At 66.5% G+C, this 56270-nt stretch carries 54 protein-coding genes and 1 tRNA gene (1 of these 55 running past the window's edge); 28 read left to right on the forward strand and 27 right to left on the reverse strand.

All coding sequences use genetic code 11. The features are described 5' to 3' along the window. From Q9K01_RS04970 to Q9K01_RS04995, 6 genes are all read right to left on the reverse strand, one after another. Window positions 1–399 carry the 5' portion of a hypothetical protein gene (locus Q9K01_RS04970; protein WP_305929077.1) on the reverse strand. It extends 135 nt beyond the left edge of the window, so the window shows 399 of its 534 coding nt (coding positions 1–399); it begins with the start codon at window positions 397–399; the stop codon falls past the left edge of the window. A 213-nt stretch (window positions 400–612) separates the two neighbouring features. Further along, window positions 613–1788, reverse strand: a complete 1176-nt coding sequence (locus tag Q9K01_RS04975) for a CCA tRNA nucleotidyltransferase (RefSeq protein WP_305929078.1) — start codon at window positions 1786–1788, stop codon at window positions 613–615. Beyond that, window positions 1785–2426 carry a CoA pyrophosphatase gene (locus Q9K01_RS04980; RefSeq protein WP_305929079.1) on the reverse strand — a complete coding sequence of 214 codons (642 nt, stop codon included), beginning with the start codon at window positions 2424–2426 and terminating at the stop codon, window positions 1785–1787. Before Q9K01_RS04980 ends, Q9K01_RS04975 begins: the two co-directional genes overlap by 4 nt. After that, window positions 2423–2971, reverse strand: a complete 549-nt coding sequence (locus Q9K01_RS04985; RefSeq protein ID WP_305929080.1) for a DUF1285 domain-containing protein — start codon at window positions 2969–2971, stop codon at window positions 2423–2425. The genes Q9K01_RS04980 and Q9K01_RS04985 overlap by 4 nt, the downstream gene beginning before the upstream one ends. A gap of 57 nt (window positions 2972–3028) precedes the next feature. Beyond that, window positions 3029–3559, reverse strand: coding sequence for a GNAT family N-acetyltransferase (locus Q9K01_RS04990; protein ID WP_305929081.1), 531 nt, complete (start codon window positions 3557–3559; stop codon window positions 3029–3031). 76 nt (window positions 3560–3635) lie between these two features. After that, a complete protein-coding gene (locus Q9K01_RS04995) occupies window positions 3636–4823 on the reverse strand; it encodes a PQQ-dependent sugar dehydrogenase (protein WP_305929082.1) in 1188 nt (395 codons plus the stop codon). On the opposite strand from Q9K01_RS04995, the gene Q9K01_RS05000 reads away from it, so the two are divergent. From Q9K01_RS05000 to folP, 4 genes are all read left to right on the forward strand, one after another. Then, complete coding sequence (locus Q9K01_RS05000) at window positions 4822–5448, forward strand: ribonuclease HII (RefSeq protein WP_305929083.1); 627 nt, start codon at window positions 4822–4824, stop codon at window positions 5446–5448. The two genes, Q9K01_RS04995 and Q9K01_RS05000, sit on opposite strands and share 2 nt — an antisense overlap. After that, window positions 5445–6368 carry an oxidoreductase gene (locus Q9K01_RS05005; protein ID WP_305929084.1) on the forward strand — a complete coding sequence of 308 codons (924 nt, stop codon included), beginning with the start codon at window positions 5445–5447 and terminating at the stop codon, window positions 6366–6368. Before Q9K01_RS05000 ends, Q9K01_RS05005 begins: the two co-directional genes overlap by 4 nt. A gap of 233 nt (window positions 6369–6601) precedes the next feature. After that, complete coding sequence (locus Q9K01_RS05010) at window positions 6602–7729, forward strand: site-specific DNA-methyltransferase (protein ID WP_305929189.1); 1128 nt, start codon at window positions 6602–6604, stop codon at window positions 7727–7729. 43 nt (window positions 7730–7772) lie between these two features. Continuing rightward, window positions 7773–8888, forward strand: a complete 1116-nt coding sequence (folP, locus tag Q9K01_RS05015; protein WP_305929085.1) for a dihydropteroate synthase — start codon at window positions 7773–7775, stop codon at window positions 8886–8888. A 9-nt stretch (window positions 8889–8897) separates the two neighbouring features. Here folP and Q9K01_RS05020 read toward each other — a convergent pair whose 3' ends face one another. After that, window positions 8898–9674, reverse strand: coding sequence for an SDR family NAD(P)-dependent oxidoreductase (locus tag Q9K01_RS05020; RefSeq protein WP_305929086.1), 777 nt, complete (start codon window positions 9672–9674; stop codon window positions 8898–8900). A gap of 32 nt (window positions 9675–9706) precedes the next feature. Beyond that, on the reverse strand, window positions 9707–11125 hold the full coding sequence (locus tag Q9K01_RS05025; RefSeq protein ID WP_305929087.1) for a sigma-54-dependent transcriptional regulator: 1419 nt from the start codon (window positions 11123–11125) through the stop codon (window positions 9707–9709). A gap of 169 nt (window positions 11126–11294) precedes the next feature. Between Q9K01_RS05025 and Q9K01_RS05030 the strand changes: the two genes are divergently transcribed. From Q9K01_RS05030 to Q9K01_RS05110, 17 genes are all read left to right on the forward strand, one after another. Beyond that, a complete protein-coding gene (locus tag Q9K01_RS05030; RefSeq protein ID WP_305929088.1) occupies window positions 11295–11423 on the forward strand; it encodes a hypothetical protein in 129 nt (42 codons plus the stop codon). 10 nt (window positions 11424–11433) lie between these two features. Beyond that, entirely contained in the window at window positions 11434–12555 is a 1122-nt protein-coding gene (locus Q9K01_RS05035; RefSeq protein ID WP_305929089.1) for an NAD(P) transhydrogenase subunit alpha, read from the forward strand. A gap of 128 nt (window positions 12556–12683) precedes the next feature. After that, window positions 12684–13052 carry an endonuclease domain-containing protein gene (locus tag Q9K01_RS05040; RefSeq protein WP_340324257.1) on the forward strand — a complete coding sequence of 123 codons (369 nt, stop codon included), beginning with the start codon at window positions 12684–12686 and terminating at the stop codon, window positions 13050–13052. Continuing rightward, window positions 13052–13336, forward strand: a complete 285-nt coding sequence (locus Q9K01_RS05045) for a proton-translocating transhydrogenase family protein (RefSeq protein ID WP_305929091.1) — start codon at window positions 13052–13054, stop codon at window positions 13334–13336. Before Q9K01_RS05040 ends, Q9K01_RS05045 begins: the two co-directional genes overlap by 1 nt. 119 nt (window positions 13337–13455) lie before the next feature. Continuing rightward, window positions 13456–14988 carry an NAD(P)(+) transhydrogenase (Re/Si-specific) subunit beta gene (locus tag Q9K01_RS05050; protein ID WP_422785293.1) on the forward strand — a complete coding sequence of 511 codons (1533 nt, stop codon included), beginning with the start codon at window positions 13456–13458 and terminating at the stop codon, window positions 14986–14988. Between the two features lie 4 nt (window positions 14989–14992). After that, window positions 14993–15346 carry a hypothetical protein gene (locus Q9K01_RS05055; protein ID WP_305929093.1) on the forward strand — a complete coding sequence of 118 codons (354 nt, stop codon included), beginning with the start codon at window positions 14993–14995 and terminating at the stop codon, window positions 15344–15346. A gap of 61 nt (window positions 15347–15407) precedes the next feature. Continuing rightward, on the forward strand, window positions 15408–16625 hold the full coding sequence (locus tag Q9K01_RS05060) for a parallel beta-helix domain-containing protein (RefSeq protein WP_305929094.1): 1218 nt from the start codon (window positions 15408–15410) through the stop codon (window positions 16623–16625). Then, the gene (locus Q9K01_RS05065; RefSeq protein ID WP_305929095.1) at window positions 16622–17632 is read left to right on the forward strand and encodes an SO2930 family diheme c-type cytochrome; all 1011 of its coding nucleotides are present in this window, start codon (window positions 16622–16624) and stop codon (window positions 17630–17632) included. The genes Q9K01_RS05060 and Q9K01_RS05065 overlap by 4 nt, the downstream gene beginning before the upstream one ends. Then, window positions 17629–18648: an alpha/beta fold hydrolase gene (locus Q9K01_RS05070; protein WP_305929096.1), complete on the forward strand. Its 1020-nt coding sequence runs from the start codon at window positions 17629–17631 to the stop codon at window positions 18646–18648. Before Q9K01_RS05065 ends, Q9K01_RS05070 begins: the two co-directional genes overlap by 4 nt. A 98-nt stretch (window positions 18649–18746) precedes the next feature. Beyond that, window positions 18747–19439 (forward strand): aspartate/glutamate racemase family protein, encoded by a 693-nt coding sequence (locus Q9K01_RS05075; protein ID WP_305929097.1) that lies wholly within the window; start codon window positions 18747–18749, stop codon window positions 19437–19439. Window positions 19440–19544: 105 nt separating this feature from the next. Continuing rightward, window positions 19545–20714 carry a deoxyguanosinetriphosphate triphosphohydrolase gene (locus tag Q9K01_RS05080; protein WP_305929098.1) on the forward strand — a complete coding sequence of 390 codons (1170 nt, stop codon included), beginning with the start codon at window positions 19545–19547 and terminating at the stop codon, window positions 20712–20714. Further along, window positions 20707–21417 carry an NAD(P)H-binding protein gene (locus tag Q9K01_RS05085; RefSeq protein WP_305929099.1) on the forward strand — a complete coding sequence of 237 codons (711 nt, stop codon included), beginning with the start codon at window positions 20707–20709 and terminating at the stop codon, window positions 21415–21417. Before Q9K01_RS05080 ends, Q9K01_RS05085 begins: the two co-directional genes overlap by 8 nt. Then, a complete protein-coding gene (locus Q9K01_RS05090) occupies window positions 21410–21874 on the forward strand; it encodes an ABA4-like family protein (RefSeq protein WP_340324258.1) in 465 nt (154 codons plus the stop codon). Before Q9K01_RS05085 ends, Q9K01_RS05090 begins: the two co-directional genes overlap by 8 nt. A 90-nt stretch (window positions 21875–21964) precedes the next feature. Further along, the gene (locus Q9K01_RS05095) at window positions 21965–23518 is read left to right on the forward strand and encodes a long-chain-fatty-acid--CoA ligase (protein ID WP_305929100.1); all 1554 of its coding nucleotides are present in this window, start codon (window positions 21965–21967) and stop codon (window positions 23516–23518) included. Window positions 23519–23526: 8 nt separating this feature from the next. Further along, window positions 23527–24135, forward strand: coding sequence for a DUF938 domain-containing protein (locus tag Q9K01_RS05100; protein ID WP_305929101.1), 609 nt, complete (start codon window positions 23527–23529; stop codon window positions 24133–24135). 219 nt (window positions 24136–24354) lie between these two features. Then, window positions 24355–24960: a hypothetical protein gene (locus tag Q9K01_RS05105; protein WP_305929102.1), complete on the forward strand. Its 606-nt coding sequence runs from the start codon at window positions 24355–24357 to the stop codon at window positions 24958–24960. A 411-nt stretch (window positions 24961–25371) separates the two neighbouring features. Then, window positions 25372–26301 (forward strand): hypothetical protein, encoded by a 930-nt coding sequence (locus tag Q9K01_RS05110; RefSeq protein WP_305929103.1) that lies wholly within the window; start codon window positions 25372–25374, stop codon window positions 26299–26301. A gap of 420 nt (window positions 26302–26721) precedes the next feature. On the opposite strand, the gene Q9K01_RS05115 is transcribed toward Q9K01_RS05110, so the two are convergent. Continuing rightward, window positions 26722–26850: an entericidin A/B family lipoprotein gene (locus tag Q9K01_RS05115; protein WP_305929104.1), complete on the reverse strand. Its 129-nt coding sequence runs from the start codon at window positions 26848–26850 to the stop codon at window positions 26722–26724. A 132-nt stretch (window positions 26851–26982) separates the two neighbouring features. Here Q9K01_RS05115 and Q9K01_RS05120 point away from each other — a divergent pair, with 132 nt between their 5' ends. Then, window positions 26983–27213 carry a hypothetical protein gene (locus Q9K01_RS05120; protein WP_305929105.1) on the forward strand — a complete coding sequence of 77 codons (231 nt, stop codon included), beginning with the start codon at window positions 26983–26985 and terminating at the stop codon, window positions 27211–27213. A 17-nt stretch (window positions 27214–27230) separates the two neighbouring features. On the opposite strand, the gene Q9K01_RS05125 is transcribed toward Q9K01_RS05120, so the two are convergent. Continuing rightward, entirely contained in the window at window positions 27231–28760 is a 1530-nt protein-coding gene (locus Q9K01_RS05125; protein ID WP_305929106.1) for a TadA family conjugal transfer-associated ATPase, read from the reverse strand. Between the two features lie 219 nt (window positions 28761–28979). Between Q9K01_RS05125 and Q9K01_RS05130 the strand changes: the two genes are divergently transcribed. The 3 genes from Q9K01_RS05130 to Q9K01_RS05140 all read left to right on the forward strand — a co-directional run bounded on the left by Q9K01_RS05130 (window position 28980) and on the right by Q9K01_RS05140 (window position 34210). Next, the gene (locus Q9K01_RS05130) at window positions 28980–29867 is read left to right on the forward strand and encodes a DMT family transporter (RefSeq protein ID WP_305929107.1); all 888 of its coding nucleotides are present in this window, start codon (window positions 28980–28982) and stop codon (window positions 29865–29867) included. Between the two features lie 68 nt (window positions 29868–29935). Then, window positions 29936–31759 (forward strand): glutamine--fructose-6-phosphate transaminase (isomerizing), encoded by a 1824-nt coding sequence (glmS, locus tag Q9K01_RS05135; protein ID WP_305929108.1) that lies wholly within the window; start codon window positions 29936–29938, stop codon window positions 31757–31759. Window positions 31760–31897: 138 nt separating this feature from the next. Next, complete coding sequence (locus Q9K01_RS05140) at window positions 31898–34210, forward strand: putative bifunctional diguanylate cyclase/phosphodiesterase (protein WP_305929191.1); 2313 nt, start codon at window positions 31898–31900, stop codon at window positions 34208–34210. A gap of 43 nt (window positions 34211–34253) precedes the next feature. Here the strand turns inward: Q9K01_RS05140 and purQ are convergent, their stop codons facing one another. The 9 genes from purQ to infA all read right to left on the reverse strand — a co-directional run bounded on the left by purQ (window position 34254) and on the right by infA (window position 41404). Next, window positions 34254–34931 carry a phosphoribosylformylglycinamidine synthase subunit PurQ gene (gene purQ, locus Q9K01_RS05145; protein WP_305929109.1) on the reverse strand — a complete coding sequence of 226 codons (678 nt, stop codon included), beginning with the start codon at window positions 34929–34931 and terminating at the stop codon, window positions 34254–34256. Next, window positions 34928–35164 (reverse strand): phosphoribosylformylglycinamidine synthase subunit PurS, encoded by a 237-nt coding sequence (gene purS, locus Q9K01_RS05150; protein ID WP_305929110.1) that lies wholly within the window; start codon window positions 35162–35164, stop codon window positions 34928–34930. The genes purQ and purS overlap by 4 nt, the downstream gene beginning before the upstream one ends. Before the next feature lie 85 nt (window positions 35165–35249). Next, a complete protein-coding gene (locus Q9K01_RS05155) occupies window positions 35250–38111 on the reverse strand; it encodes a M16 family metallopeptidase (protein WP_305929111.1) in 2862 nt (953 codons plus the stop codon). A gap of 70 nt (window positions 38112–38181) precedes the next feature. Beyond that, on the reverse strand, window positions 38182–38982 hold the full coding sequence (gene purC / locus Q9K01_RS05160) for a phosphoribosylaminoimidazolesuccinocarboxamide synthase (protein WP_305929112.1): 801 nt from the start codon (window positions 38980–38982) through the stop codon (window positions 38182–38184). Between the two features lie 199 nt (window positions 38983–39181). Continuing rightward, window positions 39182–39257, reverse strand: a tRNA-Phe gene (locus tag Q9K01_RS05165). A gap of 111 nt (window positions 39258–39368) precedes the next feature. Further along, window positions 39369–39557, reverse strand: a complete 189-nt coding sequence (locus tag Q9K01_RS05170) for a DNA gyrase inhibitor YacG (protein WP_305929113.1) — start codon at window positions 39555–39557, stop codon at window positions 39369–39371. Next, window positions 39554–40537, reverse strand: coding sequence for a ribonuclease (locus Q9K01_RS05175; protein WP_305929114.1), 984 nt, complete (start codon window positions 40535–40537; stop codon window positions 39554–39556). Before Q9K01_RS05175 ends, Q9K01_RS05170 begins: the two co-directional genes overlap by 4 nt. 23 nt (window positions 40538–40560) lie before the next feature. Beyond that, window positions 40561–41145, reverse strand: coding sequence for a Maf family protein (locus tag Q9K01_RS05180; RefSeq protein WP_305929115.1), 585 nt, complete (start codon window positions 41143–41145; stop codon window positions 40561–40563). A 13-nt stretch (window positions 41146–41158) separates the two neighbouring features. Then, window positions 41159–41404, reverse strand: coding sequence for a translation initiation factor IF-1 (infA, locus tag Q9K01_RS05185; protein WP_007163491.1), 246 nt, complete (start codon window positions 41402–41404; stop codon window positions 41159–41161). 329 nt (window positions 41405–41733) lie between these two features. On the opposite strand from infA, the gene Q9K01_RS05190 reads away from it, so the two are divergent. Then, on the forward strand, window positions 41734–44616 hold the full coding sequence (locus tag Q9K01_RS05190) for a TonB-dependent receptor (protein WP_305929116.1): 2883 nt from the start codon (window positions 41734–41736) through the stop codon (window positions 44614–44616). Between the two features lie 228 nt (window positions 44617–44844). Here Q9K01_RS05190 and Q9K01_RS05195 read toward each other — a convergent pair whose 3' ends face one another. The 4 genes from Q9K01_RS05195 to Q9K01_RS05210 form a co-directional block, all read right to left on the reverse strand. Further along, window positions 44845–45282: a DUF1801 domain-containing protein gene (locus tag Q9K01_RS05195; protein WP_305929117.1), complete on the reverse strand. Its 438-nt coding sequence runs from the start codon at window positions 45280–45282 to the stop codon at window positions 44845–44847. Window positions 45283–45305: 23 nt separating this feature from the next. Further along, window positions 45306–45920, reverse strand: a complete 615-nt coding sequence (locus Q9K01_RS05200) for an outer membrane protein (RefSeq protein WP_305929118.1) — start codon at window positions 45918–45920, stop codon at window positions 45306–45308. A gap of 141 nt (window positions 45921–46061) precedes the next feature. After that, window positions 46062–46409: a VOC family protein gene (locus tag Q9K01_RS05205; protein WP_305929119.1), complete on the reverse strand. Its 348-nt coding sequence runs from the start codon at window positions 46407–46409 to the stop codon at window positions 46062–46064. 88 nt (window positions 46410–46497) lie between these two features. Continuing rightward, a complete protein-coding gene (locus Q9K01_RS05210) occupies window positions 46498–47475 on the reverse strand; it encodes an endonuclease/exonuclease/phosphatase family protein (RefSeq protein WP_305929120.1) in 978 nt (325 codons plus the stop codon). A 162-nt stretch (window positions 47476–47637) separates the two neighbouring features. On the opposite strand from Q9K01_RS05210, the gene Q9K01_RS05215 reads away from it, so the two are divergent. Beyond that, on the forward strand, window positions 47638–47808 hold the full coding sequence (locus Q9K01_RS05215; protein WP_305929121.1) for a hypothetical protein: 171 nt from the start codon (window positions 47638–47640) through the stop codon (window positions 47806–47808). 216 nt (window positions 47809–48024) lie between these two features. Here Q9K01_RS05215 and Q9K01_RS05220 read toward each other — a convergent pair whose 3' ends face one another. The 4 genes from Q9K01_RS05220 to Q9K01_RS05235 all read right to left on the reverse strand — a co-directional run bounded on the left by Q9K01_RS05220 (window position 48025) and on the right by Q9K01_RS05235 (window position 55174). Continuing rightward, on the reverse strand, window positions 48025–49350 hold the full coding sequence (locus Q9K01_RS05220) for an OprO/OprP family phosphate-selective porin (protein WP_305929122.1): 1326 nt from the start codon (window positions 49348–49350) through the stop codon (window positions 48025–48027). A gap of 390 nt (window positions 49351–49740) precedes the next feature. Then, the gene (locus tag Q9K01_RS05225) at window positions 49741–51570 is read right to left on the reverse strand and encodes a hypothetical protein (protein ID WP_305929123.1); all 1830 of its coding nucleotides are present in this window, start codon (window positions 51568–51570) and stop codon (window positions 49741–49743) included. A gap of 1497 nt (window positions 51571–53067) precedes the next feature. Further along, the gene (locus tag Q9K01_RS05230) at window positions 53068–54261 is read right to left on the reverse strand and encodes an IS91 family transposase (protein WP_305929124.1); all 1194 of its coding nucleotides are present in this window, start codon (window positions 54259–54261) and stop codon (window positions 53068–53070) included. 4 nt (window positions 54262–54265) lie between these two features. Next, window positions 54266–55174, reverse strand: coding sequence for a tyrosine-type recombinase/integrase (locus tag Q9K01_RS05235; RefSeq protein ID WP_305929125.1), 909 nt, complete (start codon window positions 55172–55174; stop codon window positions 54266–54268). A gap of 173 nt (window positions 55175–55347) precedes the next feature. Between Q9K01_RS05235 and Q9K01_RS05240 the strand changes: the two genes are divergently transcribed. Next, complete coding sequence (locus tag Q9K01_RS05240; RefSeq protein WP_305929126.1) at window positions 55348–55800, forward strand: hypothetical protein; 453 nt, start codon at window positions 55348–55350, stop codon at window positions 55798–55800. Window positions 55801–56270 lie beyond the last annotated feature (470 nt).

Raw genomic sequence — 56270 nt, forward strand, 5'->3', positions numbered from 1 at the left:
CGCGACCACCACCCGGTCGCCCTCGACTTCTGACACGGTGCCCAGCGGCTCGCCGTCGGCAGCGGTGACTGCGGCACCGGCGATCAGCGCCGCATCGCGGGCTGCCTCTGCCTCGGCGATCTGAGCGTCGACCATTCCATCGAGCTGCGCCTTGGTGACGGTGATGGTCGGGCCGCTCTCGCCCTTGCCGTACATATCGGCCCCGAGCGGGATCTTGTGCTTGCCGGTGTCGAGCACGGTTTGGCCGTTCTCGACCGAGACGATCGTGCCGACCGGGTTGCCTTCGGGACCGACGACGGTGGCACCTGCAGCCACCTGCTCGTTGGCGGCGGCGGTCTGTGCGAGCGCCGGAGCCCCGGAAACGGCGAGGGCGGCGGCGGCGAGGAACACGAATTTCATTTGAATCTCCCGATCAAGCTGGACACATCGCTCCCCGCAGCGCCATCGCGGCGCATGGAAAACGACAAGGCTGGCGATACGGCCTACGGACGAGAGCCCGGGCGAGGCCGCGACGCTCCCGGAGCCGGGAGCTGGTTTGTGATAGGCGGCTGGCCATCAAAGGCAACCGCCGACTTTCCGTATAGGGAAAGCTACCTTAAGCTTGGCTGAAGCTCAGCGTGCTTCCAGCGCAGCGTCGAGCAGCGCGTCGATCCGCTCGGGGCCGGGGAAGCCTTCGTCCACCCAGCGTCGCTCGATCGCCTGCATAATCCGCGCGACCTCGGGTCCGGGAGCGACCCCGCGGGCGATGATCCGCCCGCCCTTGAGCGGAAAGCGCGGGGCTTCCCAGCCATCGAGTTCGTCGATTGCATGGCCCTCCAGCAGGAGGCGGTCCCGTGCGCATGCGAGGCTCTCGCGATAGGCCAGGCCGCGCGGATCGCCGGCGTCTTCCGCTCCACGCTCTGCCGCGCAGACCAGCCGGGCGCGCTGGGCGCGCGACAGCCGGAGGCGCACCGCGACCGCTTCCGCCAGCGAGCGGATCGGCGGGACCAGCGCCGCGAGGCGGCGAATGGGGTCGGGCGCCGCGTTCTGGCTTCCTTCCTGCGCGATCAGAGCCGACAGACAGGCGCGCTCGTTGGCCCGCGCTTCGGGCAGGACGATTCCGAGCACGCCGCAATCCTGCATCAGCGCCACTGTACGGGCGGGATCGGGCAGGCCGAGGATGGCGAGCAATTCCATCGCCACTCGCTCGCGGCTCAACTCCCCGAGCGTGCTCGCCAACTCGCGACAGGCGTCGATCGCTTCCTCGTCCAATTGGTCGCCGAAGCGCGCCTGGAAGCGGAAATAACGCAGGATGCGCAAGTGATCCTCGCGGATGCGCTGCGATGCATCGCCGATGAAGCGCACCCGCCGCGCGGACAGATCGGCGAGGCCGCCGAAATAATCTGCAATCTCCAGCGTCTCGGGATGCGCGTAGAGCGCGTTGATGGTGAAATCGCGCCTGGCGGCGTCCTCGCGCCAGTCGCTGGCGAAAGCGACAGTGGCGCGGCGCCCATCGGTAGAGACGTCGTGGCGCAGCGTCGTTACTTCCACCGGCCCATGCTGAAGCAGCGCGGTTATCGTGCCATGATCGATCCCGGTCGGCACCGTGCGGATGCCCGCCGCGCGGCACAGTTCGATCGCCGCTTCGGGGAGGTGGATGGTCGCAGCGTCGATATCCTTGGCCGTGCCGCCCAGCAGCGTATCGCGCACCGCGCCTCCGACCCAGCGCAGGTTTTCGGCGCCGAGCGCGTCGACCAGCGCGGCAAGATCCTCGCGCTGGGTCCACTCTGTTGCGGGCAGGGTCGTCATCGCTCGCTCTCCTTGCCTTCGGTAACCGCTGTCTGCGTCCCTGCCTCCGTCCAGGCCAGCCGCCGCGAGAGGTTGTAGCAGATCGCCGCCGTCACGCCCCAGATGCGATAGCCGCCATGTTCGAGCTCGAGATATTCGCGTGTCGCGCCCTTCCAGAACACCGAATTGCGCCGCCAGTTGCGGTCGTCCATCAGCAGCGACAGCGGGGCTTCGAACCAGCTTTCGACTTCTCGTTCGCAGGCCATCAGCGGCAGGTCGGGGGGAACCACGCCGAGCACGGGCGTGATGTCGAAGCCGGTCCCGGTCTGGTAGCGATCGGTGGTGCCGATCAGACGGACCGCCTGCGGATCGAGCGCGAGCTCTTCCTGCGCTTCGCGCAGCGCCGCGGCGACCGCGTCCTCGCCCGGCTCCAGCTTGCCGCCGGGGAAAGCGACCTGCCCGGGGTGATCGCGCATGGTGGTGGGGCGCTGAGTGAGCAGGACGCCGGGTGCCTCCACCCGGTCCACCACCGCGATCAGCACCGCGGCATCGGCGGTGCGACGGGCATCGGCAAAGCGCCCATCGGACATGAGATCGTCGAACTCCTGCGCATGGCCGTGTTCGAACAGCGCCTGCAGCCGGTCGAACAGCGCGCTCATGCAGGCAGCAGGGAGAAGGTTTCGCCCTGGCTGGTCACGGTCCAGTCGTCACCGCGCGCGAGCGCGATCTGCGCCAATTGCTCATAGGTCGAGCGGTTGAGCCGCGCTTCGCAGCCGCGCCGGACATGGCAGTAGATCGCGGGCGCCTCGCGGTTACCCGCGGCGCGCAGCGCGTGGTCCGGTCCGACGATCACCAGCTCGTCGGTGTTGAGCCGCAGCGCGATCCCGTCGTCGACCATGCGGCAGTCGGTGGCGATGAAGGCCGCATCCTCGACCTCGATCGAGAGTTTCTGAACCGGCGTCACCAGCCAGTAGGCGCCCGCCGCGTCACGGGTCAGCAGTCCGGCGAAGGCGCGCACCATGGCCTGCCGCCGGATCTTGCCGCCATCGTGGTACCAGCAGCCGTCGACGGCGATCCGCATCTCGCTGTCGCCCTCGTTCGCCGGGCTCCATTCCTCGACTGGGGGGAGCTTGCGCTGCGCGACCTGTTCGGCGATCTCGGCGAGACCGAGCGAGGCGAGTTCGGGGGGCGGTTCGTAGGGCATGACGATGGCTCTGAATGGCTCTGAATGGCTTTGGGGCGCAGGGATGGCAGAGCGCGGCTAGTTCGCCAAGGCTGCGCGCGCTTCCTCGCTCCAGGGGCCGAGCATCCCCTCGTGCGGCAGCACGCCCGGGTTGTCTGTGCGAACCAGCAGCCGCGCCGGGTCCCACGGGCCGGGACAGTGCCACGATCGCGTAGGAGCCGCGGTAAAGCCCCAGGCGCCGTAATAGGCCTCGTCGCCGATCAGCACCTGCGGCAGCGCGGCGCGCGGATCGATCGCGCCCAGCGCAGCGGTGATCAGCGCCTTGCCATAGCCTTCGCCCTGACGCCCGGGCATCACCGCCACCGGGCCGACCATCAGCATCGGGTGCGGGCGTCCCCTGGGATCGGTCAGCGCGACCGGCCAGATTTGGATCGTGCCGGTGAGGTAATCCTCCTCGTCGAGCACCGCGAAGCTCAGGGCCTCGAGCCATTCGGTGCCTTCGCGGATGCGATAGGCGGTGCGCGCGTGACGGTCTTCGCCGAATGCGGCATCGAGCAATTGCTCGATCAGCGCGGGTTCGACCGCCGTCAGGGGAATCAGCGTGGCCATGGGCGGCGCGGACTAGGGCCCGCGCCCGGGCAAGTCGATAGCTATCCTCTTGCCCGAGCGTCGGCTCAGCGTTGATTTAGCCCGGGGTCAGGCGCAGCAGCCGGGCGCCATCGCCGTCTTCGAGCACCCACAGCGCTCCGTCAGGCCCCTGGATTACCGAGCGAATGCGCTCGCCCAGATCGTAGCGGGCGACCTCGCGCGCATTGGTCCCCTCCACCTCGACGCGGACGAGGCCCTGCGTCACCAGTCCCGAAATGATCGCATCGCCATCCCAGCCTGCGAACAGATCGCCGTCGTAGAACACGAAATTGCCGGGCGCGATGACCGGAGTCCAGCTCACCACCGGCTTGACGAAACCATCGTCCGGACTGTGGTCGGGAATGCCGGACCCGTCGTAATTCACCCCATTCGATCGCACCGGCCAGCCGTAGTTCTCGCCGCGCTGCACCAGATTGAGCTCGTCGCCTCCCTTGGGTCCATGCTCGATCTCCCAGAGGCGACCGCTGTCGTCGAAATCCATGCCGAGGATATTGCGGTGGCCCCAGCTCCAGATCTCGTCGCTGGCCCCGGCGCGATCGGCGAGCGGGTTGCCGGGCGCGGGCGTGCCATCGGGGTTGAGCCGGACGATGGTGCCAAGCGTGTTGCCGGTGTCCTGCGCCGGGGTCATCTTCTGACGATCGCCGCTGGCGACGAACAGGTAACGCTCGTCGGGGCTGAATTCGATGCGGTGCGAATAATGGCCGCGCCCGGTGACCTTGGGGGCCTGGCGCCAGATCACCGAGAGGTCCTCGATGGTGCACGAGGTCGGCTGAGCGCAGACCATCTGCCCGCGCCCGACCACCGCGCCGCGGGTATCGCCTTCGCCCGCCTCGGCCCAGCTTAAATAGATCGTGCGCGTGCCGAGGCTGGCGGAGGCCTCGCTGTCGAGAAAAGCGATATCGCCCAGACCGCCCTGGCCGCCGTAATCGACCTGCGGAGCGCCGGTGATGGTGATCGCCTGCCGCGTCTCGGTGTCGATCGCGTGCAGTTCGCCCGGCTTGGTGGTGAGCACCAGCACCGAGGTGCCGGGAACGAAGGCGGAGGCCCATGGCTCGTCGAAGGTTCCAAAGCTCTCGATCGCGAATTCGCCGTCGAATTCGCCGCCAGAATTTGCGCCCGCAACCGGGGTCGATTGGGCGGTGCTATCCCCGCTCGCCGCGTTGCCGCAGCTTGCAGCAAGCAGCAGGGGCGATAGGGTGGCGGCGAGGACGGATGCTTTGGTCATGATGTGTGCAACTCCCGACAAAGGCCTTGGTGCCGCCCCGCTGATCATCGGCGTGGACGAAGCGGGCCGCGGCCCGCTGGCTGGCCCCGTTGTGGCGGCGGCGGTGGTGCTGTGCAAGCCTTGCCCCGAGGGTCTCGACGATTCCAAGAAGCTCTCTCGCGCCCGCCGGGCGCAGCTCGAGCCGCGGATCCAGAGCTGCTGCGCCTGGGGGCTGGGGGTGGTCGAGCCCGAGGACATCGACCGGCTCAACATCTTCGGCGCGACCATGCTGGCGATGACGCTTGCGGTGACACGGCTGGTCGAGGCGCTCGCTTGTGCACCCGACGGCGTGCTGATCGACGGCAATCTGACGCCGCATGGCCGCTGCGAGGGATGGCACTGGCCGGCGCGGGCGATCGTCGGCGGCGATGCGCTCGAGCCGTGCATCTCGGCCGCCTCGATCCTCGCCAAGGAACACCGCGACCGTCTGATGCGCGCGGCGGCGCACTCGTATCCGCATTACGGCTGGGAACGCAACGCCGGTTACGGAACGCCCGAGCATCTTGCTGCATTGAGGACGCACGGGCCGAGCCCGCTGCACCGCCGCAGCTTCGCTCCGGTCGCGCAAGTGGAGATGTTCGCATGAGCTTCGCCTTTTCCGATATTCCCGATCAGACCGGCAAGACCGCCATCGTTACCGGAGCCAATACCGGCATCGGTTTCGCCATCGCCGAAGGGCTGGCGCGCAAGGGCGCACGGGTCCTGCTCGCCTGCCGCGACGCCGACAAGGCGCAAGAGGCGCAGGAGCGGCTGACATCGGGTCACGAGCGGGCGGATACCGAATTCCTGCCGCTGGATCTGGCGAACATCGCTTCGGTCCGCGACGCCGCCGAGAAGGCCGGCGAAGAGGAGCGGATAGACATTCTGGTCAACAATGCCGGGGTGATGATGCCGCCGCTGTCGCGTGCGCCCGGTGGCAGCGAGCTGCAGTTCGCCGTCAACCATCTGGGGCATTTCGCCTTTACCAGCCTCTTGCTCGACAAGCTGGCGGCTGATGGCGGGGCGCGGGTCGTGAGCCAGAGCAGCCTCGCCCATCGCGGCGCCGAAATCGACTTCGACAATCTCGACGCTGGCAAGGGCTACGGACGAACCAAGTTCTACGGGCAGAGTAAGCTCGCCAATCTGCTGTTTGCCTTGGAACTCGACCGCCGGCTGCGCGCGGCGAATTCGCCGGTGGTTTCGATCGCCTGCCATCCCGGTATCGCGCAAAGCGAGCTTACCCGCCATCTGGGCATGTTCGGTAGCCTGTTCGGATCGGTCGTCGGGCTGGTGTTGAACAGCAGCGAGCAGGGCGCCTTGCCCGCCTTGCAAGCGGCGAGCGACCCCGATGCCGAGGGCGGCGATTTCTACGGCCCTTATGGCTTCCGCGAAATGAGCGGGCGGACCTCGGGTCCGGCCTTCGCCAGCAAGCGCGCGCGCGATCCGCGGCTGGCGAAGCGGCTGTGGGACACCTCGATCGAACTCACTGGCGTCGATCCCGGACTGGAGCCCGCGGCGGTCGCGTGAGGCGCGAAGAATAAGCGTGCCGGGCGAGTCCAAAGCGCCACACCACTTCATCTGGAGTCGCAAAAAGACCAGCAGACTCAACATCTAGTAGCGGACTCCTTTCGTTCCTTCATGGCTAACGCGGAATTAACCATGGTCCCTTAGAACTCCGGCCTTGACCTGACGGCGGCTTGGATTCACCCTGTGGATAACTGCAGATGGGGGAATATGACATGGGGGTCCTCGAGGCCGGAATGACGCGCGTCGAAGCGCGCGAAGCGGCCATCGCAGCGCCGCGCGCGGCGATCTCGCAATTGCCGCTGGGGCAGATTCTCGATGGCGATTGCGTCGAGCGGCTCCGCGAACTGCCGACCGCTTCGGTCGATCTGGTCTTCGCCGATCCGCCATACAATCTGCAGCTCGGGGGCGATCTCAACCGGCCCGACGGCAGCCAAGTCGATGCGGTCACTGACGATTGGGACAAATTCGCCAGCTTCCGCACTTACGACGATTTCACAACCGCCTGGCTGCGCGAGTGCAAACGGGTTCTCAAGCCCGACGGCGCGCTGTGGGTGATCGGCAGCTATCACAACATCTACCGCGTCGGGGCGATCCTGCAGGATCTGGGGTTCTGGATCCTCAACGACATCGTCTGGCGCAAGACCAATCCCATGCCCAATTTCAAGGGCACCCGCTTCACCAATGCGCATGAGACGCTGCTGTGGTGCAGTCAGGGCGAGAAGGCCAAGTACCACTTCAACTACCGCGCGATGAAGACGCTCAACGACGAGCTGCAGATGCGCAGCGACTGGGTGCTGCCGATCTGCAGCGGCGGCGAGCGATTGAAGGAGGGCGGCACCAAGGTCCACCCGACGCAGAAGCCCGAATCGCTGCTCTACCGCGTACTGCTGGCGACCACCGAGCGCGGCGATGTCGTGCTCGATCCCTTCTTCGGCACCGGCACCACCGGCGCGGTGGCGACCAGGCTGGGCCGCGACTGGATCGGTTGCGAGCGGGAGGCGCCCTATCGCGATGCGGCGCGCAAGCGGATCGCCAAGGAACTCCCGCTCGACGAAAGCGCGCTCGCCACGATGCAGAGCCGCCGCGATGCGCCGCGGGTGGCCTTCGGTGCGCTGGTCGAGAACGGGCTGATCCCGCCGGGTACGCAATTGTTCGATCGCAAGCGCCGCTGGACCGCGGTGGTCCGCGCCGACGGCTCGCTGGCATACGAGAAGCAGACCGGCTCGATCCACGGGCTGGGCAAGGATCTGCAGGGCGCGCCGAGTTGCAACGGCTGGAGCTTCTGGCACTACGACAAGGGCGGCGAGGTGGTCCCAATCGACGCGGCGCGGCAAATGTACCTGCTGGCGACCGAGGATTGATCGCCGAGGTTGCTCGCCGACGAGGCGATTGGAGCGTTAAGCGATGACCGACCGCATCTACATCCGCCCGGTCGGTTTCGCACCCGGCCCGCAGAGCGAGCATGGCAACGCGATCCGGCTGGCGGGCGGAATGGTCTATGCGAGCCGCTTCGCGGTGATCCTGCGGCGCGATGGCGAGGTGGTCGAGCGCTGGCTCGCGTCGCCCGACATGATGAGGGAGGTGCTCGGCCAGCTCCCAGACGCAGCAGGCGCGGAGGCCGAGGCGCAATGGGCCAACCTCACGCTCGCGCATCCATCGCTCGCTCTGGGCGCGCGCACCATCCGGCTCGACCAGCCGCAGGTGATGGCGATCCTCAACGTCACCCCCGACAGCTTCTCCGATGGCGGGCGCTTCCTCGAGGACCCCGAAGCCGGGCGCGACCACGCCGCGGCGATGGTCGAGGCGGGCGCGGCACTGCTCGATATCGGCGGCGAGAGCACGCGGCCGGGCGCGCCGGTGCTCTGGGAAGGGGACGAGATCGCGCGCGTGGTCCCCGCGATCGAGGCTTGCGCGGCCATGGGCGCGGCGATCAGCATCGATACCCGCAAGGCTGCGGTGATGGAAGCTGCGCTCGATGCCGGCGCGCAGATGGTCAACGACGTCTCGGGCCTAGCGCACGATCCGCGCAGCCTCGAAATGGTGGCGGAGCGCGGCTGCCCGGTGGTGCTGATGCATGCGCCGGGCGCGGCGGGCGACGATCTGCACGCTGGGAGCGGTTACGGCAACACGGTGTTCGACGTCTTCGACGCGCTGCACGCGCGCCGCGATGCCGCGCTGGCGGCGGGGATCGCACCGGCGAACATCCTGCTCGATCCGGGCATCGGTTTCGGCAAGTCGCTGGCCGACAACACCGCGCTGATCAACGCGCTGCCGCTGTTCCACGCGCTGGGACACCCGCTGCTGCTGGGGGCCAGCCGCAAGCGGATGATCGGGGCGCTGTCGAACGAAGCGCCGGTCGGGCACCGCCTGGGCGGCAGCCTCGCGCTGGCGCTGGCGGGAATGAATGCAGGGGTCCAGCTGCTGCGCGTCCACGATGTGGCCGAGACGGTCCAGGCGCGCAACGTATGGCGCGGCTTGCGCGACGCGGCGCTGACCGATTTTTCCGATCTGCCGGGCTGACTCGCAGCCTTAGAGCGAATAGCCTCCGTCGCTGACCAGCACGGTCCCGGTGATGTTGGCCGCCGCATCGCTCAGCAGAAACCCGATCTCGCCCGCCAGCTCGTCGGGCGTGGCGAAGCGGCCGCGCGGAGTGGTCGCGGCCATCGCTTGCAGCGTGGCATCGCGTCCGTGCCGCTCGACACCCGCGCGAAAATCCGCCGAGCTTTCCCAGATGGCGGTATCGACCCCGCCCGGTGCGATCGCGTTGACCCGAATGCCTTCGCCCGCGACTTCCAGCGCGGCGATGCGTGCCATATGCGCCACCCCCGCTTTGGCGATGCCATAGGCGCCGATGCCCGCCACCGGCCTGATCCCGGTAACCGATGCGGTCAGCACGATACTGCCGCGCCGCCCCGCTGCCGGCTCGCGCCGGCGCATCGCCCCCAGAGCAGCCCGTAGCGACAGGAACGCGCCGTCCAGATTGACCGCCATGACCCGTCGCCAGTCTTCGAAGGAGTGGTCCGCGATTGCGCCGCCTGTGGCGATCCCGGCGTTGAGGACCGCGTGGTCGAGCCCTTCCAGCCGCGCATCCAGCCCGGTCCACAAGGCCTCTTCGGCCACGTCGCCGACAACCGCCTGGACCGGGCAGGACAGTTCCAGCGCGTCGAGACCCGCGGCGTCGCGATCGACCAGGATCAGTCGTCCGATCCCCTGCCGGTCGAGCCAGCGTGCGCTGGCCGCGCCGATGCCCGAGGCGGCACCGGTGACCAGCGCGGTTCTCGTGGTGTATGCAGATGTATCGCTCATGGTCCCTCGCTCCGGCTGGGGAGCTAGGCAGATCAGGCGGCGTTGTCGATCCCGAGGTCGCCGAGCTTGCGGTAGAGCGTCGACCGGCCGATCCCCAGGCGGCGTGCGACTTCGGTCATCCGCCCGCGATAATGGCCGATGGCGAGGCGGATCACGTCGGCCTCGATCTCCTCGAGCGCGCGCAGATTGCCGTCGTCGGTGTAGAGCATGACGCCGAGGCCGCGCTGGCGGCTTTCGGCGCGGTCCTCCATGGTTCCGAGCAATTCGGACAATTGCGGGAAGCTCTGGGCGGTCAGCGATTCGCCGTCGCAGAACACCGCGGCACGGAACAGCACCGCCTGCAGCTGGCGGACATTGCCCGGCCAGTCGTAGGCTTCGAGCAGGTTGAGCCCGCTGTCGGCGATCGAATGGTGGCGCAGGCCCGGCTGCTCGCCGATCCGGCCGAGGAAATAGCGAGTCAGCGCCGGGATATCGCCCGCGCGCTCGCGCAGCGCAGGCAACTGCACCAGCGTGCCGTTGAGGCTCTCGTAGAGTTTGCCGTCGAACTCGCCCGCCGCGACCAACGCCGCCAGCGGCAGATCGCTCGCCGCCATGATCCGGACATCGATCTTGAAGCCGTGACCGGCTCCGGTGGGGCGCACCACGCCGCTGGCGAGCACCTCGGCCAGACGCGCCTGCAGCGCCGGTTCGAGCCGGTCGATCTCGTCGAGCAGCAGCGTGCCGCCGTCGCATTGCTGGAGTGCGCCGACCTGCTGGTCGAAGGCGCCGGGAAAGGCGCCCTGCTCATGGCCGAACAGCAAGGATTCGATCGAGCCGGCGGAGGTTCCGCCGATCGCGATCATCCGCATCGGCGCCTTTGCGCGCGGGCTGGAGGTGTGCATGGCCCGCATCAGCATTTCCTTGCCGGTGCCGGTCTCGCCTTCGACGATCACATGGCCGTGGCCGCGCGCGGCGGTGGCTGCCTTGGCGAGCGCGGTGCGGAAGGGCGGAGCGGTGCCGACCATCGCATCGAAATCGAGCGTAGCGGGCATTTTCTCGGCCAGCGGCTGCAATTCGGCTTTGGGCGCTTCGGCGCGGGTCGCGCTGCGCAGGGTCGACAGCAGCCGTTCGGGAGCGACCGGTTTGATCAGATAATCGGTGGCGCCCGCGCGCATCGCCTCGACGGCGAGCAGCGGCGAAGCGCTGGCGGTGATCATCAGCACCGGAACCGCTGGACGACCGGACTTGAGCGAACGGATGAGATCGCAGGCATCCTCGCCCGGAACCCATTGGTCGAGCAGGATGGCGGCAAGATCATGGCACTCGGGCGTGGCGAGCAGGTCGAGCGCCTCTTCCGCCGATCCCGCCACCACCGTGCGCCAGCCCTCGCGCGCAGCGAGCGCGGCCACGAGCCGGCATTGTGCCGGCTCGTCGTCGATCAGCATCAGGAGGCGCGTTTCGCTCTCCGCCATAATGGTTTCCGCCCATTTCCATCCGCGCCGGAAAATTCCCGACGGACAAACGGCTTAGGCGAAATGGGTAAAAAGCGGATTAAGGCTGTTGCGCGGCGGGCGGGGCTTGAGCGGTCGCACGCCTCGCGATAGAGCGACGCATTGCAACCGTTTCCAGCCGGGGGAATACATGGCTTCGCCGCATAACGACATGAAATCGGCCACCAAGACCTACGACCGCTTCATCGGGAGCCTCAAATGGGTCGTGCCGCTGCTCGCGATCATCACGCTCGTCATCGTCATTCTGATCGCGGATTGATCGCGGCCTAGTGCGCATCGCGGTCCTGAAGGAAAGCGCGGCCGGCGAACACCGCGTCGCCGCCACACCCGAGACGGTGAAGAAATTCATCGCGCTGGGCGCCAGTGTCGCGATCGAGGAGGGTGCCGGGACCGGTGCTTCCATCCCCGACGAGTCCTATCGCGAGGCGGGGGCCGAGGTTGTTACCGGGCCCCAGGCGGTCGCCGGCGCGGACATCGTGCTGGGCGTGCAGGCCCCCGATCCGCTCGCGCTTGCGGGCGCGCAGCCTGGCGCCTGGATCGCGGCGATGTTCGATCCCTTTGCGGCGCGCGAGCGGGTCGATGCCTATGCCGCGGCCGGGTTCGAGGCGCTCGCGATGGAATTCATGCCGCGGATCACCCGTGCGCAAAGCATGGACGTGCTTTCCAGTCAGTCCAACCTCGCCGGCTACAAGGCGGTGATCGCCAGCGCCGACACCTATGGCCGCGCCTTCCCGATGATGATGACGGCCGCCGGCACGGTGCAGGCGGCGCGGGTGTTCGTGATGGGCGTGGGCGTCGCGGGGCTGCAGGCGATCGCCACCGCCAAGCGGCTGGGGGCGCAGGTAAGCGCGACCGACGTGCGCAGCGCCACGAAGGAACAGATCCAGTCGCTGGGCGCAAAGCCGATCTTCGTCGAGAACGTGGCCGGTATCGAAGGCGAAGGCTCGGGCGGCTATGCCACCGAGATGAGCGAGGAGTATCAGGCGGCGCAGGCCGAACTGGTGAGTTCGCACATCGCCAAGCAGGACATCGTCATCACCACCGCGCTGATCCCCGGCCGTGCGGCTCCCCGGCTCGTCAGCGACGCGCAGATCGCCAGCATGAAGCCGGGCAGCGTGATCTTCGATCTCGCGGTGGCGCAGGGCGGCAATGTCGAGGGTTCGGTGGCGGATCAGGTGACGCAAAAGCACGGCGTCAAGATCATCGGCTATGCCAACACCGCAGGCCATCTCGCCGCCGATGCCAGCGCGCTCTATTCGCGCAACCTCTACAATTTTCTCAGCGCATTCTGGGACGCCGAGCAGGGCAAGCCGGTGCTCGACGAGGAAATCGGCGACGCGGTGCGGCTGACGCAGGGCGGCCAGGTGGTGAGCGCGAGGTTGATGAAGTGAACCGCTACAGCGCCTCCGAAATCCTCCCCTCTTGGGGGAGGTGGCAGCGCGCAGCGCTGACGGAGGGGGGCTGAATGCAAGACCATTCCTCCAAGGCTCTCCAGCGAGCAAGAAAGCTGCGGTCGACCATGAGCCTTCCCGAGGTGCTGCTATGGAACCGCCTTCGCGGCAATCCGATGGGGGTGAAATTCCGCAAGCAGCACCCGCTCGGCGACTACGTGATCGATTTCTTCCGCGCATCCAAGCGCATCGCAGTCGAGATCGACGGCATTGCGCATGACCGGGGCAACCGACCGATGCGGGACAGCAGCCGCGATGCCTGGCTGCGCCGACAGGGCGTCGAAGTGCTCCGGATCCCGGCAGCAGAGGTGCTGCGAGACGTTGCCGCCGTTGCGGATGCCGTCGTTCGCTATTGCGCGGATCCGCCCCCACCGTCAGCCGCTGGCGCGGCTGCCACCTCCCCCAGGGGGGGAGGATTTCTCGGAGTGACCGGCTAGTGGACTTCATCTCAATCCTGTCGATCTTCGTGCTGGCCTGCTTCGTGGGCTATTACGTCGTCTGGTCGGTCACTCCGGCGCTGCACACGCCGTTGATGGCGGTGACCAATGCGATCTCCTCGGTGATCATCGTCGGCGCGCTGATCGCGGCGGCGGAGGCGGGGAGTCCGGCGGCGAAATGGCTGGGGCTGGCGGGGGTGGTGCTGGCGAGCGTCAACATCTTCGGCGGCTTCGCGGTCACCGAACGGATGCTGGCGATGTACCGGAAGAAGGAGAAGAAGTGATGGTCTCCTCCCCCACCACTCTTCGTCACCCCGGCCCCCGAGCCGGGGTCCAGCTTGTTTCCGGCGCAGCGCACACAGTAGCTGGACCCCGGATCAAGTCCGGGGTGACGCTATTTCTGCTGGCTGCATTCAGTGCCACCCCCGCGCACGCCGCCACAGGCGAGCCCGTGAACCCCTGGGTCGCGCTCGCCTATCTCGTCGCCGGCATCTTCTTCATCCTCGCTCTGCGCGGCCTGTCCTCGCCCGCGACCAGCCGGACGGGCAACCGCTTCGGCATGGCGGGCATGCTGATCGCGGTGGTGACGACGCTGGTCACGCATTGGCCAACTAAAATAGTCGGTTGCGAAGAGTTTGCAGCAAGGGGTGAGTTTGGTTTCTGTACCGAGCTCATCGTCCTCGACTGGGTTCTGGTCGGCGAGATTCTTATCGCCATCGCCATCGGCGCAATCATCGGCCTCACCATCGCCCGCCGCATCGCCATGACCGCGATGCCCGAACTGGTCGCAGCGTTCCACTCGCTCGTCGGCCTCGCCGCGGTGCTGGTGGGCTGGGCGGCCTATCTCAACCCTGCGGCTTTCGGATTGGTGACTGCGGACGGCGGGATCGGCGCGGTGAGCAAGATCGAGATGGGTCTCGGGATCGCCATCGGGGCGATCACCTTTTCGGGTTCGGTCATCGCCTTCCTCAAGCTTTCGGGACGGATGAGCGGATCGCCGATCCTGCTGCCCGCGCGGCATGTCGTCAACCTCGCCACGCTGGCCGCGATCGTGGTGCTGACCGCGCTGTTCGCGATGGCCACTCCCGGCGACACGTTGCCGCTGATCGTCGGCCTGACCGTGCTCGCCTTCGTGATCGGTTTCCTGCTGATCGTCCCCATCGGCGGGGCGGACATGCCTGTCGTGGTCTCGATGCTGAACAGCTATTCGGGCTGGGCGGCGGCGGCGATGGGGTTCACGCTGGGCAACACCGCCATGATCGTCACCGGCGCGCTGGTCGGTTCGTCGGGCGCGATCCTCAGCTACATCATGTGCCGGGCGATGAACCGCAGCTTCCTTTCGGTGATAGCGGGCGGTTTCGGCGCGGACAGCAGTGCCGGAGGCGGCGGCGAGGCGCGCGAGCAGCGCCCCTACAAGCAGGGCAGCGCCGCCGATGCCGCCTTCATGCTCGAACAGGCCGAGAAGGTCATCATCATCCCCGGCTACGGCATGGCGGTGGCGCAGGCGCAGCACGCCCTGCGCGAGATGGGCGACGTGCTGAAGGAGAAGGGGGTCGAGGTCAAATACGCCATCCACCCGGTCGCGGGGCGGATGCCGGGGCACATGAATGTGCTGCTGGCCGAGGCGAACGTGCCCTATGACGAGGTGTTCGAACTCGAGGACATCAATTCGGAATTCGCGCAGGCCGATGTCGCCTTCATCATCGGCGCCAACGATGTCGTCAACCCGGCGGCCAAGACCGACAAGAGCTCCCCCATCTACGGCATGCCGGTGTTCGATGTCGGCAACGCCAAGCAGGTGTTCTTCATCAAGCGCAGCATGGGCGGGGTCGGCTATGCGGGGGTCGACAATGATGTCTTCTACATGGACCAGACGATGATGCTGCTGTCCGACGCCAAGAAGATGGTCGAGGAAATCGTCAAGGCGATGGACTGATCCGATGCGCCGCACGCTTCTCGTCATACTCGTCGTCGCGCTCGCCGGTCTCGGCCTGTGGGGCTATTTCGGCGGCGTCGAGGAGGTGACGCAGCGCCGGGTCGAGGCCGCGCTGGTCGATGCTGGGGTGCCGCAGGAGCAGGCTGGCTGCATGGCCGCGCGGATGACCGAGCGGCTCACGCTCAACCAATTGCGCAAGCTCGAGCGGCTGGGCGCGCAGGAGGGGGAGACCGCCACCCCGCTCTCGTCGGGCGAGATTCTCGCGCGGGTGCGCCGGGTCGACGATCCCGAAGCCGTCGAAGTCACCGCCACCGCCGCCGCGATCTGCGCGCTGGGCTTCGGCAGGCGCGCACAATAGGTCGCGCTTGCATTCCCTCCCCCTTGCGGCACTATGCCGCAAAAAAGAGGGAGAGACTGCCATGATCCGACTGATTATCCCACCGGCGATCGCCGCGCTCGCGCTGGCCTCCACCGCGCCGGTGCTGGCCGCCACCCACACCATCGCGCCGGGCGAGGGTGCGCAGGAGCGGTTGCAGGAAGCGCTGATCCTCGCTGAGCCGGGCGACGAGATCGTGCTCGAGGCGGGCCGTTTCGCCATGGCCGACGGGCTCAGCCTCGATGTTGACAACGTCACCGTGCGCGGCGCGGGTATGCACGCCAGCGTGCTCGATTTTACCGGCCAGCAGGGTTCGGGCGAGGGGCTGCTGGTGACCTCGGACGGCGTTACTCTGCGCGATTTCGGGGTCGAGAACCCCAAGGGCGACGGGATCAAGTCCAAGGGCGCCGACGACATCGTCTATCACGCGGTGCGGGTCACCTGGACCGGCGGGCCCAAAGCGACCAATGGCGCCTATGGGCTCTACCCGGTCGAGAGCACGAACATCCTGATCGACTCCAGCGAAGTCTCGGGCGCGTCGGACGCGGGCATCTATGTCGGGCAGTCGAACCGGATCACGGTGCGCAATTCGGTCGCCACCGACAATGTCGCCGGTATCGAGATCGAGAACAGCCGCGACGCCGTGGTCGAGCGCAATTTCGTCAGCCGCAACACCGGCGGCATCCTGGTGTTCGACCTGCCCGATCTGCCGGTGATGGGCGGCGGCAATGTGCTGGTGCGCGACAACCTCGTTGCCGCCAACACCACCGCCAATTTCGCGCCCGAGGGCAATATCGTCGCCAGCGTGCGGCGCGGCACCGGGATCATGGTGATGGCCAATGACAACGTCTGGGTCGGCGAGAACCTGCTCTACGACAATCCGACCGCGCCGATCATGGTGATCGCCTATCCGCTGGCGTTCGACGATCCGGACTACGATCCCTATCCGCGCAACGTCACGGTCGCCTGGAACCAGGTCGACGCGGGCGGCACCGATCCGCAGATCGACGGCGCCGAACAATTGCTGGCCGCGTTCGGGGGCGCCTTGCCGCCGGTGATGTGGGACGGTTTGACCGGCGATCCGGCGGCCACCACGCTGACGGTCCACCCGGACATCGCCGGCTGGACGCTCAACCTCACCGAGCAGGGCCAGGGAATGGCCAGTGCCCGTCCGGGTCCACTCGCTGTCGGCGCGCCCGGCGAACCGGTCGCAACCGAGGGCTGGGGTGCCGGCGCGGAGCTGGAGGCGCGGCTCAAGTGAAGCCGGCGGCGATCCTGCTCGGGGCCGCCGCGCTGGCGCTGGCGGGCAGCATCGCCCTCAATCCCGGGCGCGGTGCGGCGGAACCGGTCATGGCGGTGAGCGATGCCGCCGTGCTGGACGGAATGCCCGCCACACTGGAGGAATACGGCTTCTTCGCCGATGCGCCGCGCCAACAGCCGGCCGTTGGCGTCACCCCCTATCGCCTCAACACTCCGCTCTATTCCGACGGGGCGGACAAGCTGCGCTTCGTCTATGTGCCGCAGGGGCAGCGGATCGCGGCGGATGGCGAGGGGCTGCTGCGCTTCCCGGTCGGTACCGCGCTGATCAAGACCTTCGCCTTCGGCGAGGGGGCGCAGCGGCGGCTGATCGAAACCCGCGTGCTACTCCACCGCAGCGAGGGCTGGGTGGCGCTTCCCTATCGCTGGAACGCGGAGCAGACCGAAGCGGAACTGGCGCTGGCGGGCGGGCGCACGCAGGTCGTCACGCCCGAGGGAGAGACGATCAGCTACCGCATCCCGAACAAGAACCAGTGCAAGGAGTGCCACGGGCTCGAAGGCGCGGTGGTGCCGATCGGACCCAAGACGCGCAATCTGGACGCAGGCTGGCTCGAAGCGGTGGTCGGCGCAGTGCCCGAGGGCGCGGATACCCTGCCGCGCTGGGAAAACCGCGCGCAGGCGCCGATCGAACTGGCGGCACGCGCCTATCTCGACGTCAATTGCGCCCATTGCCACCGGCCCGGTGCGACCGCCTCGAACAGCGGGCTCGACCTGCGCTGGGAACAGCGCGATCCCGAGGCGTACGGGGTGTTCAAACGCCCGGTGGCTGCCGGACGCGGCTCGGGCGGTCATGAATTCGGGATCGTCCCGGGCGATCCGGAGATGTCCATTCTGGTCCACCGGATGGACAGCACCGAGCCCGGCGTCGCCATGCCCGAGCTCGGCAAATCGACCGTGGATCGCGAGGGGCTTGCCGTGGTCGCGCGCTGGATCGAGGGGATGACGCAATGAAATGGCTCTGGCGCGGGCTCGCGCTGCTGATCGTGGTCGTCGCCGCGACTTTTCTGGTGCTGCGCGTACCCGATACCGACCCCGCAGCGATGCGCGCAAAATACGGCGGACCGCCGTCGCAATTCGTCGAGCTGGCGAATGGCTCCACCGTCCATCTGCGCGACGAGGGGCCGCGCGGTGCCCCCGCCATCGTCCTGCTCCACGGCTCCAACGCCGATCTCCATACCTGGCAGGACTGGACGGAGGATCTGCGCGGGGATTACCGCGTGATCCGCTTCGACCAGCGCGGCCACGGCCTTACCGGCTCGGCTCTCGATGGCGATTACGCGCGCGAAGCCTTCGTCGCCGATGTCGATCGCGTGACCGATGCGCTCGGCCTCGAGCGTTTCGTACTGGCGGGCAATTCGATGGGCGGCGGGATCGCGATGGCCTATGCGCTGGCCCATCCCGAACGGCTGGCCGGGCTGGTACTGGTGGATGCCAGCGGGGCGCCGGTGGAGCGCGAGGGCGGCGGCAATATCGCTTTCACACTTGCGCAAATTCCGGGCGTCGGAGCGCTGCTGAGTTCGATCCTGCCGCGCTCGCTGGTCGAGAAGAGCCTGCGCCAGTCGGTCTCCAACGAGGCGGTGGTCACGCCCGAAGTGGTGGACCGCTATTGGGAACTGGCGCGCTATCCCGGCAATCGGGCGGCGACGGCGGAGCGGTTCGCCAATCGTTCGCCGGATTTCACCGCCGAGCAGATAGAGCAGGCTGCGGTGCCGACGCTGGTGATGTGGGGCGAGGAGGATGCGCTGATCCCCTATGCGGCGGCCGGGTGGTACCGCGAACATCTGCCGAATGCGACGCTCGCGGCCTATCCGGGGATCGGTCACCTGCCGATGGAGGAGGCGGCCGGGCGCAGCGTGGCCGACCTGCGCGCCTGGCTGGCGGATCGTGAGCTTGCCAAGCCCGAGCCAACCGCCGTGGCCAGAGCTCTTGTCGACGGCACTGCGCCAACCTTTGCCGGAACCCGGTGAAACCATAGCCGTTCACACGTCGTAATCCGGCGGTGGGGCAAGCAGGCGCCCGCCGGTTCGAGCGCGAAATCGATGACACTCAGGAAGGGCGGGCAGTTTTGCGGAAACTTGGGCTGATAGGGGGCATGAGCTGGGTTTCGACCCGTGCCTATTACGAACGGATCAATCGCCACATCCAGCAGGCGCGCAGCACCCGCGACAGCGCGCCGCTGCTGATCGAAAGCCTCGAATACGCGCCACTCTACGCGGTGCGCGAAGAGGAGGAGTGGGACCGCGCCGCCGCCACGCTGATCGACAGCGCCCGGCGTCTCGAAAGCGCCGGGGCGGGCGCCATCGTGATCGCCGCCAATTCGATGCACCGCGTTTACGACCGGGTCGCCGAGGCGATCGGGGTCGATATCATCCATATCGCCGACACGGTGGGCGAGGCGCTGGCCGAAGCGAAGATCGAGGACGCGGTGCTGATCGGCACCCGCAACGTCATGACCGAGAGCTTCTTTCGCCAGCGGATCGTCAAACACGGGGTGAACCTGATCGCGCCCGAGGAAGACGATGTCGAGATGGTCGATTCGATCATCTTCAAGGAACTGATGCTCGGCAAGGTGACCCGCGACGCCGAACGCGCCTTGAAGACGATCATCACCCGCAAGGAACAGCGCGGCGCGGATGCCATCGTGCTCGCCTGCACCGAGCTGGGCCTGGTGGTCGATACCGATGCCAATGTGCTGCCGGTGTTCGACACCACCGACACCCATTGCCGCGCGGCGGCGGAGTGGATTCTGGCGGAGTAGGCTGTCCGAGGCGCGGCGTCGGCGCGGTTGTGCACAAGCTCGCCGCGCCGTTGCCACTCTGTTCCCGTTGAGCGCTCGGCGTACCTGCCATACTCGCTTCCGGCCATGACGCTTGCCTCTCCCCGCGCGACCTATGCCGCCGATCCCGCGCGCTCGCGCGGTCGCGAATTCCCGCAGGAGAGCGGCACGCGCGGGCCGCGCAGCGCGTTCCAGCGCGACCGCGATCGGATCATCCATTCGATGGCCTTCCGTCGGCTGCGCTCCAAGACGCAGGTCTTCATCTCGCCCGACAGCGATTATTACCGCACCAGGTTGACCCACAGCCTCGAGGTAGCGCAGATCGGCCGGGTGATCGCGCGGCTGCTGGGGCTGGACGAGGATCTCACCGAGGCTTTGTGCCTCGCGCACGATATCGGCCATCCGCCCTTCGGCCATGCGGGCGAAGACGCGCTCGCCGAGGATATGCAGGGCGCCGGCGGCTACGATCACAACGCCCATGGCATCCGCGTGCTCGCGCGGCTCGAAAGCCCCTATTGCAGCCACGACGGGCTCAACCTCAGCTGGGAAACGCTCGAGGGAATGGCCAAGCACAACGGCCCGGTCGCCGCCCCCAATTGGGCGCTGGCCGAAGTCGATGCCGCATTCCCGCTGGGCTTGAGCCAATGGCCCTCGCTCGAGGCGCAGGTAGCCAATGTCGCCGACGACATCGCCTATGACAATCACGATATCGACGACGGGCTGCGCAGTGGCTTCCTCCAGCTCGACGATCTGCTCACGCTCGATTTCGTCGCCGAGCGCTGGCGCGCGGTCGAGCGGCGCTTCCCCCATGCCGAGCACGACCGCAAGCTGCGCGAGCTGGTGCGCGATCAGATCGGGGCGATGGTCAATGACGTGGTCGCCGAGACCGCCGGGCGGGTGCAGGGTCTGGGCAGCATCGAGGAGGTGCGCGAAGCAGGCGGGCCGCTCGCCGGGTTCTCCGCCGAAATGGCGCAGCGCGAGCGGCGGCTCAAGAGCTTCATGTATGTCAAGCTCTATCACCATCCCGAACAGAAGATCACCGCCGGGCGCGCGCGCGAGGTGATAGCCAGCCTGTTCGCCGCCTATCGGGACGATCCCGCCGCCCTGCCGCGCGACCGGCGCGCGAGCGTCCCTGCGGACGAGCCGCAGCGCGCGCGCCATATCGCCGATTTCATCGCCGGGATGACCGATCGCTTCGCCATGGACGAATACGCCCGGCTGCACGGCCGACGGCCCGCAGGCTTGAGCAATGTCTGATCCGATCCGCATCGCGCTGGTCGGGGCCACCGGGTTGATCGGGCGCGAGGTGATCCGCGCCGCCATCGGCCGCGAGGATGTCCGGCTGGCAGCGGTGGCGCGGCGTGAGATGCCGCTGCCCAAGGGCGCGCGGATGGAGCTGTTCGTCGCCGATCCCGAGCATTGGGGCGAGGTTTTCGAGGCGCTGCGCCCGCAGGCACTGATCTGCGCGCTGGGCACGACCTGGAAGCAGGCCGGCGAGGACGAGGCGGCGTTCCGCGCGGTGGACGAGGGCCTGGTGCTCGACACCGCCCGCGCGGCGCATCAGCACGGGGTGGCGCGGATGGTTGCGGTCAGCTCGGTCGGAGCGGATCCCTTCGCGAGAAACTTTTATTTTAAGGTGAAGGGCGAGGTCGAACGCGAGTTGGGCAGGATCGGCTTCCACCGGCTCGACGTCCTGCGCCCCGGCCTGCTGCGCGGCGCACGCGGTGGCGATCGCCGCCAGGCCGAACGGCTCGGCATCGCGTTGAGCCCGCTGTTCAATCTCGCATTGCATGGCAGATACCGCCGTTATCGGGCGATCGACGCCAGTGAGGTCGCGCGCGCGGCGCTCGCGCTGGCGCGGAAATCCACGCGCGCGAAGCTGGTCCACGAACATGATGCGCTGCGCCGCGAAGCCCGCAGCCTGCCGATGCCCGACGCGACTGGAACGAAGAATGACTGACATGGCCTGGGATGCAATCTTCGGCGCCGCCAACATGCTGGCGATGATCATGTGGACGGGGCTGATCCTGCTGCCGCGCTGGCCGGCGCTGCTCTCGGCGGTGCTCTATCTCGGCGTCGGGCTGCTGTGCCTCGCCTATGCCGGGCTGCTGGCCGGGATCGTGTCGGGCGGGCTCGACCCGGTCGGCGGGCAGTCGCCCTCGCTGGACTTCACCAGCATCGCCGGCGTCCGGGCGATCTTCGCCAGCGAGGGCGGGCTGACGGTGGGCTGGATCCATTATCTCGCCTTCGACCTTTTCGTGGGCTTGTGGATCGCGCGCGATGCCGACGCCAAGCGCTTCTCGCGGCTGGTCCAGGCCCCGGTGTTGCTGGCGACCTTCCTTGCCGGCCCGCTGGGCTTGGTGCTGTGGTTGGCGGTCCGCGAGAGAAGGGCCAAGGCGCTCGGGCGTTGGCGCTGAAATTCGGGCGCGATTGGGCTGGACTCGTTCACGGCTAAGGGCATGATGCCTCCCGATCCGTCCGCACCGAGACGGCGCCGGGAGAATGCCATGGACGATCCGTCCACCATGTCGAGTTTCGACGAATACATCCGCCATTGGGCCGCCATCAAACCCGATGCGGTCGCGCTGGAAGAGGGCGACGAGCGGGCCACCTTTGCCGAGCTCGACCGTCGCACCGCGCAGGTGGTTGCCCTCTACCGCCAGCTGGGTGTCTCGCCGGGGGACCGGATCGCCTGGCTGGGGAAGAACTCCAAACTCTATTTCGAACTGTTCTACGCCGCCGGGCGCTATGGCGCGGTGATGGTTCCGATCGGCTGGCGGCTCGCCGCGCCCGAGGTGGCCTATATTCTCGCAGACACCGGCGCGAAGGTGCTGTTCACCGGGGCGGGGCTTGGGGAAGCGGCGGAGAAGGCCTGCGCCGAACTCGCCGATCCCCCCAAGCTGCTCGGCTGCGACCGGGTCCGCGCCGCGATCGACGCCGCCGATCCGGCCGACTTCACCCCGGTCGCCCCGGACGAGGCGGTGCTCCAGCTCTACACCAGCGGCACCACCGGTAACCCCAAGGGCGCGGTGCTTTCGAACCGCAACCTGTTCGCGCTGCGCCAGCCGGGCGAGCGCGCCGGGCTCGACTGGGCGGTGTGGGAGGAGGACGAGGCGATCCTGATCGCCATGCCCTGTGCGCATATCGGTGGCACCGGGCTGGGCGTCATGGCGATGGGCGGCGGCGCGCGGGCGATCGTCCAGAGCGAGTTTACGCCGGAAGGCGTGCTCGAGGCCTTCGAGCAGGGCGCGACGCGGATGTTCATCGTCCCGGCCGCGCTGCAGATGGTCGTCCAGCACCCGCGCGCCAAGACGACCGATTTCTCCGCGGTCAAATACGTCTTCTACGGCGCCGCGCCGATCCCGCTCGACCTGCTGCGCGAGGCGGTGCGCACCATCCCCAATGCCGGCTTCGTCCAGTGTTACGGCATGACCGAGACCACCGGCACCGTCGCGGTGCTGCCGCCCGGCGATCACGATCTGGCGGGCAATGAGCGGATGCGCTCGGCGGGGCATGCGGTGCCGGGGACGCAGCTCAAGATCGTCGGCGAGGACGGGGCCGAACTGCCGCGCGGCCAAGTGGGCGAACTGGCGGTCAAATCGCCCTCGAACATGCTCGGCTACTGGAACCTGCCGCAGGCTACGCGCGAGGCGCTGCAGGACGGCTGGATGCACACCGGCGACGCCGCCTATATGGACGAGGACGGCTATGTCTTCATCCAGGACCGGATCAAGGACATGATCATCTCGGGCGGCGAGAACGTCTATCCCGCGCAGGTCGAGAGCGCGATCTACGGCCACCCCGCGGTCGCCGAGGTGGCGGTGATCGGGGTGCCCGACGATCACTGGGGCGAGGCGGTCAAGGCCTGCGTGGTGGCGAAGCCCGGCGAGGAGATCGATCCCGAGGCGATCATCGCCTGGACGCGCGAGCGGCTGGCGGGGTTCAAAGTGCCCAAGTCGATCAAGGTGATCGCGGCGCTCCCGCGCAACCAGTCGGGCAAGATCCTGCGCCGCGAACTGCGCGCTCCCTATTGGGAAGGGCGCGAGCGGCAGGTCAATTGAGCTTAGCCGTGAAACGCCACGCCCCCGCCACTCAGCGCAACGCCGGCCCGATCGCGGAGGTGCTGGCGCGCGAACTGCCGGCCAAGGGGCTGGTCCTCGAAGCGGCGAGCGGCACCGGCGAGCACGCGGTGTTCATGGCGCGGCGCTTCCCCGAGCTGCTTTGGCAGCCGAGCGACCTCGATACAGAGGCGCTGGCCTCGATCGACGCCTATGCCGCCGAAGCCGGGCTGGCGAACCTGCTCCCGGCGGTGGAATTCGACGCTGCGAAGGGCAACCCGCCGGTTGCGCATGCGGATGCGCTGGTGTGCATCAACATGGTCCATATCAGCGAATGGAAGGCGACTGTGGGGCTGTTCGGAGCCGGCGCGAAGATCCTTCCGGGAAACGCGCCGATAATCCTCTACGGACCCTACCGGGAAGACGGGGTGGCAACGGCACCCTCCAATCTGGCATTCGACCGTTCGCTGATCGAGCGGAACCCAGCCTGGGGGCTGCGCGACATCGCCGATGTCGACAGACTCGCGCGCGATTTCGGGTTCGAGCGCAGCTACCGCTACGCGATGCCAGCCAACAATCTCACGCTGGTTTACCGGAGAAGGGGTGCGAACAATTCATAGAGCACCGTCCGCATGACCCGGTCGGCAGTTGGAAGCCTCCACGAAAGAGCTGACTGACTGCCGACGATCCAATAGTGGACGTTTGATCGCGTGAGACTGGCCGACCGATGAGGCCACCGCCTTTTTCATGGATGAACAAGCAGAGCTAGTCTGGGCATTGGGTCATGGTAATGTATATGTCAGAAAGTCTCACCAGTTCGAGTAAGGCAGGAGAATACCATGGCGCCCAAGCTCGCTCGTGTGATTGCAACCGGGCTTGCGCTTACGCTTGGCGTGAGCTTGCCATCAGGTTCGGCGTTGGCTCGTGATTTGAAGCTGACCGAGCCTGGAATCCCCTATGCCTATCTATATGGGGCCTGCGTGTTCGAGCCATCAGCCAGCCGCGCAGCCGATTGTGATGAAGTTCGCAAGGCAATCGAGAGCGAGGCAGAGATTACATTCGACGAATGGCACCGGGGGAGTTGGCTCCGTCTTGGACGTCAGTTTGCCCGGGCTCTCGACTTGATCGATGCTGAGGCGGCAGAGCTTGCAGCGGCTGAGGCATCGGTGCCAGCGCCGATCATTTCCTATATGCACTGCCTCGGAAAGAGCATTTCGAATGATCCGTCGTTTATCGAAGGTTCGTCTGCCGACTACATCAGCATTGAACCGGCGTGCGCTGATCGAGTCGATGCCGAAAACGGCGGCTCAGATGAATGGCGTGGGCATTATCTCTACCACCGCCTGCGACGCGAAGGTCGAGTTCTCAACTCGGCACAACGAGCGCCATCGACGCTAACTTACCGATATGGATTGCTCGACCTACGCAGGCTGGATGAGGGATGATGTTCGCGTATGCCTCTGTGCAAAGCATTGTCGGGTTGGCGACGTAGTAACCGTCTGGCGAAGCGAAATGGGTTTTGGGCCTCGCCTCGGCGAAGTCCGTTTCCCACCCAATTCGCGCCGCTCCTGCTGGCTCACGACGAGCGTGAAACCGGTCAGGCTGCTATCGAAAAATTTCACCAAAGGCTGCCTGTCGCGTAACGACCCGCCGTCAGTCTGTGGCGAACTCGTCGCTTCCGCTTGAAAGCCGTCGTTGCAAAATGCCTCACGTCCGACGATGCGGCATTCGGCCCGACGAGACACCGAAGGCATCTGCACGAGGCTGGACCGCACGACGACAAAAATGGTACCTTGGCGAATTGCGTCGCATGAGGCATGATTCGGGAGGCGTGGGTGCATGCTCGCGAGCCTAGCATGAAGAAGCATAGCTCCGCTTTTCTCGCAGCTTTGATCTCGACGGCGCTCGCTCCCGTTGGCGCGTTTGCCCAGGAGGTTGACGGGATCGACATCGTGGTCACCGGCGAACGCCCGCTCGAGCCTGCCGCGATCCAAGATGCAGTCAGAGATATGGCGGACGAGCAGCGCTTCGACGAGCCGCTGCTGCGATTCCACGATCCTTTATGTCTGTCGGTCAGCGGGCTTGGCCGCGTCGCCAGTGCGCAAGTGCGTGATCGCCTGCTAGCAAACGCGCGCGCGGCGAGCGTACCGGTTGCCGACGAGGGGTGCCGTGCCAATGCTCTGGTTCTCGTGGTCGATGATCCGGCGTCGCTCGTCGTGCGGATCGAGAAGGAGCAGCCTCGGCTGATTTCGCCGGCCGAGCGTAGACGGATCGATGCGGCACTGGCGAGGGGTGAAACGGCGCTCGTCTGGCACAATGAGGAAACGCGCGGAGCTGAGGGAGAGGCGCTGAGAATCAGCACGACCGCCCCGGGCATGCCGGCTACGGGTCCGTTCTCGGAATTAAGCGCCGAAACGCGGGTAAACAGCCCTGGGCGAGCAAGGCGGGTCGGCGCGACCAACAGCCGCGCCATTGTCAACGGTGTGGTGATCCTCGATCTCGAGCACCTTGTCGGCATGGACCTCGATCGGGTGGCCGATTTCGCCACAATGCGTTTGCTGGCCCCCGGCATGCGCGCCGTTCCAGAAGCCTCAAATGGCACAGGCGAGCGCGAAATCGCCAAGCCACGAAGCATCCTCGCCCCGTTCGTGGCCGGACGCGGTGCGGAGCGAATGACCCTCTTTGATCGCGCTTGGCTGGGCGCCCTTTATGATCTTGCACCCAACGCCGCGTCCACCCGTCTCGCCGGAGCGGTTGCGCAAATCTATGCAAGCGATGGACAGTAGGCAGCCTCCTACGGAGCGCGCAGAGATCGAGCAGGTTTGGAGCCAGGCGCAAGGAATTCGACGCGAACCATTTCGGCGATAGCCACAGTTCGTCGTCGGAAGCTCGAGGAATACGGCCTGCAACCATGGCGGTTCATGATTCACTGGCCGTCCACTGGCCGCACCGCTCGCAGAACACATCGCGAGATCGGCGCAAGCTCGCTGCGTCGTTCGAGCATCCCAGAACTCTCCTGCCGGCGACCGCATTCCAACGAGCCACCGCAGAACCTGCCTGTCCTCTAGCCACCCCATCTCGGACATTCCCGCCACCGCAGACGCGCTTTGAAAGCAGAAGTCGTCACGGACCGCCCCCCATAGCGAAACGCCCGCCGGCACGAAGCTGACGGGCGCTCGGGGCACGGAAAATGCCGTGTGCCTGAATCAGATCGCGCGGTCGCCCGCTTCGCCGACCGATTCGATGTCCTGGCCGAGGCCCTTGATCGTGTTGCAAGCGGTGGCGGAGAGGTACAGGGCGGTGAGACCGAGAGCGAGGAAGATCTTGCGAACCATGGGTCAGTCCTTGGGAAGGGTTTTCGAATAAGCGTCTTGGGGACAAAACGCTCCGCGTCCTTGCGTGTTCCCCCGGGTGGCGCACCGGCCACCGCTATGCAAGTGGCCTGCAGCGGCCCATATCGCGCGACGATGAAAGTCCCTGACCCGATCCTGTTCGCCAGCGATGCCGAACTGCTCGCCTTCGCGGGCGTGACGATGCTCGTCTTCGCCGGCCTCGCCTCGCTGATGGAACGCCGGCGCACGCGGCGCGCCGCGCTCAACCGGGTTGGCTGGGTCCCATGGACGGGGATATTCCTGACGCTGGCGATCGTCGGCGGGGGGCTGCTCGCGGTGGCGGTACCCGCGATGCTGAAGGCCTGAGCTAACGGGTTGGCGCCCTACAAGCAGGCCTCGAGATAGGCCTGGTCGAAGCCGAACTGACGCGCCTTCTCGAGCGTGTAGGGACGCAGGCCCGAGGAGCGGAACTCGCCCATGATCTTGCCGTCCTCGCCCTCGTCGAGATATTCGAACTTGAACAGTTCCTGCGTCACGATGACGTCGCCCTCCATCCCGATCACCTCGGTGACATTGGTGGTGCGGCGCGACCCATCCCGGAGGCGCTTGACCTGAACGATCAGATCGACGCTTTCCGCAATCTGGCGGCTGATGGCTTCCTTGGGGATCTTGATGTCGCCCATCAGGATCATGTTTTCCATACGCCCGAGTGCCTCGCGCGGGGAGTTGGCGTGGAGCGTGCACATCGAACCGTCGTGACCGGTGTTCATCGCCGCGAGCAGGTCGAAACATTCCGCGCCGCGGATTTCGCCCAGGATGATCCGGTCGGGACGCATACGCAGCGCGTTCTTGACCAGATCGCCGATCGTGATCGCGCCTTGGCCTTCGAGGTTGGGAGGGCGGGTTTCGAGCGGCAGCCAATGCGGCTGCTGCAGCCTGAGTTCGGCGGCGTCCTCGATCGTCAGCACGCGCTCGCCCGGATCGATCATCTTCGACATCGCGTTGAGCATCGTCGTCTTGCCCGAGCCGGTACCGCCCGAGATGACGATGTTCATCCGGCAGGCGCCCGCGATCTTGAGGGCGGTGCACATCTTCTCGCTCATCGAGCCGAAGCCCTTGAGCATGTCGAGCGTGATCGGCTTCTCGGAGAATTTACGGATCGAAAGCGCGGTGCCGCGCAGGCTCAGCGGCGGCACGATGACGTTGACGCGGCTGCCGTCCTTGAGACGGGCGTCGGCGAGCGGAGTGGTCTGGTCGACGCGGCGGCCGACCTGATTGACGATCCGCTGGGCGATCTGGAACAGATGCTGTTCGTCGCGGAAGCGGATCGGCGCCATCATCAGCTTGCCGCCCTTTTCGATATAGGTCTGGTCGGGGCCGTTGACCATGATGTCCGACACGTCCGGATCGTTGAGCAGCTCCTCGAGCGGCCCGAAGCCGAGCAGCTCGTCGACCAGCACCTTTTCCAGCGCGAATTGTTCGCGGCGGTTGAGCGTGACCTTGAGCTCGGCCAGCACTTCGAGGATGATCGGGCGGAATTCCTCGGACAATTCGTCCTTCGTCAGCGTAGCCGCGGCTTCGGGATCGACCCGCTCGAGCAGGCGCGGCAGCACCTGTTCCTTGATCTTGTGGACGCTGGCCTCGAAGCCGCCGATATCGGCCTCGCTCGCGTGAACCGCATTGGCCCGGTCCGAAAGTCGCGCCATCGCAGCATCGGACTGCGGATTGCCGCCGCCACCGGGCGAGAGGACATCCTCATCGGGGAGCGGCGGAAATTGCTCGCCGGTGTCCTCGGGTCCGGATGGCGACTGCGTGGGCGCGGGGGCGCCGCGCATGGGCTTGGCCACGCCGAACTGCGGACGCGCGCCGGGATTCATCCCTCCCGGGCCATTCTTCCGTCCGAATGCGCTCATTGAGTTGAACCCCCGCGGTAAGTCGTCATAGCTCGAGCCGTTCCTGCGCCGATGTGGAGAATGGCTCCTTGATCGGCTTGGTGAATAAGTTGGAAAGCTTGATTTTTTCCTAATTTCGCGGTCATGCGCCAGCCTCGACGGGTGGCATCGTCCGGCACGCGGGAGGGCGTTCCGGCCCGTTGTCCTTCTCCTCCCCATTCGACAGGATCAATCGCCACCATGCAGCAGGACGAACGCAGCGGATTGCTGTTGGCATTGAGCGGCTTCGCGCTGCTGTCGGTGGGCGACGCGATCATCAAGACGATGGCCGGACAATGGTCGCCGCTGGCCGTGGCTGCGCTGCGGTTTACGATCGGGGCGGCGGCGCTCTCGGCGCTGCTGTTCTTCACCGAGGGGGCCGCCGCCTTCCGCCCACGCAAGCCCTGGCTGCAGGTTGCGCGCGGCGCCTGCCTGGCGGGGGCGACGCTGTGCTTCTTCTCGGCGATCTTCGTGATGCCGCTGGCCGATGCGATGGCGATCGCCTTCGTCTCGCCGATCTTCGTGGCGCTGTTCAGCGGTCCGCTGCTCGGCGAAAAGGTGCGCCCGGTGGTGTGGCTGGTATCGCTGGTGGCGCTGGGCGGAGTGGCGTTGATCCTGCGTCCGAACCTGGCCGAACTGGGCATCGTGGCGTTGCTGCCGCTCGCTTCGGCCTTTTTCTTCGCGCTGATGGTGGTGGCCAATCGCTCGAGCGCGGGTCAGGGCAGCGCGCTGTCGATGCAGGCCTTCATCGCGCTGTGGGCCACGCCCTTTCTCATCGCCGCCGCACTGATCGGCGATCGCAGCTCGCTCGCGTCGCTCGAGATCGGGATGCCCGACTGGACCGTGGTGGCGCGCTGCGCTCTGGTTGCCGTCACCGCCAGCGCGGCGCACTGGATCGCCTATCTGGGCACCATGCGCGCGGGTGCCTCGACCATCGCGCCGACCACCTACGTCCAGATCATCGTCGCCACGACGCTGGGCTATCTCGTCTTCGGCGATGTGCCCGATACGCCAACGCTGGCGGGCGCAGCGATCGTTATCGGGGCCGGGCTGTTCCTGTGGTGGAGCACGCCGAGGCGGGCGAAGTAATTGCAAGGCGCGCGATAGTCGTTAGAGCGCGGCGACGGCATTCTCGGGATTGAAGGCGGGACATCGATATGTGCGGCATTATCGGCATCGTAGGCAGGGAGTCGGTCGCGGACCGGCTCGTCGATGGCCTCAGGCGGATGGAATATCGCGGCTACGACAGCGCGGGGCTATGCACGATCCACGAGGGGGATCTGGTCCGCCGCCGCGCGCAGGGCAAGCTTGCCAATCTGGTCGCGGAACTCGGCCGCCGCCCGGCGCCCGGCGAGATCGGCATCGCTCACACGCGCTGGGCCACCCATGGCGCGCCGACCGAAGACAACGCCCACCCTCACGCCACCGAGCATGTCGCGCTGGTCCACAACGGCATCATCGAAAACTTCAAGGAATTGCGCGAGGAATTGCGCGCCGCGGGACGAAGCTTCACCAGCGAGACCGATTCCGAAGTGGTCGCACATCTGGTCTCGCGCGAGGTCGAGGGCGGCGCGAGCCCCGAGGAAGCGGTCGAGACCGTCCTCCCCCGGCTGCGCGGCGCCTTCGCGCTGGCGATCGCCTTCCGCAGCCATCCCGACATGCTGATCGGCGCGCGCCGCGGCTCGCCGCTGGTGCTGGGTTACGGAGAGGACGAGATGTTCCTGGGCTCCGATGCGCTCGCGTTGGCGCCGCTGACGCAGCGAATCGCCTATCTCGAGGAAGGCGACTGGGTCGTGGTTCGCCGCGATAGCGCCACGGTCTTCGATGCCGAGAACGAGCAGGTCGAGCGCGAGATCACCACCTCGGGCGCTTCGGCCGCTGCGGTCGAGAAGGGCAATTACCGCCACTTCATGCAGAAGGAGATCTTCGAGCAGCCGACCGTGGTCGCGCAGACGCTGGGCTCCTACCTGCGCCAGGCCGACAATTCGGTCGCGCTGCCGCAGTTCGATTTCGATATCTCGACCATCCGCCGGGTGACCATCGTCGCCTGCGGGACGTCCTACTATGCCGGGCTAGTGGCGAAATACTGGTTCGAGCAATTCGCCCGCGTACCCGTCGATATCGATGTCGCGAGCGAGTTCCGCTATCGCGAGCCGGTGCTCGAAGACGGCGGCTTGGCGCTGTTCATCAGCCAGAGCGGCGAGACCGCCGACACGCTCGCCGCGCTGCGCCACTGCAAGGAAGCGGGCCAGACCATCGCGGTGGTGGTCAACGTGCCCACCAGCAGCATGGCGCGCGAGGCCGATCTGCTGCTGCCGACCCACGCCGGCCCCGAGATCGGGGTCGCCTCGACCAAGGCCTTCACCTGCCAGCTCGCGGTGCTCGCCGCGCTCGCCGCGCATATGGCGGTCAAGAAGGGGCTGATGAACCGCGAGGAAGAATCCGAAGTGGTCGCGCATCTGCTCGAGGCGCCCGCATCGCTCAATGCGGCGCTCGACCACGACGAGGATATCGCGGCGATGGCGCATCTGATCGCCCCGGCGCGCGACGTGCTCTATCTGGGCCGGGGGCCCGATTACCCGCTGGCGCTGGAAGGCGCGCTCAAACTGAAGGAAATCAGCTACATCCACGCCGAGGGCTATGCCGCAGGCGAGATGAAGCACGGCCCGATCGCCTTGATCGACGATCAGGTCCCGGTGGTTGTACTCGCACCCTCGGGTCCGCTGTTCGAGAAGACCGTCTCGAATATGGAGGAAGTGCGCGCGCGCGGCGGACAGGTGGTGCTGATCTCCGACGCCGAGGGGCTCGCAGAAGCGGGCGAAGGCTGCATCGCCACCATCGAGATGCCCAAGGTGCACCCGCTGATCGCGCCGCTGGTCTATGCGATCCCGGTGCAATTGCTCGCCTACCACGTCGCCTGCGTCAAAGGCACCGATGTCGACCAGCCGCGCAACCTCGCCAAATCGGTGACCGTGGAATAGGCGCTCGGGCCGCGTGCAGTGTAGCCGATGGAAATACGGCATGATTTCGGCCCATCCTTTACCGCGGCATAACCTTTTGGTCTTAACCGCGATGGCGTGAAGAACAGCAAATCCGCCCCGATCGATTTCGCCGAAGGGATGTGCGCGGGCGTCGTTCTCGGGCTCAAGGAACCCGTTGGCGGCGACTGGTCGCAATTGCAGGGCTCGCAATACGCGCTGCTCGCCGCGCGGCTGCCGATGCGGATCGCGCTACATCTGGCCGGCATGGCGTTATTTTTCTATCTTTTTCAGCCTGTTGTCGGAACGTGGATCATCGGCGGCTGGATTGCGGTCGCGCTGATCGTGACCGCGGACGGAGCCCGTCTCGACCTGACGATGCGCGATGCCAATCAGCGGATATTCACCCGCGACGAGTTTCTGCGGCATACCTTTTACTCGGGTCTCAAGGGCGTGGTCTGGGCGCTGCCGGCCCTGCTGTTCATGCCGCTGGCCGATCCGGGCACCAACGCCATCGCGTGGGGCTTCGCCGCGATCATGCTGCTGGTCTCGGCGGTGTCGCGCTACGGGGCGCCGGCGGGAACAGTCCTGTTTTGTATAGTGACCTCGCTCGGCTATGCGACCGGTCTCCTTCTGATCGGTCAAACCGGTCTGGGGATCATCGCGATCATAACGGGCATCTTCGCCACTTCCGGCACCATCGAAGGCGCGCGCGTGGCCCTGTCGGCCAAGATCGCCCAATTGGGGATGAACGAGAAGAGCGAAGTCGTCTCGCTGCTGCTGCGCGAATATGAGGATTCGGATGCCGACTGGCTGTTCGAGCTCGATCCGCGTCGCCGCCTGCGCTCGGTCTCGCCGCGGCTGGCGGTAGCGCTGGGACAGGAACTGTCCGAAATAGAGGGGCGCAGCTTTCTCGAACTGATTTCGGGCAGCGCCTGGGAGACCGGACGTTTCCCCTCAAGCCTCCACGAATTCGCCGAAAAGCTCAAGAAGCGCGAGAATTTCTCCAATCTCGTAGTCGAGGTCATGGTCAACGACGAGCGCCGCTGGTGGGAATTGTCGGGCGCCTCGATCTTCAACGAGGCGGGTGGCTATGCCGGTTTCCGCGGGGTCGGTTCGGATGTCACCACGCAGCGAGAATCCTCCGAGAAGATCGCCTATCTGGCGCGCTTCGACACGCTCACCGCTTTGCCCAACCGGCTGATGCTCAATGAATCGCTGGGCGAGGCGATCGGCTATGCCGCCAAATGGCGCACCCGCTGCGCCTTCCTGATGATCGACCTCGACCGCTTCAAGGCGGTGAACGATTCGCTCGGTCACCTCACCGGCGACCGGCTGCTGGGGCAGGTCGCCGGACGGCTCAAGAGCCTGATGACCGAGAACGAGATCTGCGGCCGCCTGGGCGGCGACGAATTCGGCGTGGTGATCCGCGACGCCGCCGATCGCTCGAAGGTCGAGGCCGTGGCCAAATCGATCATCGAGCATCTGTCCGAACCCTATCAGGTCGATCAGCACGTACTCTATGTCGGTGCCAGTGTCGGCGCGGCATTCGGGCCGCGCGACGGTCGCTCGGTCGAGGAACTGATGCGCAACGCGGATCTGTCGCTCTATCGCGCCAAGGATTCGGGCGGCGGCGAATTCCGCGAGTACGAACCCTCGCTGCACGCTTCGGCCGAGGAACGGCGCCAGCTCGAATTCTCGCTGCGCAACGCGCTCAAGAACGAGGAATTGTCGCTCAACTACCAGCCGGTGGTCGATGCCAACACCGAGGAGGTCGTCAGTTTCGAGGCGCTGGTGCGCTGGAACAGCGATGTCCACGGTCCGGTCAGCCCGGGCAAGTTCATCCCGCTGGCCGAGGATACAAGGCTGATCGTCCCGATCGGCAAATGGGTGATGCAGCAGGCCTGTTGCGAAGCCGCGCAATGGCCCGGACATATCGGCATCAACGTCAACGTCTCGCCCGAGCAGCTGACCGAACCGGATTTCGCGACCAGCGTGGTCCATGCGCTGTCGCACAGCGGTCTGGCGGCCGAACGGCTCGAGATCGAGGTGACCGAGAGCATCTTCCTGCGCGACGCCAATGTGGCTCGCCGCGCGCTGGAACAGGTGATGGCGCTGGGCTGCTCGGTCGCGCTGGACGATTTCGGCACCGGCTATTCCTCGCTCGGCTATCTGCGCAAGCTGCGCTTCTCGACCATCAAGGTCGATCAGACCTTCGTTCAGGGCGCCTCGCAGGCGAGCGCGGAAAGCCTGGCTATCATCAATGCGGTCGTGGCGATGGCGCGCAGCCTGGGGATGACGACCACGGCGGAAGGGGTGGAGACCGCCGAGGAAGCCGAGATGATCCGCTCGATGGGCTGCAACAAGATCCAGGGCTACCATTTCGGGCGCCCGATGCTCGCCGCCGAAGCGCGGCAGGTGTTCGAGCGCGAAGAGGCGCGGCGGCTGGCCTGATCCGGCCCCGGGTTGGCTTCCGAACTGGCGCCGGAGTGCAGCCTCAGGCGTGCACCAGCCCCTTGATCGCATTCTCGAACAGCAGGCGGCCATCGGTCCCGCCATGCGCGGCATCGACCGCGCGCTCGGGGTGCGGCATCATTCCCAGCACGGTGCCGGTCTCGTTGAGAATCCCCGCGATGTCCCGGCGCGAGCCGTTGCAGTTCTCGACATAGCGAAACGCCACCCGGCCTTCGCCCTCGAGCCGGTCGAGCATTTCCTCGTCGGCGAAGTAATTGCCGTCGTGATGCGCCACCGGGATGCGAAGGCGCTGGCCCGGCTCGAAGCCGCGCGTGAACAGCGAGTCGGTGTTCTCGACCGTGAGATCGACGGTGCGGCAGATGAAATGCTGGCTGGCGTTGCGCATCAGCGCGCCGGGGAGCAGGCCCGCCTCAGTCAGCACCTGGAAACCGTTGCAGACGCCGAGCACGGGCACGCCGCGCTGCGCCGCCGCGGCGACTTCGCGCATGATCGGGCTGTTCGCCGCCATCGCACCCGACCGCAGGTAATCGCCATAGGAGAAGCCGCCGGGCAGAGCGATGAAGTCGAGCCGGTCGGGCAGCGCGCTGTCGCCGTGCCACACGCGGATAGGCTGTTCGCCCGACACCGATTCCAGCGCCACCGCCATGTCGCGGTCGCAATTGGAACCGGGAAAGGTGACGACCGCGGCGCGCAGGCTCATTGGCCGACCTTCTCGATGCGGTAATTCTCGATCACCGTGTTGGCGAGCAGCTTCTCGCACATCGCTTCCAGATCGGCATCGCTGGTGGAGTCCGCCACGGTGAGCTCGATCAGCCGCCCGATCCGGACATCCTCGACCCCGGCGAAGCCCAGCCCGTCGAGCGCATGATGCACCGCGCGGCCCTGCGGATCGAGCACGCCGGGCTTGAGGCTGACATGGATGCGGATGTTCATGGGCGGCGAACCTTTCGAATGGCGACGGCGGTCACGTATCGCGCGCCTATGCCGATGCCGCCGGGTTTTTGCAATCGGCGCCGGGTCACTCGCCGGCGCCGGCTTCGGGGACGACGCGGATGCGCACGGCTTGCGCCGGATCGAGATACTCCGCCGCGAGCGATCGCAGTTGCTCCGGGGTGATCGCCAGCTGGCGATCCCTTGCTGCGAGAAAGCGGTCGATGTTCTCGGGCTCGCTCTGGGCGCGGGCGACCAGACCCATCCACCCGCCATTGGTCTTGAGCCGGTTTTCGAGCCCTTCGAGGACCGGCTGGCGCGCGCGCTCGACCAGATCCGTATCGGGTCCGTCGGCGATCATCGTCCGCACGGTGTCCTCCATCGCGGCCTGCGCGGCATCGAGCTGCGCCACATCGACCGAGGCGCCGAGGCTGAAGGTGCCGTAATCGCGGTAGATATCCGAAGGGCTGCTATCGACGGAGGGCGAATAGGTCTGCCCCAGCTCCTCGCGCAGCTTTTCCGTCAGCGCCAGGCGCATGACCCGTGCAAGCAGCGTCAAGCGGCTGGTGCGCGCCCAGTCGCTGTCGTCGGCGGTCGGCCAGACCATCCGCAGCAGCGCCTGATCGGGCTCGCCACCATGAGTCAGCGTGACGGTTTCGCGCCGCTCGGTGAAGCTGCGCTCGCGGCTTTCGCCCTCGTAGGCGCGGAAGGCCGGTTCGCGCGGCGGCAGCGCGCCGAAGGTCTGCGCGACCATCCGGATCGCCTCCTCCTCGTCGAAATCGCCGACCAGCGCGATCTCGATGGCACCATTCGCAAGCCGCTCGCCGATGGTGGCGGACAGCTGCTCGTAATCGAGCGCACGGTAGGCTTCGAGCGGCTGGCGGGTGAAGCGCGGGTCCTGGTCCGAAAGCAGCGGCCCGAGTCCCTCGCCGAGCGCCGATTCGGGAGTCCGGCCCAGCCGGGCGAAGAAATCCGCCAGCGAGCGCTGCCACGGGCCGAGCCCTTCGGCGCGGTAGCCGGGGTCGGTCAGATAGGCCGCCATCAGCTGAAGCTGCAGCTCGAGATCGCGCGGCGTGGTGGTGGCGCCGCCGGCGAAGGTTTCGTCGCCTGCGCCGAAGCCCGCTCCGACCGAGCGGCCCGCGAGGATCGACTGCAATTCGTCGCGGCTGTGCCGGCCGAGCCCGCCGGCGGTGTAGAGCCCGGTCAGTTCCACCGCGAGCGGATCGGCGCGCGAGGCGAGCATCTGCCCGCCATCGATGTTGAACCGGACCGTCACCCGGTCGTCCGCCAGATCGGTGGGCTTGAGGTTGAGCATGACGCCATTGGCGAAGCGGATCGTGCGGATGTCGAGCGCGGCGGTGCGGCTGTCCTCGACCACCTCTCCGGCGGTCCCGAAATCGGTATAGGCGAACTCCGCCGCGGCCATGTCCTGCGGCGGTGCGACGGGGCGCGCGAAGGCGGCTTCCACCGCAGTGCGCAAGGCCGCTTCGCCGCCCTCGGGCGCGGTCTTGCCCGAGAAGCGGATCAGCGGTTCGTCGAGCGCGATGCTCTCGGCGCGCAGGGCGGCGAGCACCTCGGCGGGGGTCGCTTCTGCAGCGACGGTCTCGAACCGGGCGAGCGCATCGGCGGGCGCCGTAGGCACGAAATCGCCGCGCGCCACGGCCAGCGCCTGCCCGGCCAGCGCGGCGTTGCTGCGCGTCGCGGCGTTGGCGACCGCGTTTTCCAGGCCGGTGCGGATATTGGCGAGTTGTTCGGCGATCTCTCCCTCGCTGAAGCCGTGCGCCAGCGCGCGACGGTATTCCTCCACCGCCACATCCAGTGCCTCGCGCCAGCGGCCTTCCTCGCTGGCGACGCCGAGCGAAGTGGTGCGACCGGCCTCGAACAGGTCGGACGTCGAGAAGCTGACCCCGCGGAACGGCGGATCCTCGCTGCGCTGGAGCCGCTGCAGCCGCCGCGACAGTGCGCCCGTCGCGACCTGCCGCAACAGTGCCGCGCGGCGCTCGGCGCGCGTATCGGGGCGATCGACATAGGCATCGTGGCGCGCCAGCGTGATCGTCTCTGTCAGCGCCGGGTCGAGATAGATGTCGGTGGTGCCGCGGTAATCGGGATCGATCGGGCCGGCAGCGGGCTGCTCGGGCGAGGGCGCCGCGCGCCAGGAGCCGAAGTGCTCGGTTATCTTGGCTTCGACCAGTGCGGGATCGAAATCGCCGACCACCACGATCACCGTGTCGGAAGGGACGTATTCGCGCTCCCAGAAGGCGCGCAACGCCGCCGCATCCGCAGCCTCCAGCATCTCGGCGGTGCCGATCGGCAGCCGCTCGCCGATGAGCGCGCCGGGATAGGCGAATTCGAGCGAATCGACCGTGTTCTTGAGCGCATAGCCATTGCGCACCCGTCGCTCGGCGAGGATCACACCCTTCTCGCGCTGGACCGCCGCTTCGTCGAAATCGAGCTCGCTCGCGGTCTCGCGCATCAGCATCAGCGCGGTGTCGAGCAGTTCCTCGTCGGCGCGCGGCAGGTCGAGCTTGTACTGCGTGTAGTCGAAGGAGGTGGAGGCGTTGGTGTCTGCGCCGAAGGCCAGGCCAAGCCGTTCGAGCAGCTTGATCACCTCGCCTTCGGGAACATTGGTCGAACCGTTGAACGCCATATGCTCGACATAATGCGCATAGCCGCGCTCCTCGGACCGCTCGTCGAGCGAACCGGCGGCGATGTCCATCCGCACCAGCGCGGTGTTCTCGGGCCGGTCGTTGCGGCGGACGATATAGCGCAGGCCGTTCTCGAGCCGGCCGAAATGCCAGCCGCTTTCGGGCTCGAACTCGCTGTCCTCGAGCTCCCAGTCGCTCGCGTTCCAGCCGACTGGCTCGGCAAAAGCCGGAGCGGAGAGAACCCCGGCGACGGCGGTGGTGACGAAGAGCGAGAACGCGAGGCGCGTCGAGTAGCGAAGCTTCATGCCGCGACCCTGCCCGATCGCGGCTGAACCCTCAATGACAAGCCGTTGCGACAAGCCGTTGCGAAAGCGGCTATTTCTTGGGCTTGCTGCCCCGCAACCGGCCGCGATGCGCCGACAGGTCGAACACCTCGCCCGCGCCATTGTCTTCGTTCTGGAGCAGGCCGAGTCGGCGCGCGATCTCGCGATAGGCCTCTTCCTCGCCGCCCAGATCGCGGCGGAAGCGGTCCTTGTCGAGCTTCTCGCCGGTGTTGACGTCCCACAGCCGGCAGCCGTCGGGGCTGATCTCGTCGGCCAGGATGATGCGGCTGAAATCGCCGTCCCACAGCCGTCCGAACTCGAGCTTGAAATCGACCAGCCGGATGTCGATCGCGGCGAACATGCCGCACAGGAAATCGTTGACCCGGATCGCCATCGAGGAAATGTCCTGCATCTCCTCGCCGCTGGCCCAGTTGAAGCAGGCGATGTGCTCCTCGGCGATCAGCGGATCGCCCAGCGCATCGTCCTTGTAGTAATATTCGATCAGCGTGTGCGGCAGCGGCTCGCCTTCTTCCAGCCCGAGCCGCTTGCAGATCGAGCCCGCGGCGATGTTGCGCACCACCACCTCGATCGGCACGATCTCGACCTGGCGCACCAGCTGTTCGCGCATGTTGAGGCGGCGGATGAAATGGGTCGGCACGCCGATATGCGACAATCGCGTGAAGATGTACTCGCTGACGCGGTTGTTGATCACGCCCTTGCCGTTGATCGTGCCCTTCTTCTCGGCGTTGAAGGCGGTGGCGTCATCCTTGAAATACTGGATGATGGTGCCCGGCTCGGGTCCTTCGTAGAGGATCTTGGCCTTGCCTTCGTAGATCTGGCGGCGACGAGCCATGCGGCGTTTCCTTGCAACATTGGGTGCGACGTTGGGTGCAACGATAGGTGCGACGAAAAACAGACGCCCCGGGACGCGGAATCGGGTGCAATCCGCAGACCGGGGGCAGGGCGGCCTGCTTACATGAGGCTTGCAGGCGACGCAATCGATGTGCCGGACCCGTAAAGGGGACGTATTGAGGAAGCGGGATCGGGGGAAGTGGTGCCCAGGGAGGGATTCGAACCCCCGACACTGCGATTTTCAGTCGCATGCTCTACCAACTGAGCTACCTGGGCCTGTCCGGGCGCCTCATCGGACGAAGAGGCCCACAAGGGGCTGTTCGGCGACCGGCGAGCGGTTGGAGCGCCGCCCTATGGCGAAGGCTCCTGCGCTTGGCAAGGACGTTTTCAGTCCTCCTCGCCGCGGATCACCTCGCTCGCGATTTCCTCGGGCGCGGCGGGGCGGCCGGGCACGGCATAGCTGTCGCCGAACCAGTGCGCGAGATCGCGGTCGCGGCAGCGCTGCGAGCAGAACGGCGCGTGCTCCTCGATGCGGGGCTTCTTGCAGATCGGGCAGGTCTTTTTCGTTGCGGTCATAGCGGCACCGCCTGCGCGAACCCGGTTTCGAGTTCAAGTCCCGGATCGCCGTGCACCGACACCTCCCGCCCGCTCCGCCGCGCCAGTTCGGCCTGCCATTCGGGCCGCAGCCGCGCAAGAACGGCGGGATTGGCGGTCAACAGCAGGCGGCCGGGTTGCTCGACGAATTCGGCGCGGCGCAGCAACAGCCGCGCGGCGGCTCCGGTGCGGTCGTGATGCAGGCGGCGCAGCAGCGAGGGGCGCTCCGAGCGCGCCACCAGCTGGACGAAGCCGAAGCCGTTCATTGCGGTCCGCTCGTGGTTCCAGTGCGCCAGTGCGCTATCCAGCGCAGCATCGACCGCCTTGCGATCGGCCTTCGCCGCCAGCGTCGGGAAATCGACGCCGAGCGAACCCGCCAGATCGAACCGCCCGATCGCGTCCGCCAGTGCGGGGGCTGCGGCGAGCGCGAGGCGACGCGGATCGTCGGGCCCGTCGACATCGATCAGCAGCATCGCGCTGGTATCGAAGAACGCCAGCTCGCCGCCGTCGAACTCCACCGTTCCGGACCAGGCTTCGAGCCAGAGGTCTTCCCACCCGTCCTCGTGGCCATCCTCGGGGAAGCGGCGGACGGTTTCGGCCGTTTCTCCGGCGAGCGTCAATTGCTCGGCAAGCGTCGGGGCGGGGCGCAAATCGTCATCGCTGGGGGTGGCCTGCGCCAGCTTGATCCGGTCGCGCTCGCGGGTTCCGGCGCGGGTCACGCGCGCGCGGATCGCGGCGCCTTCGCTGGCCGAGGCCGGGAGCCGGTCGACCAATGCTTCCTCGCCGCTGGCGAAGCGCAGGGTTCCGCGCTGGCTGCTCCTGGCGCGCGACACCAGCACCGCATCCTCGACCTGGCCCGCGGTCAGCGCGCCCGGCCAGTGCAGCCGCGCCTCGACGATCCGCCCGCGCTCGAGCCGGACGCCTCGTTCCTCGGCGATGCCCTGCTCGACATACCAGTTCATTTGGCCAGGTTCATCGGGATATCTCAGCCAAGCGCGAAACCTGCCGCCTTGAGCAGCGCGCGGGTCTCGAACAGCGGCAGCCCGACCACGCCCGAATGGCTGCCCTGAAGCCAGGAGACCAGCCCCTCGGCCGCGCCCTGGATCGCGTAGCCGCCCGCCTTGCCGTGCCATTCGCCGCCGGCGAGATAGAAATCGATCTCGTCTGCGGAGAGCCGCTTGAACTTGACCGCGGTCTCGCTCAGCCGTTCGCGGATGGTCCCGTCGGGTGCGTGCAAGGCGATGGCGGACAGCACGCGGTGGCGGCGGCCCGACAGCAGTTCGAGACAGCGGCGCGCGGTGGCTTCGTCCTCGGCCTTGGGCAGGATGCGGCGTCCGGCGGCGACCACGGTGTCGCCCGCCAGCACGAAACCCTTTGCCTCCACCGCCAGCGCCTTTTCGCGCGCCATGCGCTGCGCATAGTCGCGCGGCAGCTCGGCCCTGTGCGGAGTTTCGTCGATGTCGGCGGGGAGCACGGCATCCGCCTCGATCCCCAGCCGCGCGAGCAGTTCGCGGCGGCGCGGGCTGGCGGAGGCGAGGATGAGCCGAAGCGGGGAAGCGGGCGCGCTCATGCGGCGCGGCGCGTTATTGCGGCCCCGGACCGCCGCGACCCGGCATGAAGCGGTAGGTGATCCGCGCCTTGGTCAGATCGTAGGGGGTCAGCTCGCACAGCACTTCGTCGCCCACCAGCACGCGGATGCGGTTCTTGCGCATCTTGCCGGCGGTGTGGCCGAGCACCTCATGGCCGTTTTCGAGCTCCACCCGGAACATCGCATTGGGCAGCAATTCGACCACCCTGCCGCGCATTTCGAGGAGTTCTTCCTTGGCCATGTGATTCCTTGGTTCGTGAGAGCTTCGCGAGACATTCGCAAAGCGGGGGACGAGCAGTATTGCCCCTCCGGGTCGCGCCCCTTAGCCGTGCGGAGCGCAAAAGGAAAGCCTTCCCGCTATTTAGACCAGCGACGCACCGCTACCGATCGGTTACATTTCGCGACAGGCTTGGTGGTTGTGCCGAAGCAATTCCTGCCGCAATGCCGTCGCAGCGGGGGCGACCAGTTACGATTTTTCGAAAGGTATGCTCCTTGCGGTTCGCATCGACGGTTTCTCTTCTGGCGCTGGCCGGCGCTTTCCCCCTGTCTGTGCCGCTTGCGGCCCAGGATGTGCCCCCGGCTCCCGCGAGCCAGGCTCCCGACAGCGAGCTCGACGGCCTCGACCCGCAGGCCGAGGCGCCGATCGTCGGCAGTGAGATCGTGGTCACGGCCACGCGCCAGCGCGGCGCGCTCGATGTCGAACAGCCGCCGGTGCTCGAACTCGACGCTGCGGATATCGCCGCGCTGGGAGCCGGTTCGATCGACGACCTGCTCCAGGCGATCGAGCCCGCCACCGGCAGCGCGCGCGGCCGCGGCGGCGGCGGACGCCCGATCTTCCTGGTCAATGGCGTGCGGATCGGCTCCTTCCGCGAGTTCCGCTCCTACCCGCCCGAAGCGATCGAGAAGGTCGAGGTCTTCCCCGAGGAAGTGGCGCAGCGCTTCGGCTATTCGCCCGACCGGCGGGTGGTCAATTTTATCCTCAAGAACAATTTCTCCAGCCGCGAGGTCGAACTCGAATACGGCCAGCCGGGCATCGGCGGAACTTCGCAAAGCGAGCAGGAATTCTCGCTGCTGACGATCAGCGACGGCGCACGGATCAATCTCAATCTCGAATTCGAGGACACCAGCCTTTTGACCGAGGCCGAGCGCGATCTGACGCAGGCCGGCGGATCGCTGAGCGATGTCGCAAGCGATCCCGATCCGCTCGAATTCCGCAGCCTGATCGCCGACAGCGCCGGCGTCGAGGCTTCCGCCAATTACGCCAAGGCCTTCATCGACAGCGGCTCCTCGATCAGCCTCAATCTCACCGGCGCCTACAACGAAAGCCGCAGCCTGTCGGGGCTGGACAGCGTGCTGCTGACCGATCCCGCGGGCAACAACGCCTTTCGCACCTTCGGCGCGGGCGATCCGCTGGAGCGCAATTTGGCGAGCAATTCCATCGCCAGCTCGGGCAGCTACAACCGGCCGCTGGGTGAGGGCTGGAACCTGACCGCCACCTTCGATGCCAGCCGCGCCTACAGCCGCACGCGGATCGACCGCCGCGCCGACACCGCCGCGCTCGAGGCGCAGGCGCTTGCCGGGACGCTTGCGATCGACGGTGCGCTGCCCGCGCTCGGCGATGCCGGCGTCGACACCGCGCGTTCCACGCTGTGGGGCGCGAGCACGCTGGCGACGATCACCGGTTCGCCGCTTTATCTCCCCGGAGGCGAGGTCGCGGCCACCTTCGATCTCGGCTACGACTGGGATCGCATCATCAGCTCCGACACCCGCAGCGCGCAGGACAGCCGGCTCACGCGCGGCGATGTCTCGGCCGGGGTCAATCTCGTGGTGCCGCTGACCAGCCGCCGCGAGGGTTTCGCCGATGCGATCGGCTCGATCTCGCTCACGGGTCAGGCGGGGATCAACGAACTCTCCGATTTCGGTACGCTGACCGACTGGAGCCTCGGCCTCAACTGGCAGCCCTTCGACAATCTCAACCTTTCCGCCACGCGGATCTGGCGCGAGGTCGCGCCGGGCCTCAACGCGCTGGGCGATCCGCAGGTGGTCGATTTCAACGTTCCCGTGTTCGATTTCGCCACCGGCGAGAGCGTGCTGGCGACGGTCGTCACCGGCGGCAATCCGGCGCTGGCGGCCGAAACCCAGGCCGACTGGAAGTTCTCCGCCAATTGGGAACTGCCCTTCGTCGACGACACGCGGCTCCAGCTCGATTATGCGGTCAACCGCTCGAACGATGTCACCGCGAGCGCCCCCGGGCTGAGCCCCGCCTTCGAAGCCGCCTTCCCCGATCGCGTCACCCGCAACGATGCGGGGCAGCTGATCGAGCTCGATCGCCGCCCGATCACGCTGTTCGCAACCCGCAGCAAGGTGCTCTCCTTCGGGATCAACACCAGCGGCAGGATCGGCGCCGAACCCGAAGCGCCCGAAGCGCCCGAAGCGCCTGCTGGCCGTGGTGGCCGTGGTGGTCGCGGTGCCGGCGCGGCGAGCCCGACTGGCGGCAGCGCCACCGTCACCATGGACCGCGAGGGCATGGAAGCCATGCGGGTCCGCTTCTGCGCCACTCCCGCAGGCGAGACCCCCGATCTCGCAGGGCTGCCCGAGGCGCTGCTCGAACGGCTTCGCGGCGCCGACGGCACCATCCCGCCCGAGCGCATCGCGCAGCTTCGCGAGCGGTTTTGCGGAGCCGATGGCGAGCCGGGCGCCGAAAGCGGCGGCGAACGGATGGAAGCGATTCGCGCCGCGCTCTGCACCGATCCGCCCAAGCTGGAGGGTCTGCCCGAGCCGATGCTCGCGCGGTTGCGGAAGGAGGCCGGGGAGATCGATCCCGAGCGGCTGGCGCAAGTGCGCGCGCAACTGTGCAGTGCGGGCGTGGCGGCGGGCGAGGGGGGGGCCGAGGCTCAGCCCGCGCGCGGCGGGCGGCGCGGCGGACGCGGCGGCGGTTTCCGCGGGATGATGGGCGGCGGCGAGAACCCCGACACCCGCCCGCGCTATTTCCTCAGCCTGACGCATAATTTCGCGATCGAGAACGAGGTCGTGGTCGCAGCCGATGGTCCGGTGCTCGACCAGCGCGACGGCTTCGTGCTCGGCGGCGGCGGGGTGCCGGTCTACAGCGCGCGGCTCGAGGGTGGTCTGTTCTGGCAGGGCTACGGGATGCGCGTCTCGGGCAGTTACGTCGGACCGAGCGAGTTGCGCGGCGATGGCCTGGCGGGCAGCAGCGACCTGTTCTTCGGCGATCTGGCGACCTTCGACCTCAGGCTGTTCGCCGATCTGGGCGAGGTGACCGGTGCGGAGTCGGGCGTACTCGACGGACTGCGGGTCTCGCTCGCTATCGACAACATCTTCGACACCCGCCGCGAGGTGGTCGACGCCAATGGCGTCACCCCGCTCGCCTACGACCCGCTGCGGATCGACCCGACCGGGCGCTATATCGGCATCGATATCCGCAAGCTGTTCTGACCCTCTGCTCCCTCCCCTCCGGGGGAGGGTCCAAGGAGCGGTCGTGCCGGTTGCCCGACCGCCAGAGATCCCAGCTTTCGCTGGGATGACGCCGGGGTGTCCGCAATGGGCAGGCGATTGCCGGCGAACCGCTCAATGCCTCGCGTCGGTCATTCCTGCCCAGCTCGTCAACACCCTTCCGGCCCTTCTCGTCATCCCAGCGAAAGCTGGGATCTGCATCGGGTCGCGCTAACCTTCGCCCGGCGCGCCGGTCTCATGCGTCGCGCGCATATGCGCGACCGAGTGCGTCACCAGCTCTTCCAGCAACGCGCCGTCCACGTCCGCCAGCCGATTGACATAGAGGCACGACTTGCCGGTCTTGTACTTGCCCAGCCGCGCCATCAGCTCTTGGTGCTGCGGGAAGCCGTCCATCACATAGAGCGTCAGCGCCGCGGCGCGCGAGGCGAAGCCGGTGATGAACCACTCCCCCTCGCGCCCGCTCTCGTAGCGATAGCGGTAGGTGCCGAAGCCGACCATCCCGCCGCTCCACACCCGCGGGCTCTCGCCGCTGGCGCGCGCCATCATGGCGCAGACGGCTTGCGCATCGGCGCGGCGCTGCGGATCCGCAATTGCGTCCAGCAGCGCCGCGACGTCGTCGCCGGTCGGCCTGGTCTTGTTCTCGGTCATCGCGGGAACCTCCCGCGAGGGTTCTAGAACCGCAGGCCGACCCCGGCAACGACCTGATCGGTGGAGGCATCGCCGAACGTGCCGTCGTTGAGATCCTTGTAGCTCGACCGGCGGTATTCCAGCCGCGCCTCGAGCGGACCGGGCAGCTGCACCTGCACCCCGCCGCCGAAGCGGATCCCGTCGGCATTGCCCTCGAGCTCGCCCAGCGAGCCCGCGCTGGTGAAGGCGCTGGTGTCGAGCGAGGTGTAGCCCAGCTTGCCATAGGCGGCGATGCCCGGGGTCACCGCGAAACCGGCGCGCGCGCCGAGGTAATACTGCCCGTCGGCCTCGAGCCCGTCGCGCGCACCGCCGAAGCTGGCGGGAAATTCGGTCGAGCCGCCGCTGGTCGAATATTCGCCCTCGACCCCGACGAAAGCGCTGCCGAGGCTGAGATCGTAGCCCGCGGTGACGCCGTAAACCGCGGCATCGGCGCTGGCGCTGGCCGAGCCGTCGGCGGCCTCGACATCGATACCCTCGTAACCGGCGAGCGCGCCGACATAGAGCCCGCCGGGCGCCGCAGCCTGCGCGGAAGCGGGGCTGGCGGCGAGGCCGGCTGCGAGAATGGCGGCCGGGATGGCGGCGGTGAGAAGCGGTTTCATGGGTGTGTTCCTTTATCGTTGAAGCGGTGGCTCGCCGCGCCTTTCGCGCATGCCGGATTGCACGAAGGTGAACCGCAGGACGCTGCGGGCGAACGGGTCGAGCGGTGGAAAGCCGCACGGTGTGCGCGGCGCGCGGCGCGGCTAGCTGTCGACCACGTTGACGAGATTGCCCGCCGGGTCGCGGAAGTGGAACCGTCGCAGCCCCCAGTCCTCGGTGACCGGGCCGTAGACGATCTGTGCCCCGGCGGCGCGGACCGCGGCTTCGGTGGCAGCGAGGTCGTCGACCCCGATCGAGATCACCGGCAATGGCGTGCCCGATCCGCCCTGCGAGGCGGTATGCAGTTCGATCGCCTGGCTTGCATCGCTCGCCAGAAACGCGACCCATCCCATATCCAGCGTCAGGTCGAGTTCGAAGACCTCTCGATAGAACTGGGCGAGCGCGGCGGGGTCCGGCGCAGCGAGATTGGCGACGATCCTGGTCACAGCCACGGCCAACACTCCGGCTATCGAACCCGCACCGCGTCCTTCGATGCAGCGCTCGGTGAAGGATGCCCCGCCGCGAGCCTGCGGGCAAGGGTCACGGCGATCCGCAGAGCCGGGCGATCATCGCGCGGTGGTCGGAGCCGTTGTCGGGCAGCACGGCGAAGGATTGCAGGTCCAGATCGCCCTTCAGCATCAGCTGGTCCAGCGGCCAGCCGATTGCGCGCAAATCGGCCGGGAAGGTGGGATAGGTCCCGCGCCCGATCCGCGGATCGCGCCAGTCGCCGGTCTCGCGAAACCGCGTCGTGGTGCGCGACCAGGGCACATCGTTGAAATCGCCCATCACGATGGCGTCGGGCAGCCGGTCGGGGGTCTGGACCCCCGCGTTGACGATGTTCTCGTCGCGCCGCTCGGTGTTCCAGTCCGGTAGCGGCGGCTTGGGATGCAAGCCGATGAACTCGATCGGCCGCGACCCGGCGGGTTGCAGCGTCGCGTAGACAGTGGGCGTATCGCGATAGGTGTTTTCGACCACATTCGACTTCAGCACCGGCAGTCGGGTGGCGAACACCAGACCGAACGCCTTGGGTTGGGGATGCCTCTGGACATGATCGTAGTCCGCCAGGATCGGCTCCAGCGCCTCGATCCAGCGGGTGTCGGTCTCCATCAGGAACAGCACGTCGGGATCGTATCGCTCAACCTGCGCGGCAATCCGGGCGTATTGCTCGTTCTCGACCTTCACATTGACCGCCATCGCGGAAAAGCACCGGCCTTCTGCCGCCGCCGCTGCGGTTGCATCTCCGGCGAGCGCGAGTTGCGGTTCCGCGAGGGCGGAATAGGGCCAGATCCGCCAGACGTTGATCACGATGACCAGTGCGAACATCGCGACCGCCGCCCAGCGCCGCGCTCCGCCGACGAACAGCGCGACGACGAGCAGCAGTGCCGCCGCATAGGAGATCGGCTCGCGCACCAGATCCACGGTCCTGATGAACCAAATATCGCTCGGCACGAGCGATACCAGCACCGCGACCAGCATCAGGACCGAAATGGCGACCAGCGCAGATCCGAGTTTCTTCATGGTTTCCCCCCTCATCCGAACAAGGCGCGCGGAGCGGGGAGGTTCCCCAACGACGCGCGCCATGCTCGGTCTTGCGGCAATCAGACGGCCGACAGGACCTTTCGAGCGGTCCGAGCATTTAACCGGCTTTCAACCAAAGGACTTCAACCAAAGGACCTTGCCATGATCAAGCTCGCCGCCCTTGGGGCACTCGGTTACGTCGGATACAAATACTACCAGAAGAACGCGGCGCAGAGCGGCGGCGGCGACAAGACCGCCAGTCGGAACGCCGCAGCCGGCGGCCCGCTCAGCGACAAAGCTACCGCCAGGCCGGCTCCGCCCGTCGCCCACTAGGCTAAGCCATCGCTGGGGGCCATCGGAGGGGGCCATCGGAGCGGCGGCCGGTCGCGATGAGGTGCTGCGCGAGCGGCGCCGCCGCTTCGAGCTACGCTTTCTCGGCATGGACGAACCCCGGCCGCCCCCCCGAAACACGCGAATGACGCGATATTCTCCAAGCAAGTGCGCGCGCGCGACCGCGTTGCACGCCGACGCCGGCAGTGCGACCGCCGGTCAGAAATCGATCTGCGCGCGCACGCCGAGGACATCGACCCCGTAGGACCGGTCTCCGCCAGCGGTGGCGAGGGCTGCGTCCTCGTAGTTCAGATGCCCATAATTGAGCATGAAGAGGACGTAGTCGATCGGTTTCCAGATCACCGACGCGTAATAGCCGTCCTGCTTTCCGCCGACGATCCCTGCGTCGTTGAGGTCGAGACGGTCGTAGCGCAGGTTGAACTGGACCGAGCCGATGCCGCCCTCGCCGAGCGGATTGGCCGGCTTGACCCGGTCGAACTTGCCGCCCTTGTATCCCCGGCTGTCGCCGGCGGTGAGGAAGTACCCGACCTCGGCATAGCCGCCGAAGAAGGTCGGGTCGGCCAGCACCCCCGGACGGTCGGCCCGCTGCCAGAAGGCTTCGGCGGCGGCGTGGAAAGGGCCGGAGATCAGGGCCGCTTCCAGCCCGTATCCCAATTCGCTCTGCGCACCGATCGTGCCGGTGTTGACGAAGCGATCCGAGGTGAAGTGGACCAGCGGGCGCTGGCGATAGCGCACCGCGTCGCCGGGCTTGCCGAGATCGTTGTAGTGGATCGAGGCGCCGAGATGGGCTTGCGCATTGCCGAATTCCGGCATGACGACGAAGCGGCCGTCGACGCCGCGATTGTCTGTGTCCGTGTCGTCGAAATTGTCGGTGAAGACGCCGGCCTGCGCCAGAAATAGGCCGCTCTCATAGCTCGCGGAAACACCGATCCGCCGCTCGAACCCGAAGGCGTCGGTAAAGGCCGCGCGCTCGATGAAGCTGGTGTGCAGGCTGCTGGTCAGCTCCTCGAGCGACTGGAAATTGTTCTGATGGCCGATCGCGATTTCGGCATCGCCGGTTTCGTAGGTCAGGATCGCATCGGCCGCCTCGACTTCATCGCCGGCGAAGTCGAGTTCGAATTTGTAGCCGAACCCCCCGGGGATATCCCCCTGCACGCCCAGCCGGGCGCGGCGCACCTCGTTGCCGAAGCCCTCGTCGCTGCCCGGAGATCCCGGCACGCTGGTGAAGCCGGCGTCGTACATGAGGCGACCGCGCGGCTTGAAACTCCACCCGCTCGAATGCTTGACTTCGGGTGCACCCTTGAAGGCGATCGCGGTCCGCGGGCCCGGGGGCGAAGCTGCAGGAGCGCGGGAGGCAGTCGGAACGGCAGGAGCCGCGCCCTCTTCCGGCCTGTCTTCCGGCGCCTCCCGCAGCTGCTCCTGGAGCCGATCGATCCGCTGACCGAGCTCCGCCACCTGCGCCCGCAAGCGCTCGATTTCCTCCGACGGTTCGCTCGAGGACTGCGCGTGAAGCGGCGTGGTCATCGTGCCGGCCAAGGCTGCTGCCATGAGTGAAAACCGGGTGAGGTGCATTGTTACGAATCTCTGACATTGTGACCAATGGGGGTCGCCGTTACGACCGGTTCATGACGCCCCTGTGACATCCGGAGCCGGCAGGTCCGCGGAACCGTTTGGGGCAGCACCGGCAAGACCGGACGCCGCCAGCCGCGCGCCGACAGCCGACCGGCGGCTCTCTGCGATTGTTTGCCAGGCGCCACTGGCGACGAACGACCCACCGTGGACGTAGGGGTGAATTTCGTCGTCGCCGGCGAATTGTCTTCCGTTCATCGCATGTCGTCAGGCGAAGTCGGGCCGCCTCCGGCACGTCCGGAAGCGGCCCAATCCTTTTCCAGCGCAAGCCGGGAAACCGAGCGCTCAAAACTCGCCCGCGACCCCCGCCTTGAAGGTGGTGCTTTCGCCGCCAGCGTAGGTGACCCCGGCAGAGATCGCGAAGTCGCCCTCGAGGCGGTGCATCAGGCCAGCGGAGAAACCCACTTCGCCGCGGTACACCGCCACGTTCGAGGCATAGCTGGTCTTGCCCGCCTCGCTGGGAAAGTGAGGGTGCGCCATTGCAGCGACCGCAGCGATGCCCTCCTGCGCATCCTTGTCGATCGTGCGCGACAGATCGAACAGGGTCGAAACCTCGCCTTCGAGACCCGAGACCCGGTTGCCGAGCGCGGAGAACTGCGCGTCGCTCACCGCGGCGATATGGTTCATCGACACGCGCACGGTGTCGACCGAGGCGGCAGACGCGGCCGCCTGCCTGCCTAGCGTGCCGCTGGCATCGACCGTGACCACGTCCACCGGGCCTTGCTGCGCTGCGGTGCTGGCGGCGATGTCCGCCACCACCACCGAACTGCCGGAACCGCCCAGCATGACCTGATTGCTGGCGGTGGTCGTAGAACCGTTACCGACCGCGGTAGAGCCGTTGTAGTTCGCACTGGCGCCGGTTCCGATGGCGGTCGCATTTCCGGCCTGCGCCTTTGCCCCGTAGCCGATGGCGGTCGCGTTGTCCGTCGGGGCGTAGCTCTGATAGCCCAGCGCGACCGAAAAGGAACCGCGCGCGGTCGAATAGGCGCCGAAGGCCAGCGCGCCGATACCGTTGGCCTCGGAACCTGCGCCCGCGGCGGTGCTCTGCACCCCATCCGCGAAGGCACCATAGCCGAAGCCGGTCGTGCGCGTGCCCGCCGCCAATGCGTCCGCGCCCAGTGCGAGGGTTTCCTGACCGATTGCCTGCGCACCAAGGGAATCCCCGTCACTGCCGTCGCCGCCCAGTGCGGACGATCCGGTTCCCGAGGCCTTGGCTGCGTGACCCAGGGCTACGGCGTCGAACTGAATGGCTTCGGAATAGGCGCCGAGGGAAGTCGCGAAGGTTCCACTGGCGATAGACGACGTTCCGAGCGCGGTAGCTGCGATGTCCGTCGCTTCGGACGATCTCCCGATGCTTACGGCGCTCCCGCCCGCGGCGCTCGAATCCAGACCGATTGCGACGGCGTAATTGCTCGTCGCCGATGCCCGCCGTCCCAGGGCCGTGGAACTCTCTCCGGTTGCGAACGTGTCCGAGCCGAGAGCGGTACCTCCGACGGATGCCTGGGCGCCCAACCGATCCTTGTCGTTGCTGTCACCCCCTATTGCGATCGAGTAGGCCCCGCTCGCGTCGGTATCCTCGCCGATGGCGATCGTGGAGACATTGCTGGCGTTGGCATTGTCGCCAAGAGCCACCGAAAAATCGGCGGCAACGGCAAAGTTTCCTGCGGCAAGAGACGTAAACCCGCTGGCGGTAGCCCCGTAACCAACGGCAGTTGAGTAGTAATCTGTCGAACTCGCAAAATTACCCAAGGCGGTTCCTCCATTGAAGGTGGCTTCGCTGGAGGCACCGACTGCTGTCGAGTCCTCACCAGAGGCGGTCGCGCTCCTGCCGACGGCAGTAGCCCCTGCACCGGAACTCGCGTAGGTCCCGATGGCGGTACTATAGCCCCCCGTCGCTTCCGCATTGCCGCCGCATGCCAAACTCCAAAAATCCCCACCGGAATCAGCATTGCTATCGGTATCGACGTTCGTGTCGGCATTGCCGTCATCATTGGTGTCGAGCAGGCAGTCATCCGCCTTGGCGGGAGTTGCGAGCGCAAGCGAAAGGCCGAACGCCAGCGCGACTCCTCCCGAATTGAGAACCGGGGCGGTGCGAAGCTTGTGGATAGCGGTCATATGTGTCTCCTCATCTGGTTGCGCGAGGCCCGACGAATGCGCGGAATGCAGCCGCCAGAGGGACGGGAGGCTATCGTAGTACCGACCTCCTTGGGCAGTCCGTCCAAGGCGTGGGGATTTGCTGCTGCAAGTTTCACTGTGGTCCCCACATTCTTCCCTACACGATCAGGAGCGCGATTTTAACCACCCCCACCTTTTTTGAAGAACCATCCTTCAAAAGAAGAATTCCTTGCTTAACATCGATAAGGGCATGGCTAACCCGGCCAATGGATCGCTGGTTCTTTAGCTTCAAGGAATAAGAAAATGCGGCAGGTTTCAGTTCCGGCTTGGGATGCCGTTCATCGCCTTCCTACTGATTGGAGGACTCTAAGGTGCGCATAAGCTTTCCGCGAGTGGCTGCATCTTAGGAACTTGCGCTGTCTTTTCTTCGATCGAGTGAAAGCCAGTAGCGGACTGCCTTCCCGCACTCGACCCGCCCATACTGTGCAAATATCAGCCCGCGGCTGCTTTCCACCCAATTCACGCCATTCCTGCTGGCTCGCCACGAGGCTGAAACCGGTCGGGCCGTTATCGCAAGATTTTCACCAGAAGCTGCCTGTCAGCAAACGACGCCCAAGCGGACATTTGCGGCTTCCCCCGTTGAAGTCCGCTCTGCATCTATGGCATCGCGGGCGGCATATGATCAGGGCACGTTTCGAAATCTTCCAAGGACTCCGAGCATGGCGCGCCGGAAACTACGAACGGTGTGTTGCGAAGCTCTACGCTGGAGTTGCCGCGCTCGAATCCCTCGGGCGCTCCGTTTCGCCTAGCAGCAGACTTAAGCTATTGATAGCAAGTGCCTTGGCAGGGGAAGCGGAAGTCGCCCGGACGCAGTTGAACACAGTTGTTGGGGTCATTCTCCAAGACACCACCACAAGCGTTCACGACAAGAACTATCTTATGCTGGTGATCGAGGCCTCATGCCAGAGGCTAGACATTCCGACGCCGCATGAGGTCACAAAGGCGAGTCGAACCGAATATCCTCGTGTGTCGAACCGCCTGATTGAATCGTATCCAATCAAGCTCCTGGTGCCAGAACTCCTGTAGCCTGTGTCCGCTTGCCACCCCATAGTCGGACGTTCGCACCTCAACCGGCGGTCACCAAAAGCGGACTGGCGGCTTTCTGCGATACTCTGCCAAAAGCTGCATGGCAGCTTACGTGAAGGGTTTCGGGCGCCGATAGGCGTACGAAAGTCTCCGAGGACCGAACCCGCGGGCCGCACGCGCTTCGCTATGGGGTTTTCGGTTTTTGACTGATCCCGGGGTGACGAGAACTGCCGCCCGGGTGGATGCTGACGCATCGGATCGTGGCTATCGGCAGGCGTGCCCGGCGCAGATGGTGGGCCGGATCATGGCTGGACCGGTCCATACCGTCGACTGTCGGCGACGGTAGCGCGAGCGGTGGCATCGCCGGAAGCGCAACGACTGGGCGGTGGAGTGAAGACAAGCCATGCCGGATCATGGCGCGAGTTCCCGGATGAGTGATGTGGCGGATGGTGGCGCACGCGGCTGCTGCCAGCGCGTGAAGGTCTCGATCACGACCATGTGACCCCCGCAGCATGGGCACGGCGGCCGGGTATCAGGCGCCTCCTCGGCCGCGCCATCTTCGGGCGGCGGCGCGACCGCGAGCAGCTTGCGGGCAAGCTCGATGCTATCCTTGCGCCTGGTACCGGCGAGCAGGCCGTAGTGACGGATGCGATGGAAGCCGGATGGCAGGACATGGAGCAGGAAGCGGCGGATGAACTCGTCGGACTCAAGCGTCATCACCTGCTGCCGGTCGGCTCCGCTGCGGCGATAGTTCTTGTAGCGGAAGGTGACGCCGCGCTGTTCGAAGGAGATGAGGCGGCTGTTCGAGATCGCCACCCGGTGCGTGTAGCGCGACAGGTAAGCGAGCACCGCCTCGGGCCCGGCGAACGGCGGCTTGGCATAGACGACCCAGCGCTTCTCCCGGACCGGCGCGAGGTGCCGCAAGAAGGCCCGGCGGTCGGCCAAATGCGCCAGGCTGCCGAAGAAGGCGAGCCGCCCGGCGTCGTGGAGCTGGAGCAGCCGGGTAAGGAACAGACGGCGGAACAGTGCGCCGAGAACCCGCACCGGCAGCAGGAAGGCCGGGCGTGACGATATCCATCGCCCGCCATCAGAAGATATCCCGCCGCCCGGTACGATCATGTGCACGTGCGGATGGTGGGTCAGCGCGGAACCCCAGGTATGCAGCACGGCGGTGATGCCGATGCGGGCGCCGAGATGCTGCGGATCGGCGGCGATGGTAAGCATCGTCTCTGCCGCCGCCTTGAACAAAAGGTCGTAGACCAGCGCCTTGTTGGTAAAGGCGATGGCGGCGATCTCTGCCGGCAGCGTGAACACCACGTGGAAGTAGCCAACCGGCAAGAGATCGGCCTCGCGCGCCTCGAGCCAGGTCCGCGCGGCGGCGCCCTGGCACTTGGGGCAATGCCGGTTGCGGCAGGAGTTGTAGGCGATCCGCCAGTGTCCGCAGTCGGTGCAGGCCTCGACGTGCCCGCCAAGGGCAGCGGTGCGGCAATGCTCGATCGCCGACATGACCTTCAGCTGATGCAAGCTCAGATGCCCGGACTGGGCGGTCCGATAGGCAGGGCCTGCAGCGCGGAAAACGTCGGCGACCTCGAGTGAGGTCCGCACCGGCTCAACCGGAGGGTGCCTCCGGCTCGGGCAGGAACAGGCCAAGCTTGTCGAGCGGACTGGTCACCGCGCGCACCGTGCGCGTTGCCACCCTGGTGTAGAACGCGGTGTTCTCCAGCTTCGCATGGCCGAGCAGCGCCTGGATGATGCGGATATCGATGCCGTCCTCGAGCAGGTGCGTTGCGAAGCTGTGTCGCAGCGTGTGCGGTCCAACCCGCTTGGCGATCTCGGCAGACTGCGCGGCTTCGACGACTACACGGTAGAGTTGGCGGGTCGAGATCGGCTTGAGATAGTGCTGCCCGGGGAACAGCCAGCCATCGCGGTGCATCACGCCCTGTTCGTGGCCCAGCTTCCACCACTGACGCAGGAGCTTCAGCAGGTCCGCCGGGAGCATGGCGTTGCGGTACTGCCCGCCTTTGCCGCGCTCGACCCTCAGCAGCATCCGCTCGCTGTCGATGTCGCGGACCTTGAGCATCGAGACCTCGGCGACGCGCAGCCCGGCGCCATAGGCGACCGATAGCGCAGCCTGGTGCTTCAGGCAGGTGGTTGCGTTAAGCAGGCGCGTCACTTCATCGCGGCTCAACACCACCGGCAGTTTGCGCGGATGGCTCACCCGAACCAGCCTGCGGGCGAGGTCCGGCCGATCGAGCGTCTGGGTGAAGAAGAACCTCAGCGCCGAGACCACGCTGTTCATGGTCGGCACTGGCACACCCGCCTCGCGCTGCTCGACCTGGAACCGGCGCAGATCTTCCGCCGTGGCCGTATCCGGAGGACGACCAAGGAATGTGGCAAAGCGTCCGACGTCGCGGATGTAGTTGCGCTGCGTCTCGCGGCCGAAGTGCCGCATGTTCATATCGTCGATCAGGCGCTGGCGCAGCGGGCTGACAGGGGCAATGGAAATGAGCTCGTTCATCGTTCGACTCCTTGGTTGAAGGAGCCGAAATGCTCTGCCTGTCTGGGGTCTTGCTCAATCCAGACGTGGAGCCCGAAGTCTTACCCGAACCTCACCGTCAGCGCTCATCCCGCGCAGCGGGTTCGTTCATCGACCCAATTGCCGCCATGGCAGGCTAGGACTAGGCTTCTCTCATGGAAGCCAGCACCCCCTATGAAAGCGCTCAGCAGCTTTGCCAGACGTTGAGAGAGCATAATGAAATCTTGAAGGGAGATGGCCTGAGAAAGCGGTTTTTTCATGATGAGGCATTGTTTAGGGTATCTGAATTTGCCGAAGGCCTCGGACTAAAAAGCTGGTCAGGTGTATCGATCCACGATGGGACTATAACCACCAACCTCGACTTTCGGTTCGAAAGATTTGATGACGAAGACAAGGTCGTGTGGGCAGGAAATGAACTTATTATCTTTATCATATTCCCGTCTGAAGAAATTATCGCAGAATACGCGGCCCCTAGCTTCGACCCGAGCTTGGAAATGCTGGGTTGCGAGCAAGTGACTAATATTAGCCTCATTTTAGCAGAACGTGCGAGTGGTTACCCAAACCTAGGTTATCAAAAGTTCGTACGCTCAGTTGCAGGCTGTATCTAGATAAAACCCGTTACGGAATAAGTCTATACATTCGGCTGAGAGCGTTTTCGCCATTTGATGGCAGCTTCCCACCCCACCATCGGACATTCTTGCCACCGCAGATAAGCGCCAGGAGCGGAACGACGGCCTGCCGCGATCTTGTCCCAATAAGCCGCGCAGGTGGAACGCTGCCGGCAAATCGGCGATCGCACCGGGCACTTTTGCGATTGCAACAAATATCAAGAGGTGCAATCTCTGACGCATCCAACCGTCCGCTCGATCTTAATCGCGGGTTGCGATGGCTGGCCTTTGAAACTTCACCGGGAGGGGACTGTCGGTGGAGTTTCATCGGCACCGGCTCCCCGGAACAGCGACAGAAAATCGCCTTTTTTGAGAGCGGGCACCGAAAAACGGGCCCGGCACGTGCGCAAGTGCGCAAGCGGATCGGCGGCCTGCCGCGATTTCTGCGGAGTCCGATCGACGGCGGACGG

Origin of the sequence: Qipengyuania benthica (assembly GCF_030717865.1) — a bacterium.
In the GTDB taxonomy this organism is placed as follows: Bacteria; Pseudomonadota; Alphaproteobacteria; order Sphingomonadales; family Sphingomonadaceae; genus Qipengyuania; species Qipengyuania benthica.

Coding starts and splice junctions, on each gene's coding strand:
- Q9K01_RS05155 (WP_305929111.1), bottom strand. CDS start 38,111: ATGAAGCTTCGCTACTCGACGCGCCTCGCGTTCTCGCTCTTCGTCACC.
- infA (WP_007163491.1), bottom strand. CDS start 41,404: ATGGCCAAGGAAGAACTCCTCGAAATGCGCGGCAGGGTGGTCGAATTG.
- Q9K01_RS05110 (WP_305929103.1), top strand. CDS start 25,372: ATGAAGAAGCATAGCTCCGCTTTTCTCGCAGCTTTGATCTCGACGGCG.
- Q9K01_RS05120 (WP_305929105.1), top strand. CDS start 26,983: ATGAAAGTCCCTGACCCGATCCTGTTCGCCAGCGATGCCGAACTGCTC.
- Q9K01_RS04980 (WP_305929079.1), bottom strand. CDS start 2,426: ATGAGCGCGCTGTTCGACCGGCTGCAGGCGCTGTTCGAACACGGCCAT.
- Q9K01_RS04985 (WP_305929080.1), bottom strand. CDS start 2,971: ATGCCCTACGAACCGCCCCCCGAACTCGCCTCGCTCGGTCTCGCCGAG.
- purC (WP_305929112.1), bottom strand. CDS start 38,982: ATGGCTCGTCGCCGCCAGATCTACGAAGGCAAGGCCAAGATCCTCTAC.
- folP (WP_305929085.1), top strand. CDS start 7,773: ATGACCGACCGCATCTACATCCGCCCGGTCGGTTTCGCACCCGGCCCG.
- Q9K01_RS05070 (WP_305929096.1), top strand. CDS start 17,629: ATGAAATGGCTCTGGCGCGGGCTCGCGCTGCTGATCGTGGTCGTCGCC.
- Q9K01_RS05095 (WP_305929100.1), top strand. CDS start 21,965: ATGGACGATCCGTCCACCATGTCGAGTTTCGACGAATACATCCGCCAT.
- Q9K01_RS05130 (WP_305929107.1), top strand. CDS start 28,980: ATGCAGCAGGACGAACGCAGCGGATTGCTGTTGGCATTGAGCGGCTTC.
- Q9K01_RS05240 (WP_305929126.1), top strand. CDS start 55,348: ATGGAAGCCAGCACCCCCTATGAAAGCGCTCAGCAGCTTTGCCAGACG.
- Q9K01_RS04990 (WP_305929081.1), bottom strand. CDS start 3,559: ATGGCCACGCTGATTCCCCTGACGGCGGTCGAACCCGCGCTGATCGAG.
- purQ (WP_305929109.1), bottom strand. CDS start 34,931: ATGAGCCTGCGCGCCGCGGTCGTCACCTTTCCCGGTTCCAATTGCGAC.
- Q9K01_RS05125 (WP_305929106.1), bottom strand. CDS start 28,760: ATGAGCGCATTCGGACGGAAGAATGGCCCGGGAGGGATGAATCCCGGC.
- Q9K01_RS05200 (WP_305929118.1), bottom strand. CDS start 45,920: ATGAAACCGCTTCTCACCGCCGCCATCCCGGCCGCCATTCTCGCAGCC.
- Q9K01_RS04995 (WP_305929082.1), bottom strand. CDS start 4,823: ATGACCAAAGCATCCGTCCTCGCCGCCACCCTATCGCCCCTGCTGCTT.
- Q9K01_RS05215 (WP_305929121.1), top strand. CDS start 47,638: ATGATCAAGCTCGCCGCCCTTGGGGCACTCGGTTACGTCGGATACAAA.
- glmS (WP_305929108.1), top strand. CDS start 29,936: ATGTGCGGCATTATCGGCATCGTAGGCAGGGAGTCGGTCGCGGACCGG.
- Q9K01_RS05225 (WP_305929123.1), bottom strand. CDS start 51,570: ATGACCGCTATCCACAAGCTTCGCACCGCCCCGGTTCTCAATTCGGGA.
- Q9K01_RS05080 (WP_305929098.1), top strand. CDS start 19,545: ATGACGCTTGCCTCTCCCCGCGCGACCTATGCCGCCGATCCCGCGCGC.
- Q9K01_RS05040 (WP_340324257.1), top strand. CDS start 12,684: ATGAGCCTTCCCGAGGTGCTGCTATGGAACCGCCTTCGCGGCAATCCG.
- Q9K01_RS05090 (WP_340324258.1), top strand. CDS start 21,410: ATGACTGACATGGCCTGGGATGCAATCTTCGGCGCCGCCAACATGCTG.
- Q9K01_RS05180 (WP_305929115.1), bottom strand. CDS start 41,145: ATGAGCGCGCCCGCTTCCCCGCTTCGGCTCATCCTCGCCTCCGCCAGC.
- Q9K01_RS05005 (WP_305929084.1), top strand. CDS start 5,445: ATGAGCTTCGCCTTTTCCGATATTCCCGATCAGACCGGCAAGACCGCC.
- Q9K01_RS05220 (WP_305929122.1), bottom strand. CDS start 49,350: ATGACCACGCCGCTTCACGCGCAGTCCTCGAGCGAACCGTCGGAGGAA.
- Q9K01_RS05000 (WP_305929083.1), top strand. CDS start 4,822: ATGATGTGTGCAACTCCCGACAAAGGCCTTGGTGCCGCCCCGCTGATC.
- Q9K01_RS05195 (WP_305929117.1), bottom strand. CDS start 45,282: ATGACCGAGAACAAGACCAGGCCGACCGGCGACGACGTCGCGGCGCTG.
- Q9K01_RS05115 (WP_305929104.1), bottom strand. CDS start 26,850: ATGGTTCGCAAGATCTTCCTCGCTCTCGGTCTCACCGCCCTGTACCTC.
- Q9K01_RS05235 (WP_305929125.1), bottom strand. CDS start 55,174: ATGAACGAGCTCATTTCCATTGCCCCTGTCAGCCCGCTGCGCCAGCGC.
- Q9K01_RS04975 (WP_305929078.1), bottom strand. CDS start 1,788: ATGACGACCCTGCCCGCAACAGAGTGGACCCAGCGCGAGGATCTTGCC.
- Q9K01_RS05170 (WP_305929113.1), bottom strand. CDS start 39,557: ATGACCGCAACGAAAAAGACCTGCCCGATCTGCAAGAAGCCCCGCATC.
- Q9K01_RS05085 (WP_305929099.1), top strand. CDS start 20,707: ATGTCTGATCCGATCCGCATCGCGCTGGTCGGGGCCACCGGGTTGATC.
- purS (WP_305929110.1), bottom strand. CDS start 35,164: ATGAACATCCGCATCCATGTCAGCCTCAAGCCCGGCGTGCTCGATCCG.
- Q9K01_RS05140 (WP_305929191.1), top strand. CDS start 31,898: ATGTGCGCGGGCGTCGTTCTCGGGCTCAAGGAACCCGTTGGCGGCGAC.
- Q9K01_RS05020 (WP_305929086.1), bottom strand. CDS start 9,674: ATGAGCGATACATCTGCATACACCACGAGAACCGCGCTGGTCACCGGT.
- Q9K01_RS05010 (WP_305929189.1), top strand. CDS start 6,602: ATGACGCGCGTCGAAGCGCGCGAAGCGGCCATCGCAGCGCCGCGCGCG.
- Q9K01_RS05025 (WP_305929087.1), bottom strand. CDS start 11,125: ATGGCGGAGAGCGAAACGCGCCTCCTGATGCTGATCGACGACGAGCCG.
- Q9K01_RS05105 (WP_305929102.1), top strand. CDS start 24,355: ATGGCGCCCAAGCTCGCTCGTGTGATTGCAACCGGGCTTGCGCTTACG.
- Q9K01_RS05060 (WP_305929094.1), top strand. CDS start 15,408: ATGATCCGACTGATTATCCCACCGGCGATCGCCGCGCTCGCGCTGGCC.
- Q9K01_RS05030 (WP_305929088.1), top strand. CDS start 11,295: ATGGCTTCGCCGCATAACGACATGAAATCGGCCACCAAGACCTACGAC.
- Q9K01_RS05210 (WP_305929120.1), bottom strand. CDS start 47,475: ATGAAGAAACTCGGATCTGCGCTGGTCGCCATTTCGGTCCTGATGCTG.
- Q9K01_RS05055 (WP_305929093.1), top strand. CDS start 14,993: ATGCGCCGCACGCTTCTCGTCATACTCGTCGTCGCGCTCGCCGGTCTC.
- Q9K01_RS05175 (WP_305929114.1), bottom strand. CDS start 40,537: ATGAACTGGTATGTCGAGCAGGGCATCGCCGAGGAACGAGGCGTCCGG.